Source organism: Rhodobacter sp. P1_C2 (assembly GCF_056406375.1).
In genome coordinates, this window is sequence record NZ_JBFUAG010000021.1 from 1 (window position 1) to 50,429 (window position 50,429).

The window sequence follows — 50,429 nt, forward strand, 5'->3', positions numbered from 1 at the left end:
TCGTCGAGCCAATCCTTCGAAACGTCGACACCGATGAAATCCTGTGGCAAAGTCATGGAGGCCTGTCCTTGATCTGCGGGGTCGTCTGTTGGCGCAGCGCCCCAGGCAACTGTTCAGGTTTGAACGCGTAAAAGCAGACGAGCCCCAAGCTACCGAACGGGCTCACGCACCCAAGGATGGAACGGGGTCTCGTCTGCAACCTCCATTATCGCAGATCGCGAAGAGACAAGGATGGGCAATCTGCCCATCTTCTGGACTTACGGCGGGCATACTACTGGCCCTAAGACCTCTGCCCCCCTGCGGCTACAACCACGCCAAAGCCTTGAAGGAGCACCGCCATGCGCATGACCACCGAAGAAGCCTTCGTCAAAACCCTGCAAATCCACGGCATCGAACATGTCTTCGGCATCATCGGCTCTGCCTTCATGCCGATCTCGGATATCTTCCCGAAAGCCGGCATCACCTTCTGGGACTGCGCCCATGAAGGCTCGGGCGGGATGATGGCCGATGGCTTCACCCGCGCCTCCGGCAAGATGTGCATGATGATCGCGCAGAACGGCCCGGGCATCACCAATTTCGTCACCGCCGTCAAAACCGCCTACTGGAACCACACGCCGCTTCTGCTCGTCACGCCGCAGGCCGCCAACAAGACCATCGGTCAGGGCGGCTTCCAGGAGGTCGAGCAGATGGCCCTCTTCAAGGACATGGTCTGCTATCAGGAAGAGGTCCGCGACCCCTCCCGCATGGCCGAGGTCCTCTCGCGCGTGATCCAGAACGCCAAGCGGATGTCGGCCCCGGCCCAGATCAACGTGCCGCGCGACTATTTCACCCAAGTCATCGACATCGAGCTGCCCCGCGTCGTCGAATTCGAACGCCCGACCGGCGGCGATCATGCCCTGGCCGAGGCGGCGGCACTGCTCTCTTCTGCCCGATTCCCGGTCATCCTGAACGGCGCGGGCGTGGTTCTGGGCGGGGCGATCCCGGCCTCGATGGCCTTGGCGGAACGGCTCGATGCCCCGGTCTGCGTCGGCTACCAGCACAACGACGCCTTCCCCGGCAGCCATCCGCTGTTTGCCGGTCCGCTGGGCTATAACGGCAACAAGGCGGGGATGGAGCTGATCTCGAAGGCCGATGTCGTGCTGGCCTTGGGCACAAGGCTCAACCCCTTCTCGACCCTGCCGGGCTATGGTCTGGATTACTGGCCGAAAGAGGCCAAGATCATCCAGGTCGACATCAATCCCGCCCGGATCGGCCTGACCAAGAAGGTCACGGTCGGCATCGTGGGCGATGCCAAGGCGGTGGCCGAGGGGATCCTGGCGCGCCTTTCGGGCACGGCGGGGGACGAGGGCCGCACGGCGCGGCGCGATCTGATTGCCACAACGAAAAGCCGCTGGGCGCAGGAACTGGCCTCGATGGACCACGAACAGGACGACGTGGGCACCACCTGGAACCAGCGCGCCCGCTCGGCCAAGCCGGACTGGATGAGCCCGCGCATGGCCTGGCGCGCCGTTCAAAGCGCCTTGCCGAAAGAGGCGATCATCTCTTCGGACATCGGCAACAACTGCGCCATCGGCAATGCCTATCCGACCTTTGAAGCGGGGCGCAAATATCTGGCGCCGGGTCTCTTCGGCCCCTGCGGCTATGGCCTGCCCTCTGTCGTCGGCGCCAAGATCGCCTGCCCGGAGACCCCGGTCGTCGGCTTCTCCGGCGACGGCGCCTTTGGCATCGCGGTCACCGAACTGACCGCCATCGGCCGCGGCGAATGGCCGGCCATCACGCAAGTCGTGTTCCGCAACTACCAATGGGGCGCGGAAAAGCGCAATTCGACCCTGTGGTATGACGACAACTTCGTCGGAACCGAGCTGAACGAGGGCGTCTCTTACGCCGGCATCGCCCAGGCCTGTGGTCTGCAAGGCGTGGTGGCCCGCACGATGGAGGAACTGACCGAGGCCCTGCGCCGCGCCATCGACGATCAGATGAACCACGGCAAGACCACGCTGATCGAGGCGATGATCAACCAGGAACTGGGCGAGCCCTTCCGCCGCGATGCGATGAAAAAGCCGGTGGAGGTTGCCGGGATCTCCAAGGCGGACATGCGGCCGCAACAGGTGTAAGATGGGTTACGATCTGGCGATTGTCGGGGCGGGCATCCTGGGGCTGGCGCATGCGCTGGCCGCCTCCCGCCGGGGGCTGAAGGTGATCGTCATCGACCGGGAAGAGCAGGCCATCGGCGCCTCGGTCCGCAACTTCGGCTTTGTCACGGTGACCGGCCAGCAGGCGGGCGATTGCTACCGCCGCGCCCTGCGATCGCGCGATGTCTGGGCCGAGGTGGCCCCCAAGGCCGGCATCCCGATCGAACATCAGGGCCTGCTGGTCGTGGCGCAACGCCCCGAGGCGATGGCCTGTCTGGAAGCCTTCATGGGCACCGAGATGGGGCAGGGCTGTCACCTGCTGAGCGCGGCCGAAACCATGGCCCAGCATGGCGCCGTCCTGTCGGGCAACCCGATCCAGGGCGCGCTCTGGTCCAGCCATGACCGCCGGGTCGAAAGCCGCTTTGCGATTGCCAAGCTGGCCGCCTGGATCGAAGGCCTGGGCGTGACCTTCCTGCGCAAGACCCTGGTGAAAGAGGTGCAGGCCGGGCGGCTTCTGACCACCTCGGGCGTGGTCGAGGCCACTCAGGTCGTGGTCTGCCCCGGCGACGACATGCTGACGCTTTACCCCGAGGTCATCGCCCGCCACCAGATCACCCGCTGCCGCCTGCACATGATGAAGGTGATGCCCGCGAGCCCGATCAAACTCCCCGGCTCGATCATGTCGGACCAAAGCCTTGTCCGCTATCTGGGCTATTCCGAGCTGCCCGAAGCCGAACCGATCAAGGCCCGCCTGCGCGCCGAACAGCCGCGGACGCTGGCCGAGGGCATCCATCTGATCGTGGTGCAAGGTTCGGACGGTGGGCTGATCGTCGGCGACAGCCACCATTACGACTGGTCGCCCTCGCCCTTCCAGCGGGCCGAGGTCGATGACCTGATCCTGGAGGAACTCCATGCCGTCCTGAACGTCCCCGGCGCCCGGATCACCGAGCGCTGGAATGGCACCTATGCCTCCGGGCCCCAGACCATGATGCGCGAGACGATCGACGATCAGACACGTCTGGTCATCGTCACCTCGGGCACAGGGGCCTCCACCTCTTTCGCCATCGGCGAAGAAACCATCGACGAGATTTACGGGAGAGCATGATGCTGAAAGCGGCGGTATTCGATTGGGCAGGCACGGTGATCGACCATGGCAGCCAGGCGCCGATGGGGGTTTTCGTCAAGGCGTTCAAGACCTTCGGCGTCGACATTACCATCGCCGAGGCCCGTGGCCCGATGGGCATGGCCAAGCGCGACCACATCAAGACCCTTATGAGCGCCCCCCGCATCGCCGAGGCCTGGAAGGCCGCGCAAGGCTCGGCCCCGGACGAGGCCGCGATCGACCGGGTCTACGAGGTTTTCGTGCCGATGAACGTCGAGGCGGTGACCGATTACTGCACGATGATCGAGGGCGCCGTGCCCGCGATCAACCGGATGCGGGCGCGGGGGCTGAAGATCGGCTCGACCACCGGCTACACGCGGTCCATCATGGCGAAAGTCCTGCCCCTGGCCGCCGCACAAGGCTATGCGCCCGACAACCTGGTCTGCGCCGGCGATCTGTCCGAGGCGCGGCCCTCGGCCATGATGATGTACCGCACCTTCCTCGATCTGGGCGTCTGGCCGGCCTGGAGCGTGGTCAAGGTCGATGACACCGGCGTCGGCATCGGCGAGGGGCTGAATGCCGGCTGCTGGACGGTGGGGGTGGCGCTTTCGGGCAATGCCTTTGGCCTGAACCCGGCCGAGACGGCGGCGCTGTCGCCGGCCGAGTTTGCCACGATGAAGGCCGCGGCCTATGCCGACCTGCGCCGCACCGGGGCGCATTATGTGATTGATTCGGTGGCCGATATCGACTGGGTTCTGGACGAGATCGAAGGACGTCTCGCGCGCGGCGAGCGGCCGTGACGTTGCCCTTTGATCTGGGGCTGGGGGCGGCGGTCTGGATGGGCTTTGCCATCCTGATCTCGGCCTTCGTGCGGGGCTATTCGGGTTTCGGCTTTTCGGCGCTGGTCATCGCCTCTTCCGGCTTGGTCACCAATCCCTTGCATTTCGTGGCGGTGGTCATGCTCTGCGAGGTCGTCATGTCGGTGCAGGCCTGGAAACATGTCGGCCCCGATGTCGATTGGCGGCGGGTGATCCTTCTGTCGCTGGGGGCGGCCATAGGCCTGCCGCTCGGGCTTTGGGCGCTGACCTCGATCTCGGCCGATGCGGCGCGGGCGGTGATTTCGGGCTATGTGCTTTTGATGTGCGTGGTCCTGCTGATCGGCTGGAAGCTGAAGCATGAGGTGGGCACGGCGGGGAATTTCGCCGCTGGCATCGTTTCGGGCCTCGCCAATGCGCCGGGGATGGGGGGCTTGCCGGTGGCGGCCTTCTTTGCGGCGCAAAGCATCAATGCCTCGGTCTTTCGGGCGACGCTGGTGGCCTATTTCCCGATCCTCGATGTCTTTTCGGCACCGCTTTACTGGCTGAACGGGATGGTGACCTGGGATACGCTCTGGGCCTCGCTGATCACGCTGCCCTTGGTCTTCCTTGGCAACTGGCTGGGGTCACGGCATTTCCTCAACACAGACCCGCAGGATTTTCGCAAGTTTGCCATAGGCTTGCTGGCCTTTCTTGCCACGCTTGGCCTGTTGAAATCGGTGCTTTAGATGCTGCTCGTGGTCAATGCCGGCTCCTCCTCGGTCAAGCTTGCCGTCTATGACGCGGGCCTGACCCAGGTCGCGCAGGCCCGGCTGGAGGAGATCGGCTCCACCGGTCCGGCCACGCACCTTGCGGCGCTGGAGCAGGGGCTGGCCGCGATGGATGTGCCCTTCGCCAGCCTCAAGGCCGCCGCCCACCGCGTGGTGCATGGCGGCGCCGGGCTGACCCAGCCGACCCGCCTGACGCCAGAGATCGTGGCCGCGATCGAGGCTTGCGTGCCGCTCGCCCCGCTGCACAACCCCGCCAACTTGACCGGCATCCGCGCGCTCGAAAGGCTCGCCCCCGACCTGCCGCAATATGCGAGCTTCGACACCGCCTTTCACGCCACCAACCCCGAGGTCGCCACCCGCTACGCCCTGCCGCCCGAGGCCGAGGCCCTGGGCCTGCGCCGCTACGGCTTTCACGGGCTGAGCTATGCGAGCCTGGTGCGCAAGTTGCGCGCGGATGGCCCCTTGCCGCGCCGTCTGCTGGCCTTGCATCTGGGCAACGGCGCCTCGCTTTGCGCGATCCTGGAGGGGCGGTCCATTGCCACGACGATGGGCTATTCGCCCCTCTCCGGCATCACGATGGGCACCCGCACCGGCGATATCGACGGCAATGCCGTGCTGCGCCTGGCCGAGGTCAAGGGGCTGGCAGAGGCGGGGCGCCTCCTCAACCGCGGCTCGGGGCTGCTGGGGCTGGGCGGGATGAGCGACATGCGCGCGCTCCACGCCGCGGGGACGGCGGAGGCGCGCTTTGCGCTCGACCATTTCGTCTACTGGGCGATCCGCCATGCCGGCAGCATGATCGCGGCGCTGGGGGGCCTCGATGCCGTGGCCTTCACCGGCGGGATTGGCGAGAATGACGCCAGGGTGCGCGATGCCATCATGGAAGGGCTGGCCTGGGCGGGAGAGAATCCGATGCTGATCGTGCCCGCCGAGGAAGAACGCCAGATCGCGGTGGAGGCGGCAGGCCTGCTGGCCGGATAGAAAGTTCCGCATGATTGCCGGTTTTCGGGAAATTCATCTGGTAAAGCCCGGGAATCTCAAGATATCGTCCTGAAAGAAGAGTGCAGAGGACCGTCATGAACGCGCCCATCGTCAACACCTCGCCGCCCGTATCTGACGAGATCCGCAAGACCACCTGCTACATGTGCGCCTGCCGCTGCGGCATCAATGTGCATCTGCGGTCGGGCAAGGTTTCCTATATCGAGGGCAACCGCGACCATCCGGTCAACAAGGGCGTGCTTTGCGCCAAGGGCGCCTCGGGCATCATGCAGGTCACGGCGCCAAGCCGCCTGCAACAGCCGTTGAAACGGGTGGGTCCGCGCGGTTCGGGCGCGTTCGAGCCGATCTCCTGGGACGAGGCGCTGGATCTGGCGGTGTCCTGGATGAAACCCCTGCGCGAAACCGCGCCGGAGAAGCTCGCCTTCTTCACCGGCCGCGACCAGAGCCAAAGCTTCACCGGCTGGTGGGCCCAGGCCTTCGGCACGCCGAATTATGCCGCGCATGGCGGGTTCTGTTCGGTCAACATGGCGGCGGGCGGCATCTACACCATCGGCGGCGCCTTCTGGGAATTCGGCCAGCCCGATTGGGAACGCACCAAGCTGTTCGTCATGTTCGGCGTGGCCGAGGACCATGACAGCAATCCCATCAAGATCGGTCTCGGCAAACTGAAGGGCCGGGGGGCCCGGGTGATCGGCATCAACCCGATCCGCACCGGCTATAACGCCATTGCAGATGACTGGTACGGCATCACGCCGGGCACCGACGGCTTGCTGATCCTCAGCCTCATCCATTGCCTGCTGGAGGCGGGGAAGGTGGATCTGGAGTATCTCGCCCGCTGGACCAACGCGCCCCTCTTGGTGAACGAGACCGAGGGGCCGGAGAAGGGGCTTTTCGTCAAGAACGCCGAAAGCCAGCCCTTCGTGATCGACAAGCGGACCGGGCAGCCGGCGCCCTGGGACGGCAAGGGCGTGCAGCCCGATCTGGGGGCGGTCTGGCAGGGCCATCGGACGGTGTTTCAGCATCTGGCCGAACGCTATCTTGCGCCCGAATACGCGCCGGAAGCCGTGGCCGCACGTTGCGGCATCCCCGCCGCCCGCATCCGCGGCCTTGCGGCCGAACTGGCCGATGTCGCCTTCAACCAGGCGATCGAGATTGCCCAGCCCTGGACCGATTTCCGCGGCGATGCGCATGAGACGATGCCGGGCCGCCCGGTCTCCTTCCACGCGATGCGCGGCATCTCTGCCCATTCCAACGGTTTCCAGACCGCCCGGGCGCTGCATTTGTTGCAGATCGTCCTCGGCACGGTGGAAACTCCCGGCGGCTACCGGCTGAAACCGCCCTATCCCAAACCGGTCGAGGCGCATCCGACGCCGCATTTCGTGACCGCACCTGGCAAGCCGCTGTCGGGCCCTCACCTCGGCTATGTGCGCGGGCCGGAACAGCTGGCGCTGAAGGAAGACGGCTCTCCCGCCCGGATCGACAAGGCCTTCACCTGGGAGAACCCTTTCTCGGCCCATGGCATGATGCACATGCTGATCCCCAATGCCCATGCCGGTGATCCCTACCGGATCGACACGCTGTTCCTTTATATGGCGAACATGGCGTGGAACTCGTCGATGAACACCGCCAAAGTGCTGGAGATGCTGACCGACAAGGGCGAGGACGGGGAATATATCATCCCGCGCATCATCTATTCCGACGCCTATGCCTCGGAGATGGTGGCCTATGCCGACCTGATCCTGCCCGACACGACCTATCTGGAACGCCACGACTGTATCAGCCTGCTGGACCGCCCGATCTCGGAACCCGATGCGGCGGGCGACAGCATCCGCTGGCCGGTGCAGGAACCGGACCGCGATGTGCGCGGCTTCCAGTCGGTGCTGCTGGATCTGGGCGCGAGGCTCGGCCTGCCGCCGATGGTCAAGGAGGACGGCAGCCCGAAGTACAAGGATTACGCCGATTACATCCAGACCCATATCCGCCGCCCCGGTGTCGGCCCGCTGATCGGCTATCGCGGGGCCGAGGGCGACAAGGAGGGGCGGGGCGAGGCCAATCCGAACCAGATCGCCGCCTATATCGCCAACGGCGGCTTCTATCAGGCCCATGTGCCCGAGGCGGGGCTGTTCTACAAACCCTGGAACATGGAGTATCAGACTTGGGCGGTGGAGACCTCGTTCTACGAGTCCCCGCAGCCCTATCTCTTCGCGATCTGGTCCGAGCCGCTGCGCAAGTTCCAGCTGGCGGCCGAGGGTCATGGCCCGATCCAGCCGCCCGACCACCTCCGCGCCCGGTTGAAACAGGCGATGGACCCGCTGCCGCTCTGGTATCCGGCCTTTGGCGATCTGGAGGCTGCGGGCTGGGGCTATCCGATCCATGCCCTGACCCAGCGTCCGATGGACATGTACCATTCCTGGGGCAGTCAGAACGCCTGGCTGCGGCAGATCCGGGGCAAGAACTTCCTCTATCTTCCGACCCGGCTCTGGGAGGCGCATGGTTTCGCGGCTGGCGATTATGCCCGCGTGACCTCGCCCAGCGGGGCGATCACCGCGCCGGTCGCCCATATGGCGGCGCTGAACGAGAACACGATCTGGACCTGGAATGCGATCGGCAAGCGCAAGGCGGCCTGGGCTTTGGATGAGGGCGCGCCGGAAGCCAACGAGGGTTTCCTGCTCAACCATCTGATTTCGGAGCTTCTGCCGGAAAAGAGCGATGGATTGCGCTATTCCAATTCGGACCCTGTGACCGGGCAGGCGGCCTGGTTCGACCTGCGGGTGCGGATCGAGAATGTCGGGCCAAAGCCGCATGCCGCGCCCGATTTGCCGCCGATCCCGCGTGTCGTCCCGCAAGGGAGGGACCGGGCATGAGGCGCAAGGTTCCGCCGTCCCGAACCCGATTTTTCGGCGAAAAATCGATCTCCGATCTTTCTGCGAAAGATCACGAATTTTCGCAGAAAATTCGAGACCGCCGGAATTTTCGCAGAAAATTCGCGGGCGCAAGATCCAGATTCAAGGAGGTCGCATGACCCAGCTTCCCGCCACGACCGCGAAAAAACTGGGCCTCGCCATCGACCTCGACACCTGCGTCGGGTGCCAGGCCTGCGTGACCGCCTGCAAGGGCTGGAACGATCAAAGCAAGGGCGCCAGCGGCAACCTTTCCGATCAGAACCCTTACGGATCAGACCCTTCCGGCGTCTTCCTCAACCGGGTTCACAGCTATCAGGTCCAGCCTGACGACGGCGCTGCGCAGATCATCACCTTCCCGCGCTCCTGCCTGCATTGCGAGGATGCGCCCTGCGTGCCGGTCTGCCCGACCGGGGCCAGCTACAAGCGGGTCGAGGATGGCATCGTTCTGGTCAACGAGGATGCCTGCATCGGCTGTGGCCTCTGCGCCTGGGCCTGCCCCTACGGCGCGCGCGAACTGGATCAGGCGGCGGGGGTGATGAAGAAATGCACCCTCTGCGTCGACCGCATCTACAACGAGAACCTGCCCGAGGAAGACCGCGAACCGGCCTGCGTGCGGACCTGTCCCACCGGCGCTCGGCACTTCGGTGATTTCGCCGATCCCGACAGCAAGGTCTCCAAACTGGTGGCCGAACGCGGCGGATATGATCTGATGCCCGACCTCAAGACAAGGCCCACCAACAAATACCTGCCGCCGCGGAAGAAGGACCGCCCGCAGGAGGCTTCGGTGCTGGCGCCGCTTCTCGACATCAGGGCTTCGGGCCTTGCCGGCTGGCTCGACAAAGTCCTGGGGAAGATCTGATGCATCCGGCGCCTTCCGTCATCGCCTTTACCGTGCTCTCCGGCATGGGCTTTGGTCTTCTGGCCTTTCTCGGCCTCGGCTGGCCCGCGCCTTCGGGCTGGCTTGCCTTCTTCCACTGGGGCCTCGGTTACGGGCTTGCCGTGGGAGGCCTGCTCGCCTCGACCTTCCACCTCGGCAACCGCAAGAACGCGCTCAAGGCCTTCAGCCAATGGCAAAGCTCCTGGCTCAGCCGCGAGGCCTGGGCCTCGGTCGCCTGCCTCATCGTGCTGGCGCCGATGGCGCTGTCGGATATCTTCGGGCTTGGCCTCTGGCGCGGGATTGGCCAACTCGGTGCCCTGCTGGCGCTGGCCACGGTCCTGACCACCTCGATGATCTATGGCCAGCTCAGGACCGTGCCGCGCTGGCACAGCCCGACGACCCAGGGCCTGTTCTTCAGCTTCATGTTCTGCGGCGGGGCGATCCTGTCGGGCAATCGCGGGCTGGCCCTGATCGGCTGTGTTCTGGTGGCGCTGGCGCTGCTCGCTGCCTTCCGCTGGGGCGATACGGCCTTTGCCCGGGCGGCGCAGAGCCTCGGCACCGCGACCGGGCTTGACCGGATTGGCACGGTCACGGTCTTTGAACAGCCCCATACCTCGCCCAATTACCTGATGCGCGAGATGATCCATGTGGTCGGCCGCAAGCATGTCGAAAAGCTGCGCCTGATCGCACTGGGCGCCGGGGCGGGTCTGCCCTTCCTTCTGCTGCTTCTGCCGCCAAGCCCGCCGCTCTTCGCGGCAATAGCCCTGATCCATCTCGGCGGGGCGCTGGCGGCCCGCTGGCTGTTCTTTGCCCAAGCCGAGCATGTCGTGGGCCTTTACTACGGCCAGCGCTGAGGCGTCAGTCGGCGGCGGATGGCTCGGCCAGGCTGTCGGTCTCTGCCGGGTCCGCGTCATATTGGCGGGGCGGGGCCTTGGTGAAGGCCTCGAGCAGGGTTTCGAGGTTGGATTGCAGATCCGGCGGCACCTTGGCACGGGCGAGGTCGAGGAAGTCGCCCGCATGGGGCAGGGTGTTGAAATAGGCCGGCCGGTGGTAATGCACCATCTTGGCGGTGGCGACCTCGCTCAGATCCTCGCGTTCGGAGATCGAGTAATTGAAGATCTCCGGCAGCACGAGGCAGTTCAACCCATAGCGCGCCATGACGAGGGGCAGGGTGATCTGATCAAGCCAGGGCCGCTTGTTGGCGACAGCGCAGCCAAAGTCGAAGCGGCTTGCATGGTCGAGCCAGAGCGCGCCGAAATTGCTTCCGTCCTCGTCCAGCGGCAGGTCGCTGAACGAGACGAAGCCCGCGTTGAAATAGGGCAGGAACTCCAGAAACCGGCCGCGGGTCAGGCGGACGCGCGCTTCCGGCATCGGCAGGTCGAAGAAACGGTAGGCGCGCTCCCAGGCGTCGCCATCCTTGCCCCAGGTCGGCTTGCCCTCGGGCACGGCATAGACCTCATGCGGGTCGGCGCCGGGGATGCCGGTGATCGGCGCCTGGCAGACCATGTCGGTGTCCAGAAAGGTGGTGCGGCGGCTGGACCGCGGGCTGGCGCAGGCCAGAAGCTTGTTGCCATGCGGGTAGGGTTTCTTCCACATCCCCTCGCCCGAGGGCAGAGGGTCGATCCGGACCCGGCAGGCGGCAAAGAGGGCGCGGGTCGCGGGCTCCAGCAGCGGGGCATAGGCCGCCGAGACATAGGCGATCAGCTGCACCGCTGCCGGGTCATGCTGGCGCGCCAGCGAGGCCGCGAGGACCACCGACATCGCCTCCAGCTTCTTGCCGTCGACCACGAAGATGATGGATTCGGCCGGCTCGGTCATTGCAATCCCCTTGCAGAATCAGCCTTCGCACCTTGCGGCACCGGGGCAGTCTCCTCAAAGCTTTCATCATCGAATTTCAGCAAAACCGCGCCCGGATTGTGACTTTGCTGCGCGCGCAGCCCTTCCTGCCGCAAGCAAAGGCAAACGGGCCGGAGATCGCTCTCCGGCCCGTCCAGGTCATGTTGCAGGTCTCACTCCGAGAAGATCGACTTCTTGTGCGTGCCGTTCGGCACCAGAAGCGCGCCGATCACGACGGTGATGCCCGCGATGATGATCGGATACCACAGGCCCGAGTAGATGTTGCCGGTCTGGGCCGAGATGGCCAGGACGAGCGCGGGCAGCAGGCCGCCGAACCAGCCGTTGCCGATGTGGTAGGGCAGGGACAGGCCGGAGTAGCGGATCCGGGTCGGGTAAAGCTCGACCAGCTGGGCGGCGATCGGGCCGTAGACCATCGTCACCAGAAGGATCAGATAGGTCAGGGTGATGATCACCGTCAGGTTCTGGGCGCTGAAGATGTCGCCGAAGGTGTTCACCTTGGCCACGGTGGTGTTGTCCTTGGCCACCAGCGGATAGCCCGCGGCCAGAAGCGCGTCGTTCACGGCCTTCTCGAAGGCGGCTTTCACGCCGCCGGCCTTGGCTGCATCCGCCGCTGCCGCATCAAGAGCGGCCAGCTTGTCGGCGGGCACCGCCGCACGGGCGGTGTCGAGCGCGGTCTGCGCGGCGGTCACCCCGGCATTGGCCGCATCCAGCGCGGTCTGCGCCGTGGCCTTGGCCGCATCATCCGCCGCAGCCTTCAGCGCCTTGTCGGCATCGGCGGCAGCGGTCTTGGCCTTCTCCAGCGCCTTCTGGGCGTCGGTCAGGGGCGTCATCATGCCCGGGTCGATGGCGGCCTTGGCGGCATCCATCGCGGTCTTGGCGGTGGCGATCTCGGCGGCGTTCTTGGACCCGTCATAGGCCGGGATCTCGGTGTCGCCGATCTTCACGCTGGCAACCGTGCCGGCGGGGGCGTCGACGGTGACCGAATTGGCCGAGTTCTTCAAAAGCAGCGCCTTCACGTTGTCGCAGCTGTGGGTGAACTTGGCGGTGCCGACCGGGTTGAACTGGAACGAGCAGTCGGCGGGGTCGGCCGTCACGGTGATGACGGTCTGCTGGGCCGCGTAAAGCGCGGGGTTCGCGGTCTTGGTGATGAACTGGAAGACCGGGAAGTAGGTCAGCGCGGCCAGAAGGCAGCCGAGCAGGATCACCGGCTTGCGGCCGATCTTGTCCGACAGGCTGCCGAAGAAGATGAAGCCCCAGGTGCCGAGGATCAGCGAGGCCGCCACGAAGACGTTGGCGGTGAAGCTGTCCACCTTCACGACCGATTGCAGGAAGGTCAGGGCGTAGAACTGGCCCGAATACCAGACGACCGCCTGGCCCATGGTCAGACCGAAGAGCGCGATCAGGGCGATCTTAGCGTTCTTCCACTGGCCGAAGGCCTCACGCAGCGGCGCCTTGGAGGCCGCGCCCTCGGCTTTCATCTTCTGGAAGACCGGGCTTTCCGACATGGTCATGCGGATATAAAGCGAGATCAGCAGAAGGAAGGCCGACAGCAGGAACGGCACGCGCCAGCCCCAGGCTTTCCAGGCGTCCAGCACGACCGGATTGCCCTTGGCGTCCAGCGCCGGCAGCCCGTCGAGGCCCATCTGCGCCACCGAGGGGAAGTTGTTGGTGATGATCGGCGTGACCACCAGGATGACGACGAGCGACAGAAGCAGGCCGCCGGTGGCCGTGGTCTGGATGAAGGAGGTGTAATAGCCGCGCCGGTTCTGCGGCGCATGTTCGGCCACATAGACCGCCGCCCCGCCATATTCACCGCCAAGCGCCAGGCCCTGCAGCATCCGAAGACCGATCAGGATGATCGGCGCCGCGATGCCCCAGCTTTGATAGCCCGGCAGAAGACCGACGAGGAAGGTCGAGCCGCCCATGATCAGGATGGTGACGAGGAAGGTGTACTTCCGCCCGATCAGGTCGCCCAGCGAGCCGAAGACAAGGGCGCCGAAGGGACGCACCAGAAAGCCCGCTGCGAAGGCCAGAAGCGCGAAGATGTTCCGCGCCGCTTCCGGGAAGGGCGTGAAGAACTGCGCGCCGATATAGGCCGACAGCGAGCCGTAGAGGTAGAAGTCGTACCATTCGAAAATCGTCCCCATCGAGGAGGCCAGGATGACCTTCCTCTCTGCGGCTGACATCGGACGCGAGCGGGCGCTCACATCTGCCGTTCCTATTGCCATTGTCTCTCTCCCTAAGTGCAAGTCTTTATTAACGCTTGGTTTTGCAAGCCTGTCTCGCCGGCAGACCCCGCTGCCGGTTCGCCCGTCTGCCCGCCCTTGCGGGCGGGCTCTCCTCCCCTTGCCAGAAGTGGCGCGGGTTTTCGGGACCGGGTGCCGACCCCGGAAAGGGTCAGCCCCGGTTCATGCGGTTTTCGATCAGGTCGTCGACGACCGTCGGATCGGCCAGGGTCGAGGTGTCGCCCAGGGCCGCAAAGTCGTTCTCGGCGATCTTGCGCAGGATGCGGCGCATGATCTTGCCCGAGCGGGTTTTCGGTAGGCCCGGCGCCCATTGGATCAGGTCCGGCGTGGCGATCGGCCCGATCTCGGTGCGGACCCATTTCACCAGGTCCTTGCGCAGCTCCTCGGAGGGTTCGATCCCCTGCATCAGGGTGACATAGGCATAGATGCCCTGGCCCTTGATGTCATGCGGGTAGCCCACGACGGCGCTTTCGGCGACTTTCGGATGGGCGACCAGCGCACTTTCGACCTCGGCGGTGCCCAGACGGTGGCCCGAGACGTTGAGCACGTCATCCACCCGCCCGGTGATCCAGTAATAGCCATCCGCGTCGCGGCGGCAGCCGTCGCCGGTGAAGTAATAGCCCGGGTATTGCGCGAAATAGGCCTCTTCGAAGCGCTTGTGATCACCCCAGAGCGTGCGCATCTGGCCCGGCCAGCTGTCGGCGATGCAGAGAACGCCCTCGGTCGCGGTTTCCGGCAGGACATGGCCATTGGCCGGGTCCAGTACCTCGGGGCGCACGCCGAAGAAGGGCAGGGTGGCCGAGCCGGGCTTTTGCGGTATGGCGCCGGGCAGCGGCGTGATCAGGTGGCCGCCGGTCTCGGTCTGCCAGAAGGTGTCGACGATCGGGCAGTTGCCCTTGCCGATGTTGTGGAAATACCAGTTCCAGGCCTCGGGGTTGATCGGCTCGCCGACCGAACCCAGGAGGCGCAGCGACGACAGGTCGTGCTTTTCGACCAGATCCAGCCCCATGCCCATCAGGCTGCGGATCGCGGTGGGGGCGGTGTAGAACTGGGTGACCTTGTGCTTGGCGATCACCTCCCAGAAGCGGCCGGCATCGGGGAAGGTCGGCACGCCTTCGAACATCAGGGTGGTGGCGCCATTGGCCAGCGGGCCATAGACGATATAGCTGTGCCCGGTGACCCAGCCCACATCGGCGGTGCACCAGAAGATGTCGCCGTCGCGGTAGTCGAAGGTCATCTCATGCGTCATCGCCGCATAGACGAGGTAGCCGCCGGTGGTATGGACCACGCCCTTGGGCTTGCCGGTCGACCCGGAGGTGTAGAGGATGAACAGCGGATCTTCCGCCCCCATCTCGGTATAGGGGCAATAGGGCGAGGCCTCGGCCATCTCGGCCTTGAGGTCGAAATCGCGGCCCTGGGTCCAGCCGGTCTCGTCGCCGGTGTGCTTGACCACCAGGCATTGCACATTGTCCTTGCAGTGCAACAGCGCCTGGTCGGCATTGGCCTTGAGCGAGGTGCGCTTGCCGGCGCGCGGGCCGAAATCGGCGGTGATCACGACGCGGGCTTCGGAATCGTTGATCCGGTTGGCCAGCGCATCGGGGGAGAAGCCGCCGAAGACGATCGAATGGATCGCGCCGATCCTTGTGCAGGCCAGCATCGCAAAGGCCGCCTCGGGGATCATCGGCATGTAAAGCACGACCCGGTCGCCCTTCTGCACGCCATGGGCTTTGAGCACATTGGCCAGACGGCAGGTCTGCTCCAGCAGTTCGGCATAGGTGATGTGGCGCGACGGCGTCTTGGGGTCATCGGGCTCCCAGATGATCGCGGTCTGGTTGGCGCGCTTGAGCATGTGGCGGTCGATGCAATTGGCCGAGACGTTGGTGGTGCCGTCCTCGTACCACTTGATCGAAACCTCCCCCAGTTTGAAGGATGTGTGCTTGACCCGCGTGTAGGGCTTGATCCAGTCGATCCGGCGGCCTTCGACACCCCAGAAGGTTTCGGGGTCGGTCATCGAGGCCTCGTAGCGGGCTTTGTAGCCGGCCGGGGTCACATGGGCCTTGGAAGTAAACTCTGGGGTGGCGGTGTAAACCGCCGGCGCACGATCCGTCATTCAGTCCTCCCTGGACCGCAGACGCCACCCCGTTTTCCCCGGCGGCGCTGCGTGTCATCTCTTCGCTGGTTCAACTCTATCGCAACTTTGTGATTACGAAAGCTACAATTTCTTTCTGGGTATACCAAGGCATACAGTCTGGCAATTTCCAGAATGCCGCAGGGGGGCGCGCAGGGTAAGCTATTTTGGAAAAAGGGGAATTTCGCCGTTTTGCGCGCAAGGCGTTTTGAGGTTGCGCTAACATGGGCAGGCTGCGGCGCGGGCCGCGACACTTTGCCCCACGGGCTGCGCGCGGCCAGCGGGCCGCAGGGGCGGCACAACCTTCAGGCGAACGGATCGACCGGGTAGCGCACCTCGGTCAGGCACAGGCCCTGCGGCGGCGCCACGGTGCCGCAGGCGGCGCGGTCGCGGGCCGCCAGAGCCTCGGCGATCCGCATCGGGGCCCAGGCGCCGCTGCCGACGCGGACCAGCGAGCCGACCAGCGAGCGGACCTGGTTGTGCAGGAAACTGCGGGCGCGCAGCTGGAAGCGGTACTCGGTGCCCTGCGGCTGGGGCAGGGCGGTGATGGTGATCTCGTCCAGCGTCTTCTCGGGGCTCTTGGCCTGGCAGAGGGTCGAGCGGAAGGTGGTGAAATCGTGAAAGCCGATCAGATGTGCCGCACCCTCCTGCATGGCGGCGAGGTCGAGCGGGTTCAGCACATGCCAGACATGGCCGCGGTCCAGCACCGGCGGCGCGCGGCGGGCGAGGATGCGGTAAAGATAGCGCCGCTCGATGGCGGAGAAGCGGGCGTGGAAATCCTCGGTGACTTTGGCGCAGGCGGTCACGGCCACCGGCTGCGGGCGCAGATGGTGGTTCAGCGCCTCGGACAGGCGGAACGGGTCCCAGTCGCGCGCAAGGTCGACATGGGCGACCTGGCCGATCCCATGCACCCCGGTATCGGTGCGGCCTGCGGCGGCGATGGTATGGGGGCCGGGCTCCAGCCGGGCCAGGGCCTCTTCCACCGCGGCCTGGACCGAGGGCTGGCCCTGCGCCTGGCGCTGCCAGCCGTTGAACGGGCTGCCGTCGTATTCGATGCGGAGGGCATAGCGGGGCATGGGGCGGCCGGGGTTGGAGGGGCTGCCTGCGTCTATCGGCTTGGAACGGCTTCTGCAACGGGGGCCTAGATCGGGGCGGGGCCTGCGCCTATGTAAAGGGAAAGGGAAAAGGGGCAGTCATTGGGCGTTTCGGATTGGGTGGAGGATGTCTGGCGCGGGGTCGAGGCCCTGGCGCTGCCGGCGCCGGTTCTGCGCCTGGGGGTGACGGGCCTCAGCCGGGCGGGCAAGACCGTCTTCATCACCAACCTCGTGGCCAACCTGCTGGAGCGGGGAAGGATGCCGCAGCTGACCGCAAGGGGGCGGATCGAGGCGGTCTATCTGCAGCCGCAGCCCGACATGACCCTGCCGCGCTTTGCCTATGAGGATCACCTCGCCGCCATGACCGGCGACAACCCGCGCTGGCCGCAGTCGACGCGGGCGGTGTCCGAACTGCGCCTGTCGTTCCGCACAAGGGGGCGCGGCTTCATCGGCGGGATGACTGGGCCGCGCGTGCTGCATGTCGATATCGTCGATTACCCGGGCGAGTGGCTGCTGGACCTGTCGCTCCTCGACAAAAGCTATGAGGATTGGTCGGACGGCGTCCTCTCGCGCCTGTCGAAACGGGCCGAGGCGCGGGATTTCATGGCGCTGGCCCGGGCCGAGGATGGCGCCCTGCCGCTGGAGGAGCCCAAGGCCGCGGAACTCGCCGCCAGCTTCACCGCCTATCTGACCGCCGCCCGCGCCGCCGGCTGGGCCGATTGCACGCCGGGGCGCTTCCTTTTGCCCGGCGATCTGGCCGGCAGCCCGGTTCTGACCTTTGCCCCCCTGCCCAAACCGGCGCAGCGCCCGCGCGGCTGTCTCTGGACCGAGATGGAGCGCCGCTTCACCGCCTACAAGGCCAAGGTCGTCCGCCCCTTCTTCCGCGACCATTTCGCAAGGATCGACCGGCAGATCGTGCTGGTCGATGTCCTGTCGGCGCTGCATCAGGGCCCCGCCGCGGTCGAGGATCTGCGCCGCACCATGGCCGAGGTGCTGACCGCCTTCCGCCCCGGCCGCAACGGCTGGCTTGACCGCATCCTCGGCGGGCGGCGGGTGGAAAAGCTGCTTTTCGCCGCGACCAAGGCCGATCATCTGCACCACCGCCAGCATCCCGCCCTGACCGCCATCACCGAAGCCATGCTGGCCGAGGCCAAAACCCGCGCCGATTTCGCCGGGGCCGAGACCGCCGCCCTGTCGCTGGCCAGCCTGCGCACCACGGTGGAGGAAGAAATCTCGCGCGGGGGCGAGGTGCTGGATGCGGTGCGGGGCCGGCTCGCCGATGGCCGGGTGGTGGCGATGTATCCCGGCGAATTGCCCAAGGACCCGGCGCGCATCCTCGCCCCGGCGCGGGAGGGGGCGGAAAAATGGCTCGACGCCGATTTCGCCCTGATGGGCTTTGCCCCGGCCCGTTTTGCCCGCAAGCCCGGCGAGGGCCCGCCGCATATAAGGCTCGACCGCGCGGCGGAGTTTCTGATCGGGGACAAGTTGTGACGTCAAAGGAGAACCGGCATGGCGCAAGGTGACGAGCGGCTGAAACGCCCGGCGCTGATCGAGCGGCAGGGCGATATCGACCCCGGTCTGGCCGAGATGCCCGAGGATCTGCCGCTGGGTCAGGCGATGGAGGGGGTGCGCCGTCTGGCCGCAAGGCGCAGTTCGGCCTTCACGCGCTTTGCCTCCTGGGTTTTTGGCAGCCTCTTCTCGTTGGTGATCACGGTTTCGGCGTGGAATTTCGTGGCCGGGCTGATTGCGACCAACATCTGGCTGGGCTGGCTGGCGCTGTTGCTGTCGTTGCTGGCGGCGGGGATCGTGCTGGTGCTGGTGGTGGGCGAATTGCGCGCCTTCTCGCGCCTCGCCCGGCTGGACAGCATCCGGCTGCAGGCGCTGAAGGCGGTGGAAAGTGGCGAGTTGGCGCAGGCGCGGGCGGTTCTGGCCCGGCTGGAGGCGCTTTACGCCGGGCGGCCGCAGATGGCATGGGCGCGGGCAAGGCTGGCCGAACGGCAGGACGAGGTGCTGGACGCCGACGCCTTGCTGCGGCTGGCCGAGGTGGAGCTGATCCTGCCGCTCGACGACCTCGCCCGCGCCGAGGTGGAGGCCGCGGCCCGGCAGGTGGCGACGGTGACGGCGCTGATCCCGCTGGCGCTGGCCGATGTGGCGACGGCGCTGGTCTCGAACCTGCGGATGATCCGCCGGGTGGCCGAGATCTACGGCGGGCGGGCGGGGTCGCTCGGCTCGTGGCGGCTCTTGCGCCGGGTGTTCCTGTCGCTGGTGGCGACCGGGGCGGTGGCGCTGACCGACGACCTCATTGGCTCCTTCGCCGGAGGCGGCATCCTGTCGAAACTGTCGCGGCGCTTTGGCGAGGGCGTGGTGAACGGCGCGCTGACTGCCAGGGTCGGCCTCGCCGCGATGGAGATCTGCCGCCCGATGCCCTATGTCGCGGGCGAGCGCCCAGGGGTCTCGGCCACGATCAGCCGGGCTCTGGCGGGGTTGTTCGGAGCAAAAGAGGCCGGTTGAATTCCGAAGATGGGCAGATTGCCCATCCTACCGGCCAAGGTCAGGAGCGGAACTTCTGCGCCAGTTTCTGCAAGGCCGTCAAAGGGCTTGCGGCGGGTTCTTCGGGTAAGCTCTCAACGGTTTTGGGTTCGACCGCTTTCGCCTCGGGCGCATCGCGCGGCGTCTTGCGTGGCGGGGCAACGCGCAGCGCCACGGTGGTCATGAAGCGCGAGTCCTCGCCCTGGACCAGCGCCTCCGCCCCTTCCGAGACACCTTTCAGGACCGGCTCCAGCCAGTCGCGGTCGGCCTTGGAGAAGTCGTGCAGCACATAGGAGGCCACGGCATCCTTGTGGCCGGGATGGCCGATGCCCATGCGGACGCGGCCATAAGCCTCGCCCAGATGGGCATGGATCGAGCGCAGGCCGTTGTGGCCGGCATGGCCGCCCGCCATCTTTACGCGCAGCTTGCCGGGGGCGAGGTCCAACTCGTCATGGAAGACCACGACATCGGCGAGGGGCAGCTTGTGGAAGGTCACCGCGGCCTGCACGGCCTGGCCGGATTTGTTCATGAAGGTCTCGGGTTTGAGGAGCACGACCTTCTCGCCCGCCAGCCGGCCTTCGGAGACGAGGCCATGGAAGGCCTTCTTCCAGGGGCCGAAGCCGTGGTCGGCGGCGATCCGGTCCAGCGCCATGAAGCCGATGTTGTGGCGGTTGCCGGCATATTCGGCCCCCGGATTGCCCAGACCTACGAAGAGTTTCATGCCTCACCTCTGCCCCAGCATGTGACCTGCCCCCGTGTGGTGCAAGCCCTGCAAAAGAAAACGGGCGGCATGGGGATGCCGCCCGTTCGAAACTCGCGCCTGCGAAGGCTCAGGCCTCGGCTTCGGCCTCAGCCGCCACCAGACCGGCCGGAGCCGCGATGTTGGCGATGACGAAGTTGCGCGCAATGGTCGGCTTGACGCCTTCCGGCAGGATCGCATCGTTGATGTGGATCACGTCGCCGATGGTCTTGCCGGTCAGGTCGACGGTGATGTGATCGGGGATATCGCCCGCGAGCACTTCCAGTTCGACTTCCGGACGCACGACGGTCAGCGTGCCGCCCTTTTTCAGGCCGGGGGCCGCGTCATGGTTTTCGAAGGTGACGTGGATGTGCAGGACGATGCGCGATTCGTCGTGCAGACGCATGAAGTCCACATGGGTCGGCAGGTCGCGGACCACGTCGCGCTGAACGCCGCGGCAGATGACATGAGTGTCAGCCTGGCCCGGAACTTTCAGGTTGAAGAGGGTCTGCAGGAAGCGGCCGGCCTTCAGGTGCTTCAAGAGGTAGTTGTACGGAACCTTGATGGCGATCGGCTCCTGGCCGTCCCCATAAACGATTCCCGGTACGAATCCTTCACGACGAGTTTGACGAGCGGCCCCCTTGCCTGTCCCCGTACGAACCTCGACGTTCAGATCATTGATCTGGCGTGCCATAGGTATTCTCCTGTTAAAGTCCGCCATCCTCCAAGGGTGCATGGCGCGACCTGCGGGGCTATAGAGCGGAATGCGGCGGAGGGAAAGCGCAAAATCCCTGCGAAACGGCGGTTTTTACGGGGAATCGGGATGGAAAGCGACGAGGAATTGCTGGCGGCGGCGCGCCGGGTGGTCAGGCCAAGGCGCCTGTCGCCGACGGTCGAGGTGGCCAGCGTCGGCGCGGCCCTGCGCGCGGGCTCGGGTCGGATCTTCACCGGCGTCTGCATCGATGCCGCCTGCAGCATCGGCTTTTGCGCCGAACATGCCGCCGTGGCTGCGATGATCACCGAGGGCGAAAGCCGGATCACCGCCGTCGTCGCCGTCGATGCCGAGGGTCGCATCCTGCCGCCCTGCGGGCGCTGCCGCGAGCTTCTGGTGCAGATCGACCCGGCCAATGGCGAGACGCGGGTGCTCCTGCCCACCGGCGCCCGCCCGCTGCACGCGCTTTTGCCCGATCACTGGCTGCTCGCGGCGCCTCCCGAAGATTAGGCCCCGCCGAATCGCCTCGACCCGGCGGGGAAGGGGGCTTGCCGCCCCCTCGCCTTCGGCTTCACCCCCGCGGATATTTGTCTCTGGATGAAGGCGAAAGGGGCGCCCCCAACCCTCTTGCTCTTTGCCCAAATACTCCCGCCGGAGGCATAGGCCCGAGCCGGTTGGCCGCAGGCCAGAGGCGAGACAAGGCAATGCGCCGCAGGCGCGCCTCTGGATCACGCTTTGCGCCGGCGCCGCCTCGGCAAGATTTGCCCGGCCTTGCTTGAGTTTCGCCGAAGGCTTCCTTACACAGGGCCCAGAGGATTGAGGGGACCCCCATGCGCATCCATAGCGATCTGGCAGATACCATTGGCAACACGCCGCTTCTGAAGCTCAAGCGCGCTTCCGAGATGACCGGTTGCACCATCCTCGGCAAATGCGAATTCCTGAACCCCGGCCAGTCGGTCAAGGACCGCGCAGCACTCTTCATCATCAAGGATGCCGTCGCGCGCGGGCTTCTGAAACCCGGCGGCACCATCGTCGAGGGGACGGCGGGCAATACCGGGATCGGTCTGGCGCTGGTCGGCGCCTCGATGGGCTTTCGCACCGTCATCGTGATTCCCGAGACGCAGAGCCAGGAAAAGAAGGACATGATCCGCCTGGCGGGTGCCGAGCTCGTCCAGGTTCCGGCCGTGCCCTACAAGAACCCCAACAACTACATCCGCTATTCCGGCCGCCTCGCCGAGGCGCTGGCGCGGACCGAGCCGAACGGGGCCATCTGGGCCAACCAGTTCGACAATGTGGCCAACCGTCAGGCCCATATCGAAACCACCGGCCCCGAGATCTGGGAACAGACTGGCGGCAAGGTCGACGGCTTCATCTGCGCCGTGGGTTCGGGCGGCACGCTGGCCGGCACCGCGATGGCCCTGCAGCCCAAGGGCGTCAAGATCGGTCTGGCCGATCCGGAAGGGGCGGCGCTCTATGCCTATTACACCACCGGCAAGTTCGAGAGCTCCGGCAACTCGATCACCGAGGGCATCGGCCAGGGCCGCATCACCGCCAACCTCGAGGGTTTCACCCCCGACATGAGCTACCGCATCCCCGATGCCGAGGCGCTGCCCCTGGTCTTCGAGATGCTGGAGGATGAGGGGATCTGCCTTGGCGGCTCCAGCGGCATCAACATCGCCGGGGCGATCCGGATGGCGCGCGACCTCGGGCCGGGCAAGACCATCGTCACCATCCTTTGCGACTATGGCAACCGCTACCAGTCCAAGCTGTTCAACCCGACCTTCTTGAAGGAAAAGGGCCTGCCGGTGCCGGAATGGCTGGACCGGGCGCCGTCGAATATCCCGACGGTCTTCGAGGACGCATGACAGGGCCGGGCCGGATGAAGCGCCGCCTGGGGCGCGCTTTTCTGGCCGGCGGACTGGCTTTGCTCGCCGCTCTGGCGCCGGGGCTTTCGGCCCTTGCCGAGGACAAGGCGGCGCCGGTCACCGTCATTCCGGCCGCCCCCGCGCCCGCAACCTCTGCCGATGACAATGCGGTCATCTCGGGCGGGGCCGCCCCCGGCCAGCCGACGGTCAAGGTCCATGCCGATGGTTCGGGCGCGCTGATCCCGGAAAAGCCGCGCACCGCGCAGGACAGCACGGCTTCCGCAGGCTCCACCCCGGATACCGCCGCCGATGACGCCCCCGTCTCGGGCGGCTTTGCCCCGCAGGGCGGCGTGGCGGGCGGCGCGGCCCCCAAACCCGTCGCCAGCGGCGGCGCCAGCAGTGGCGCGCTCGACTATCAGGGCTGGGAGCGGATGGCGACGCGGGCCGAATCCGCCATCTCCAACCCCAACCTGTCCGATGTCTCGCTGGAGAACCTGCGGCTCGAGCTGACCCGCTGGCGCGAGCAGCTGCAGGGCGCGCAAAGCGCCAATTCCACCCGGATCGCCACGCTGAAGGACCAGATCTCGGCCCTCGGCCCCGCCCCGGCGGAAGGCGCCACCGAAGCGCCGGAGATCGCCACCCGCCGGGCCGAGCTTGGCGCCCAGATGGGCCGCCTCCAGGCCCCCGGCATCGCCGCCGACGAGGCCTACCAGCGCGCCGACGGCCTGATCCGCGAGATCGACCGCGTGCTGCGCGAAAGGCAGGCCAACGAGCTGCTGAAGCTCTGGCCCAATCCGCTTTATCCCGGCAACTGGACCGATGCGGTCAGCGGCCTGACCAAGACGGTCAAGACCATCGTCGGCGAGACGGTGACACGCGTCGCCGATGCCAGCGTGCGCAAGCGGGCGATCAACAACCTGCCGCTGATCCTGACCTTCCTGGTCTTTGCCATCGCCATGCTGTGGCGCGGAAGGCATTGGGTCGATTGGCTCGTGGCGCGCCTGCAGGGCAAGACCTCGGCCCGCGGGCGGCGGATCGGCGGGTTCCTCGCCTCGCTGGGGGTGATCGCGGTGCCGGTGCTCGGCTGCATGGCCCTGACCGAGGCGCTGCGCCTGTCCGGGGCGCTGGGCATGGTCGGGCTTCTGGTGGCGGGATCGCTGGGCCAGATGGGCTTTGCGATGTTCGCCGCGATCTGGCTGGGCACCCGCATCTTCCCGGTGGCCGAGACCGAGGGCTCTTTCCTGAACCTGCCGCCCGAGCGGCGGGCCGAGGGGCGCGTGCTGACCACCTCCTTCGGGGTCCTGCTGGCGATCGCGCTTTTGCGCCGCACCGCCATGTCCGAGATCGAGGTCAGCGATGCGGGCACCTCGGTCCTGGTCTTTCCGATCATCCTGATCGGCGCGCTGCTTCTGGTCCGGCTGGGCCATCTGCTGCGCCAGGTCAAGGCCGAGAGCGGCGACGAGGGCAGGGCCAGCTACAACGCGCGGCTGATCTCGATCCTGGCGCGGGCCACCAACCTTGTCGGCATCGTCGGGCCGATCCTGGCGGCAGTGGGCTATATCTCGGCAGCGGGCGCCCTGGTCTTCCCGACCGCGATGACGCTGGGGCTGATCGCCCTTCTGTTCCTGATGCAGCAGCTGGTCAGCGACCTTTACGCGCTGGTCACCAGGTCCGAGGCCGATCAGGACGCCCTGGCCCCGGTGCTGATCAGCTTTGGCCTGGCGCTGGCCATGCTGCCGGTGGTGGCGCTGATCTGGGGGGCGCGGACCTCGGACCTGACCGAGATCTGGACCCGGTTCCAGGAAGGCTATCAACTGGGCGAGACGCGGATATCGCCCACCGATTTCCTGTTCTTCGCCGTGGTCTTCGGCATCGGCTATTCGGCGACACGGCTGTTCCAAGGCGCGCTCAAGACCACGATCCTGCCGCGCACCGGGCTGGACCATGGCGGGCAGAATGCCATCGTCTCGGGTGTCGGCTATGTCGGCATCATGGTGGCGGCGCTGGTCGCGATCAATTCCACCGGGATCGACCTGTCCGGCCTTGCCATCGTCGCCGGTGCGCTGTCGGTCGGCATCGGTTTCGGCCTGCAGACCATCGTGTCGAACTTCGTCTCTGGCATCATCCTCTTGATCGAGCGCCCGGTCTCGGAAGGCGACTGGATCGAGGTCGGCCCGGTGCAGGGCATCGTCTCCTCCATCTCTGTCCGCTCGACCCGGATCCAGACCTTCGACCGGTCGGACGTGATCGTGCCGAACTCGGACCTCATCTCGGGCCGGGTGACCAACTGGACCCGCTTCAGCCTGACCGGCCGCCTGATCGTGCCGGTGACCGTGCCTTTGACCGAGGACAGCCGCAGGGTCGCCACCCTCCTGCGCGAGATTGCCGAGGCGCAGCCCCTCGTCCTCCTCGCGCCGCCGCCGACCATCGCCTTCATCGGCGCGGTCGGCGACGTGTTGCAATTCGAGATCCGCGTCATCCTGCGCGACGTGAATTTCCAGGTCGCCGTGAAGACCGAGATCAACCACCAGATCGCCGAGCGTTTCCGGCAAGAGGGCATTCCCTTCACCGCGAACCACCGCGACTACCTCAAGCGCCGGGCCGACGAGGCCGCCGCCGATGCCGAGGCCAAGGCCGAGGAGGCCGCCAATATCGCCGCGGTCGAGGCCATTCTCGGCGCGCCTCTGCCGCCCGCCGCGCGCCGCCTGCCGCCCCCCGTGCCCGAGGAGAACCCGCAGCCATGAGCCTGACCGAGCTTCTGTTCCGCGATGACAGCTATCTGACCGAGGCCGAGGCCGAGGTCACCGCCCATACGCCCGAGGGCGGCATCGTGATCTCCGCCTCGGTCTTCTACCCGACCGGCGGCGGCCAGCCCGGCGACAGCGGCGTGATCGAATGGGAGGGCCAGCGCCTGCCGATCGCCACCGCGGTCAAGGTCGAGGAGGGCGGCGTGGCCCTCGTCCCCGGCGCGCCGCTGGGGCTGCCGCCGGTAGGGGCGCGCATCCTGCAGCGGATCGACTGGGACCGCCGCTACCGCCACATGCGCGTCCACACCGGCCTGCATCTTCTGTCGGTGGTGATCCCGCTGCCGGTGACCGGCGGCCAGATCGGCACCGAACGCGGCAGGCTCGATTTCGACATGCCCGACCCGTCCGGCGACCTTGCCGCGCTGGAGGCCAGCCTGAACCGGCTGATCAACCGCGACCTCGCCGTGACCGAGACCTGGATCACCGAGGCCGAGCTGGACGCCAACCCGGGCCTCGTCAAGACCATGTCGGTGCGCCCGCCGCGCGGGCAGGGCAGGGTGCGCCTGATCCGGATCGGCGAGGGCGCGGGCCAGATCGACCTGCAACCCTGCGGCGGCACCCATGTCGCCCGCCTGGGCGAGATCGGCCGCCTGACCATCGGCAAGATCGAGAACAAGGGCCGCCAGAACCGCCGCGTCACCATCGCCCTGGCCTGAAGCCACCCGCGCGCCTGAGCCCCAGCCGCTCCCGACAGGCCCCCGCTCGCCCGGCCCCCGCGCGCTGGCCACCCCGCCTTGTCAGCGCCATGCCCCTCAGACAGCCCCCCAGACAGCCGCCAGACAGCCTTCGGACATCCACCTCACGACCCTCCCTGCGCCAGCCAACTCCAAAACCGCAATCCCCCGCTTTTGGCCCCACTTTCCTCACCGAGCCCCTTGCATCCGCCATCTTCCCCCGTGTAAACACCCGGCCAACGGACAGGTGGCCGAGTGGTCGAAGGCGCACGCCTGGAAAGTGTGTAGGCGGGGAACCGTCTCGAGGGTTCGAATCCCTCTCTGTCCGCCACTTGCCCTGAAGCAAACTTTCTTCGATCTGCCCGCTGGCGGATTTTTATTGTTATATTCGGGGGTTATAGGCGGAAAGCTGAACACTGGCCCTTCTGCCGTGTTGCTCAAAACGTCTCTCTCTGGCCGCTTTCTCTCTGAAGCTGATGACTGTGCTGAATTAGTGTTCAGCTTGCAAGTCATTGGCTTCAAATGTTATTGTGAGATTGCCAATTTGATCGTTTGTGATTTGCGTTTGGGGTGAGAACGGTACCGGCATCCAACTTTTGAACTTGATCGGGGCTCGGCCTGTCGGCTGCTGCGCCCCGCGAAGCTTTTATCTTACTCCCGCCGTCTAGACCAAGAATGGCAGCTTACACCAAGCAGCGGGGCGTAGTCCTGGTGCCGATCTCGCAAAATGCTTTCGCATTGTTCGGGGAGGGCATGGCGCCAGCGCGGAACGCAAGGTCGAGAGTTTTGGAAGCGTGCACGTCTATGATACCTGCGCTTTGCGCCAAGCGCGGCGGCCGCTGCGCGCGAGTTCGCATTCCACCCCAATCAAGCGGTCACCGAAGAGCCTGACGGCGCGTTGCGCGTCTTGTTCACCGCGAGCGGGTGGGTGGAGATGGCCTGGCATCTTTACCAGTGGGGCGACAGCGTCGAGGTGATCGCCCCGGCCGAACTGCGGGAGTTGGTGAAAGGGCATCAGCGTGGGGATGTGCGGGTGTTGCCGTGAGGGGATCAAACGAACGTTGACAAGCTGCCACTTGAGCAAAGGATTGCAGCCAGATCAGACCGGTTAGCCAGAGTTGTTCTTTTCCAGTTATCGCCCGCTAGCTATCATGTCCTTGGGCCAAAGCCCGTCTCCCTCCCACTTGGAAAGCGAAATGAGTACGAATACCCATCTCCGGCCGCAGCTCGACGCTTACGCGCGGCTTGCCAACCCCGGTTTTGCCCTTCTGATGGATGCGCCTTGGGGGGCGGGTAAAACCCACGCGCTGAAGCAATGGCTGTCGGACAAAAAAGATGCCCTTTACGTCAGTGTCTACGGAGCGAAAGGCTCGGGAGAGATAGAGGAGGCCCTGTTCCAGGCCCTCCTCGAACGTAGAGATATTAAACCGCCCCAGGGCGTTACTCAGATGCTCGACGGTTTCGCAGAGAAATTCACCGGCGCGAAAGTCGATCTGACTGGTGCGTTTCGACGGTCGGTAATGAAAGACCTCCCTCGGGTTCTCGTCTTTGATGATCTCGAACGGGCAGAAATGCCCTTGCCCGAACTTTTCAGCGCAATCAACAGGTTTGTTGAGCATGAAGGCCGAAGCGTAGTTCTTCTCGCAAACCAAGCCGAACTTCGCGGCAAAGACATTGCCACATATGAAAGGACGAAAGAAAAAGTAATCGGGCGTATCCTTACAGTTGCTCCCGACGTCAGCGCAGCTGTCGAAGGTTTTCTTGCTTCAATGGAAAAGGATGAAGAGCAGCTTTCAGCATGCGCATTACTGAAAGCTGAGAAAGACATCCTGTCCAGCGTCTTTGAAACCTCTCAGGCCTTGAATCTGCGGTTGCTCCGATACGCGATGCTGGAATTCGCGCGGGTTTTTGAGCGAATCCCTGCAGAACTGAGAGAAAACAAGGACGGAATGCGTTATTTGCCTGCTACCTTCGTTGCTCTTTCGATCTCATTCCATGGCGGTGAAGGGCTTGGTATCGAAGTGTTAGGACAAGAGAGAGGCTGGGCACGCGCAGTTTGGCAAGTTAATGGCCAAAAGGGAGACGCACCTCCGAAGTCTCCGCTTGAGACTCTGCAGGAGCGTTTTGGCGAACATCCGTACGTCCGTTTGCACAGCCAAGTGATTTCGGCTGAACTTGCGGTGGCGTGGATTGGGAAGGGGCATGTGGCCGATGATCTTCTTGGTAGTGAACTGAGAAAATCTGCTGTCTTCAGGACCAAAGACCCGGAGGCTTGGCAGACCCTCTGGTGGTGGATGAAACGAACAGACGCCGAGATTGAAGCTGCACTAGAGGCCGTGAAGAAGCAGCTTTCCGACTACGAGTTCCGCGATCCTGAGGTCATCATGCATTTGGCCGGGATAATGCTAACGTTGGCCGATGTTCAGATTGGATGGGACTCGCGGGAGTCCGCGCTGCAAGCTATCTGCGCATATCTAGTGGCGTTGGAAAGCGATAACCTGCTTCCAACGGACTTGCCAAAACGACGGTGGGGTGGTGTTCGTTTTGACACAGGGGCATTCGGCCTGGGCTTTCACCAGAATGAATCCAAGGAATTTCATGCTATCCGAAAGAATCTGCTTGAAGCATTGGATCGTGCCTTCTGGCGAGCAAATCCGGATCGCCTTAAAAAAGTCTTCGCCCTTGCTCAATCCGACGCTGTGGCTTTCGCCGAAATGATTAACAGCCACGGTCGCCGGAATGGCCTTCCAAACTACGCTCATGAACCGATTTTTGTCGATGCTGACCCGGTAGAGGCCGCGAAGATGTTCTTCTCGTTGGAACCGGAAATTATGCACGAAGTTCTCGGCCCGTTCGAACATAGAGTGCCGCGCTTGGAAAGGGAGTTTGATGCCGAGGGCTTTGCCAATCGTTCGGAAAATGAATGGCTCCTTCGGGTCCGGGAAGCAGCGCTCGACCTCGCATCTCAAGCAACGCCAATTCGAGCGGCGCAAATTCGAATGGCGATTAAATGGCATCTAGCGTTCTTGGACAAAAGCGAAGAAAATTTGGACGACAGCGACAATGCCCAGCTGAGACTACGGTCAGACTGAACGCCTTAAATTAACTATTATAGGCGATAAAGTTTCTTGAAACGTCAGGAGTCTATGCTTCCGCAAGAGATATCTCCGACCTAAAAAATGTTCCAATATCTAGCTGAGCGTTAGTTTCCTGTCCAAAGGATTTGTTTACGCCTATCTGGCCCTCCCATTCAACCTTGGAAGATGCGATGGTTCTCTCTATCGTGGTCCGCTCAAGCATTTCCTCTAGAGCAGTCATCTTCACGCCTTGCTGGATGTTCACCCGCACAATTGCCTTTCCAGAAACAAGAATCGGCTTTGGAAGCTCAATGCTCATCTCGCGTCCAATGTAATGCCCATCAAAAAGAACGGTGCGCTGACGCATGGTATTTAGCTCGTCTTTTGCCCTTGCGTCTCTATCCCTTACTTGCTCCTTACGGAGACTTTCGGCAGAAGATGTTTTATAATACGTCACATCTGGTCGCGAACCTGTAGGAGAGGCAATGACTCCAGCTGTTGCTTCGAAGCCCGCGAGCCGAAGAGCCTTTGCTGCGACAGCTCGCGTTGCGCTGTCATCGGCCAATTCCATATCGCTCTCCTTCAGTTTGAATGGTTCTTCAGATGTAGGATCAGATATTATCATACGAGTCGGCTCTCCCATTTCCAAACCGATCTGAAGCGCGCTGACTAAACGTTGCCCAGTATAATTTGGAGGAAAAATTATGGATCGCTTTTGTGCAATACCTCCTGTAGCTGGTGGCCCGTAGCTTCCAATTTGCTTTTCTGCATAGTCGCCATTTGACTGCGTTCCCTTGCACTCAATTATATGCCAAACGCTGTTTGTATCTCGAGCAACGAAGTCGGGAGTCTTGTTCGGTCCGCGCTTCTTTACGCGATTCTGAGTGGCACCGACTGATGCTCCAACCCTCTGCATGAAATATCTGCCATCTAAAATTCTATCCAAAAAAAACTTCTCACCGAGCCAAAGCATCGGCACACCCATGCCGAAGTCATCACTCAGAATTGTTTTTTGATGTGCATCCAAATCCGCAAAACTTTGCGTCAAACGCATATCATTTTGATCCGTGATGGCTGCAAGATACCTTACCCAGGCCCAAAACTCACTAAGAGATACGCCAGTCGACGAGATCGGAGTTGTAAGGTAACCAATTTTCAGCAGCATCGAAGGGAAGTTCATAGTCCAGGTTGCTGTGCCTCGATGAAATGATGGTGGGAATGCCGGCAGACCGCCTGCCGGAGGCCAGGTGTTGTCTCTTACCTCTACATTCAGTGTGCGATCCACAAATCTAGTCCTTATTTCGGTACTCAGACCCACTATGGGACGTGAGGGCGGGCGAGGCACCCTAGCGCAGAGTTATAGTAACAGTATGCCTCGGGTTGAAAGACATTCCCGCTCTCGAGAGTTACTGCGGAGGGGTGCTTTCACCGCTTTGACAGCGGACCCACGTAAATCGAGTTATCCATGCGACCAGGTAATAACGTATCCAGTGGCCGCGCCGCCGACTAGTTCTTCGGTAGACGGCAAACCAAATCGAAAGGGAGACGTCGGCTCGCCTGGTTTCACTGTGCCAGTACTCAGATGCGAAAAAAATTGATCATACATGTCGAATCTTGGAGCGGTTCACATCAACGCCACATCAAACCGCGAATGCATGTTTCGCTCCGAGTCTGCTGCCCAACGTCGCCGAAAATGGCCTGTTGCAAGCATGAAAATTGCGATGGATCAGAGGCTTGGCGCATAAGTAGTTGAAATGCCTAAGCTATTGGAATCGCTATGGTTTTGGCTCATAACCTGAAGGCCGCAGGTTCAAATCCTGCCCCTCGTAACCAAATTATCACAATATATCAGAGGCTTATAGCCTGACCTAAACAGTCAGGCTTTGTCGTTCGCATTTTGTGTCAACGCCATGTCAACGTTTTGAGAGTCGCGCAGAAAAGCGGCGGCGGAAGCGCACTTCCACCAACGTTGAAACCATCGCCTTCCCCTGCTATATGACTCAGTCATACCAAGGAGGCGAAGATGACCGTCAAGACCACCCTCAGCTTTACCGACCGCCATCACCACTTCCTCTCGGAAAAGGTGGGGCAAGGCATCTTCGCAACGCAGAGCGCCGCTGTTGCGGCCGCGCTGGAGCAGATGATTCAGGACGAGGAAGAACGAGAAGTAGCCCTCTCGGCTCTCGGGAAGGAAATCCGCGCTCGGCTGGAGACGCCCCGCACAATGTTCATCGACCAAGACGACGCGTTCGCCACTGCTCGTGGCACCATAGGCGCGGCTAGTGGGGCGTGATCTACCGGATCAGGTTCCACCCTCTCGTCTCCCGTGACCTCGACGCCGTTGCCCAATGGATCATCGACTATGCAGGGCCGGAGGCGGCGGCTCGTAAGTTGGCCGAGATCGAAGCCGCCATCGCCACACTGAAGACCACGCCGCATAAGGGCAGCATGCGAGATGAAACCGCCCCTGGCCTCCGCGCCATCCCGGCAGGCCGGAAGGCCGTGGTCGCCTTCCTGGTTGACGATGACGCGAGCGAAGTGCCGATTTACGCGGTAACCTATGGCGGCGCGGATTGGATCGGACGCACCGGCGGGCGTCGACGATAATTGCTGTTGAGTTAGTTCCATAAGCTTCGATGCAAGCATGCCACTGCCAACGCTCTATGGTATGAGTTGCGGCCAAATCACTAGGAAATTCCATGAGCCTGAGAACGCAACGACAAGGACAGATCGGGGTCAATGCAGTTGAAAAGATCGTTCTCGCGGAATGGAATGCTCGATGGCAACCTCTGGAAGCGCACAACGATGACGCAGTCGACGGCCTTATCTTCTTAGAAAGAGACGGCGAACTATCTGGTCAAATTATTTTTACGCAGGTCAAGTGCGTCAAAGCCAAAAAGCGAAGTGACGGCAAGCTCGCCGTTTCAATCGCAGCAGATCAGCTAGCAAGGAATTTGGCCGCTTGGCGGAAAGTTGTCGGCGCCGCAATCGTTGTGCTGGTCGACCCGGAAGACCTACGTGCGCGGTGGGTGGACATCAGGCCCAGTGACGCGAGAACTTCAGCTCAGATCCTTGTGCCCGAAGACCAAATGTTCGACAGTCGGGCGAGGAATTCGATTAGTCAGTTGTGCGGCACATTAAGTCAAGATTTGCAGGCTCAGAAGATCCACACTTTCGCCGGAGACTTTCCTCATCTCCGATGCTCAGAGCATGTCCAACAAGCATCCCGAAGCATCTACAAGTCCATGGCGCAGACACCCACGACCCTCGGGCGCAACGGAGAGCGTGTTCATTTTGACCGTGAAGGTTGGCGGCACATTACCAGACCCGGCCGTAGTGAGCTCTCCAGATACCAGAGCTTCGTATTGCTTGGAGCAGCCCGCAAAATTATCGAAGAGTGCGTCACTCCGCTAGATAATCTCGGCAGCAGCTTCGGCGACGATCGTAACTGCCGTTTATTTCAGATCGATAGCATGGTGACTTTTCCGTTCCGGCAGACGGGACTAGTTCGCCTGATCTTGAGGAAGTCGATGCTTGAACCCGTTCCGGAGCAGAAGCTCAAATTCTGGACCATTTACGAGCCGCGACGCAAACTTAACGGGATGGGTGTGCAAGAACCACGACGCCCATAAACCCTAAGGCTGCGTGGGGCTCTGAGTAGCTCTTGCACACTTGCGGTTCTTAGCCCAACTGGCTGACTTTTTCCACCAAAAAGGACGGGGGATGGTCGAACAGCCCAGCGAGTTCGTTCATCACCAGGCAGCACCGACCTTGGGCTTCCGCACCTCGAAACGGCGGACTATCAAAATCCATACTTCTCTCTGCGAAGATTGAACGCTGCCGCGCCGCCTTCCATGATGCGTTTTATCGCCTCACGTATATCGGGTATGTCGATGGCCCCTTCTCCGGCAATCTTGCCACCGGATTGGTCCCCAGCCTTGCGATACTCGCACCAAGCAACAAGTTCGGCATCCCCATTGACGACCAGATTGGCATTGTGGCTTACGAAAATCAGCTGACGCCGTTTTTTCGCGGCCCATATCTGCTCAACAATTTCCTGCATAACTGGATTGTCCAGATCCTCTTCCGGTTGATCGATGAGAAGGGGCGGCCCTGCCTGGTTCAACAACGTGCGCAACAGCGCGGTCGCTTGTTGGCCTGACGATGCATTGGAGAAATTGATGTATTCCCCTTCGCGCGAACGGTACTCGAAACGGGGCTCACTGGTAATTTCAGTCAGGGATAGTGACAGCCAGTCATCCGGAGTCAATTTGCTGGCAAGTTTTTCGCAATCCGCCTTGGTCGCGCCTGCGCTTGTAAGGATCGGCGTTTCGGGCAGATGTTCCGTGGAATCCTTTGCGGGATCGAAGTTCGCAAGTGTTTCCAGGTCTTCAAGTGTGCCTATCCAGGTGCGATGAGGATCTTCCGCATTAAGTACAGATTCGGCGATCTGTTCGATCCGGTCTTTGCGGATTCCCGATCCGCTCAGCCGCTCTCTCATCAGGTCGGAGAACAGGTTGGCGTTTGAATATCTGCGAACGATAGCCCGGATTGCACCACCGGAGCGCTCGGTCAGGGCATCACACTGAGCTTGGATCAAGGCATCGCGCTGTCTTCTGAGATCGTGAAGCTGATCTTGTTCAGCTTTGAAGGATTCGCCTGCTTTCTGGAGCGACAACAGTTCGTCCGACAGACGAGTGAGCTCTCGCTGAAGTGCCGCAACCTTTGCCTCAAGCTCTTTCATCTGCTCCATGCGGTCCTTGTGAGCAGACGATTTTTCCAGTGCGGTAGAATAAGATTGGCGGTAAGCCACCAGCCGTGCGTTCCAAGCCGACCACTTACTGCCGTCTCTCTCCTCTGTGGCCCGATCAATTTTTAGCCTTGCACCGCGAAGCGCATCAGCGATTTCAGCGACTAACACACCATATTCGGCAGACAATTCCTCTACGAGCGCTTTTTCGGGAAACTCTTCAGGCAGTTCGGTGAGTTCTCCTCGCACTTCACCGCCAGCCAACTCAAGCAGTTGATCAATGCGTGTACCTGCATCTATGAGACGATGCCTGCGCGCGTCGACGGCCTGTTCGGCGCGATCATATTGCGAGCTTAGATCAAGGAGAGACCGGTCCTCTTCTGCAAGGCCGCCCAGTGACGCCCTTATCTTGGAAGCCTGTTCTTGGTATGAGCGCACCTCTAGCGCCACGCGGGCAGCGTCCTTTTCGATGGCCTTCTGGCGCTGTCTCGTGGAATAGCTCTTGCGGAGCTTCTCGCTTTGTTCTCCCATCTGCCTCTCAAGTTGACCGAGTTCGGTTCGGATGGGGGCGGAGATAAATCGTGCGAGTTCGTCCAGCCTTACGCTGACGTTGCTGAGTTGCTTCTGGCTGTAGGCTTGAACAGGAAGAAGCGTGCGTACTTCGTTCTCTGAACATGGCCGCAATTCATCGTCTCCGACCTTGATCTGGACGATCCCATCTTTGCTGGACCTTCGCACAGAATGCGGCACGCCGTTCAAGGTGAACGTGACATCAACGGTCGCCCCTAGAGGCTTGAGAGTGCCCTCAATTAGCCGCGAGCGGCGAGCCTGATAGTCCGGGGTATCGTCATCGCTCCCAGCAGGAGGCTGGTCACACAACGCCCAGCGAAGATACTCAAGGATCGTCGACTTTCCCGTGCCACGACCGCCGATCAGTGCATTGTACTGGGGATTGAAGGCAAGCTCCAAAGGACCGAGAAAAGAACTGTTCTGAACGCTGATCGACGTTATGACGATTGATGGGACGCTCGGCTCTGAGTCTGAAATCCGTGACTCTTGGGCAAGGCATGCTTGGCGCAGCGCCTCCGCCGTAGGGCTGGCCCATTTGATCCAGGAAGAGTGTTTACCGAGGTCAGCGTGATCTTCGCGCCGGTTGTCTGAAGTCTGGATGCAGGCTATCCGCTTGTTTCCCCAAGCCTTTTCTTTTCCGGCAATGATATTAAGGGTGCCCGGTTTCAAGCCGTCTCTTGACCCATCCAAATAGCCACCCACGCAAGGCATATCCTTGTATTTGGGAGCCATGCCGCTGCGGAGCAGCGAGAATTTCCCTTCGCCGCTGACATTGGGAAGAATTATGTAGCGATCCTTTAGCCAGCTATGTTCGTCCAGCTTAATCTTTAGGGCTTTTAAAGAGTCGATGTGGTCAAGCCGTTCTGTCTGAATTGTCTTTGCTTCGTTTGGTGGGGCAGAAGTAATCGTCAATGCTGTAAGGACGGCGTCAAAGCGGTTGTCCTCGAAATCCGCGTCAAGCAATAGGATGGCTTGGCAAGGCACTGCGAGCGTCAATTCAATTCCCGGAAAGACGACGATACGGTCGCGACCCTGCAAAGGGCTCCCCATTGCATCGGTTTCCTGTAAAGCGGCCTGCCGGACAAATGGAATAAATGCCATGTCGTGGTGGTCGGTGACTGCAATTGCGTCGAGACCCTTTTCCCGGCACGCTGCGATGAGCGATGTGGCGTACTCTGCGCGCTCTTCATCGGTGACGCGCGCCTGGCCCGTCCATTGGCGATCCCTGGGGCTGTGAACTTGGAAGTCGCAGCGGAAGAAATGTGCACCTTTGTCCGCGCTGCTTGTCAGTTCGCCGCTCATCCTTCGGTCTCCAATTCCTGGCGCAATCGATTATCTTCATGGTCGTCACGCTGACCTCAGCGATGCAATGGGAAATTTTGATCTTACCCAAGGTTGTCTGCCTTCTTGCCCTCTCCAGCGTCGTCCTTCAAGCTTTGCAAAGGGTCAAATCCTCACTGGCCGCACAAATAGGTGACTGCCGCAGTCGGCCACCGTCCATTTTCCGGTGTTCGGCAGTCAGCCAAACTGGTTATTCGCCCGCTATTGGGTTAAGGTTTGCTTGTCTCCTGGCACTGCTAATGGGGAACGCAGGACAAGTCGACTCGCTGGCGCATGCTGGCCGTCATCCCCCCAAGTTTACCTCCTCCGTTTGTCGGCGACAGACCAGACCGCCGAGCCGATGGTCAGAAGAGCGCCGATCACCGGCTCAAGGTCGGAGGCCTGGACAAAGCCCTTGGCCACCAGCGCGGTGCCCGAGACAGTCATGATTTGGCGGATGAGAGCGAGGATTGCAGGTTTCAGCATGGCGTTCTCCAGTTCACATTTCATTGGTGGTGATGAGGAATTCGCCCGGCCTCATGGTCGGCAGGCGCTGGGGGTGGGGTGGGAAGGTGGCGGGCCAGCGCGCGCCGAGCAGGCGGGATTTGGCGATCCGGGCGATGGTGACGGCATCGGACTGGTTGCCGCCAAGGACGTAGAAATGCGTGTCGTCCTGACCAAGGGCGAAGCCGATATGGCCGCCTGGGCCTCGTTCGAAGATCAGGACTGCGCCGGAGACCGGCTTGGTGTCCTGGCAGAACTCGAACCAGTTGCGGGCCTATCGGGGCGGTGCTTAGACCACGGAGAGATTGCTCATGTGAACAGGGTTGTTGGCCGCCGTTGCGCCAATCATGTTAAGGCTCGATGAGCAATTTAGGTTTCTTAGTCAAAATCTGCGCGGCCCAATCCACCGGAAATGGCTCCAGAAGTTCCGCCAGCCCCAAGTCGCACTGCCCAACAACGATCCCTTCAACGATCTCCGGCGCGAGCAAGGTCATCCGCATGACCCGCGTCATGTATGAAGGTGCAATCTTCTCATGAGCCGCGAGATCGCCGATGGTGGCGAAGGCACCCGACTCCAGCATGCGCTTCCAGCGGAAGGCTCGGGCCAGCGCCTTCAAGACGGTGTTTTCAACCCGCGGTCGCTTGGGCTGGGTGCCCGCGGGGATGATCACTTCACGGCGGCCACCTCGCTTGCGGACGGAGAAGGGCACCAGGACCGTCAGGGTCTCTGGTACAGGGCGGATCATGCAGTTCTCTCCACTACGGGGACCATTTCACGTGCCAGTCCGGTCAATCCATCCATGCGCAGTCTGAGGTTCAGCCCATCTGACCTGAGGTCGACGCGCTCGACGAGAAGCTGGACGATGCGCGCCTGCTCGGCCGGGAACAGTTCGTCCCAGAGGGGATCCATTTGCAGCAAGGCAGCGCGGGCATCGGACTCGGTGATGTCGCTTTCCATTTCTTTTGCCGCCTTCCAAGTGCCGGCAAGGATTTCAGGCTGGCGGAATACGGCGCGCAGTTGCTCGATGACGGCGGCCTCGATCTCGGCGGCTGGCACCCGACCGATCGGACAGGCCCCAGCACCGTGGCGCAGGATGGTCTGACTGACGTAGTATCGGTAGAGCCTGATGCCCTTCTTGGTATGGCTGGGTGAGAAGGCCGCACCATCCGGACCGAAGAGCAGGCCCTTGAGCAGGGAAGGGGTCTCAGCGCGCGTATTGGCGGCACGCTTGCGCGGGCTCTCGGTCAAGATCGCATGAACCCTGTCCCAAACTTCACGGTCGACGATTGCCGCATGCTCGCCGGGATAGCTCGTTCCCTTGTGTACGGCCTCGCCGACGTAGACGCGGTTGTTCAGGAGCCGGTAAAGGAAGCCCTTGGTGATCAGCTGGCCCTGCTTGGTTCGGACGCCTGCTGCCTTCAGATCTCGGACCAAGATGGTGCCCGAGCCGATTTCAACAAAGCGGGAAAAGATTGCCCGGACCTGCTGAGCCTCGGTTTCGTTGACCAACAGCTTGCGGTCTTTGACATCATAGCCAAGGGGTACTGGGCCACCCATCCACATGCCCTTCATCCGGCTGGCGCGGACCTTGTCGCGGATGCGCTCTGCCGTCACCTCTCGTTCGAACTGGGCAAACGACAGCAGGATGTTCAGCGTCAGCCGCCCCATGGACGTTGTGGTGTTAAACGACTGCGTGACGCTGACAAAAGTCACGCCGTTCCGGTCGAACACCTCGACCAGCTTGGAAAAATCCATCAGCGAGCGGGATAGGCGGTCGATCTTGTAGACGACCACCACGTCGACCAGCCCATCCTCGATATCTGCCAGCAACCGTTTCAGGCCGGGGCGTTCCAGCGTGCCTCCCGAGACGCCGCCATCGTCGTACTGATCGCGCACCAGTGCCCAGCCCTCGGACCGCTGACTGGCGATATAGGCCTCGCATGCCTCGCGTTGTGCATGCAGGCTGTTGAACTCTTGCTCCAGCCCTTCTTCTGAGGATTTTCGGGTGTAGACGGCGCAGCGTAGTTTGCGCACCAGCTTGTCGGGTTTGACTGAGGCGTTCATGCTGCCCTCCGGTGGTTCTTCAGCCCGAAGAAGACCCAGCCGTTCCAGCGGGTGCCGGTGATGGCGCGGGCGATGGCGGAGAGTGACTGGTAGGGCCGGCCTTGCCATTCGAAGCCGGCCTGAAGCACGGTGACGACCTGCTCGACGCCTTGCCAGTCGCGGATGAGCCGCGTTCCCGCGATCGGTTTCAGATCTGTGCGGATCCGGCTTTTCTTGCGATCGCCACCATCCAGTTCCTCGCCGAGGGCTTCCAGCCGCCGGATGGTCTCAGGCTTCAACCCGCCATAGGCCAATTCCTGAAGGCGATAGGCGAGACGGCTTTCCAGATAGCGGCGGTTGAACGGCGGCGGTTCGGTCGCGAAGAGGTCGCGCCATTGTTGTTTCAGGTCCGGCGTCGGGGTGGTCTTCAGCGCCGCCAAACGCGCAGGGATATGATCGGTCGTCATGCGGTTCTCCAGTGAGTTGCATGGTGACTACCGCTCTGGTCGGGCGGGAAGTGAAGCGAGCTTTCTCCAGTGCAGCCAAAGAGTTGGCTTGCATTGCGCTGCTTCAGACGGATCAGGCCGAGGGCCAGGATCTTGCACAGCGCCTCGCGGCGTTCGCGCGGTGACATGAGGTTGGGAGAGAGGGGATTTGAGCCGGACATAGCAGACCTTTCGAGATCATCTGCCAGTCAAAGGCCAAACTGATCGGCGGAATGGGACACAGTTCACAAAGAAATGCTCAGGCGGAATCCGTTTGTAAAACCGCAGCGATTGCCCCAGCATTCACCCAAAGGCTGAAATTCATTCAGAGCAGGATTGGGTATGGCGCGCAAACGAATTAACGATTTTCCCCGGCTTAAGAAGGTCGTGGATCATGTGCCGGCCGATTGGGTTATGATCCTCGTCAAACAAGCGAATCCCGCCCGACTTGAAGGACAGCCAAGCGACGCAGCCGACGTTCCGCCTCCTGCCGATCCGCAAGATCTTGCAACTGTTATTGAGTCGCTCCCAGCCCAGTGCTTGAAGAACGCCGAACTGGTTGCCGCGTTTATTCTCGATCAGGCTGAAGCTGTGCCTGATAGGCTGGCAGAATTGATGGCGCCGGAAGCTCTGTCTCAGGAACAATTGGCTGACTGCCAGAATGGTCATGCTGAAATCGCGCGCAGCGCTTGGCGCTATCTCTTCGCTCGGTCGTTCTTTGACCGAGTGGACCGCACGCACCGTTTACGCAATTTCCGTGATGTGACACGGCTCTTCGACACATTCGGTCTCTCGACGCCGCGTCCTTTTGCGGGAGACACCTTTGACTGCTCGGCCCTGGCACAGAAACTCTCAGAGCAACTTGAACTGTCGGAAGGCTGCGAAGTGACGGCCTGACTAGACCCATTGTCGGAGGGTGAGCTTGAAAGGTGGGTTGTCGCGATTACTACCGCAGGTCAATTCACCAGCGTCAGGACCTATAAGAAAGGCCATGGGATCGATCAACTCACCTACCTGCCGGCCCGGGAAATCGTCCTCAGCTACGCGCCCGCGGCGGGACTGATTGAAATCTGTTCTGAGGACAGGATGCTGCGGAAGAAGATCGCGGAGACATTTGCGTTCAGAGTGCTCGGCGTCGATCTGAAGAGCGATCCCCTCAACTGGAAGGTGTTCAGCCTCTGGCCTCTGCGCAATTCCTTGCACCTCGACGCACCGGCCCATCTCTGCGATCAGGTCAAGGAGGTGTCCGTTGTGGAGTTTGGTGTTTCGATGGGCACCAATGGCCAATCCCTGACCCTTAGAACCCGGGCAGGCAAAGAGGCTGAACAACTTGCACCGCGCATCTTGGGGGCTGCCAAAGGGTTGCCCGGTTCTGGCCGGATCACGCACGCAAAGATCCATATTGAATACTTGAAAAGGGGCAACGGCAAGTTGTCGAGCTTCGGCATGACAGTTTCGGGCAAGAACAGCTGTTCCATCGCCAACCAGCGGGAACCGGAAAGGCGAAATATTGGCGAGGCGCTTCTCGCGCATTGGAGGATCATGGAGCGCTTCCGTGACCTGCGTCAGGAAGAATTTTCGATGCAGATCAGGCCACTGCTCAAACTTCTCGACCACGGGGCACTCGTCGATCGCGACACTTTGGGATATTTCGGTGCCAATATCGCAATGCTGTCTCAGGCGGCGCTGATCCGCCGCAGGGGTCTGGAGGACATCCGCCTAACCGAGGAGGATGGTCCCATACAGTCCGGCGAAATTGGTGTTCTTAGAGCTGACGGCACGCATGAGGTCAATGCTGCCGATGGAGCGCCCGCCGCAACAGTCCACGCGGATTTCGTCGAGCAATACGATATCGACGTCGAGCGCATCGTGCAGAAGTTGGCGGAGTTTCTCTCGCCCCTTCAGCGAACCGGGAAAATCGTAAGGGAGGCAGAGCGGATCTGGCGTCTCGGTCAAATTCTCGTCGATGGTCGCTCGGTCCCGGTCTGGCTTGCGTCTGGACTTGGCGACGTTGGGATCTGTGGGGCGGTCAACCGGCACCTGCGGGGGATGCCGAATCTGGTGAATGGAGTCGTGTTCGCCGCCGGAGATGCTCCGTTCACCAGCCTTGCCACACATCCGCTCATCGCGCTCCAATCCTGCTTGATAGATGATGACACCAGCCCTGAAATCGATCCTGCTGCAGTAGCGCAGAGCTATGCGCGTGAACTCGTTCAGGCAAAAGCGGGGGAAGCCGTCGTCTTCAAGAAATGGAAGGCGGGACTTGCTCAACTGATCGTACCTGGGCAACAGGCATGGTTGGTGGACAGCGCCGCCAGGGTCACCATTGTCGAAAACCTGGTAACTGCATTACGCGAAGGTGCGCCTGGTCTTTCGTTAGCTGATACCATGATGGGAACAAAAATGGCCCATCCACAAAATGCCTTTGGCAAAGAGTGGAAAGAAATCAACGGGAAGTACATACATTCCGCTGGCCGCGGCCTTTGGGCCATTGCGACATAGAAGCAGCGGCAACTGAGAACCAACTGAATTTGGGTCACTGACGCACTCAGATTCGCCATGACAATTCAATGGCTCCTCCAACGATAGGAGCCTTTCATGGCCAATTTGAACTTTCCCGTCCTGCCTTCCCGCTCCACCACCCCGAACCGTCCGGCACCGGCGGGAGCCGACTGGCGCTGCCTTGAATGCAACAAGCTGCTCGGCGTCCGCCGCGGCGGCAAGCTGCATGTCCGCATGCACGGTCACGAATATCTGGTGACCCTTCCGGTCGAGGCAACCTGCCGCGGCTGCGGCACCTTCAACCGCACCTGACTATCACGGGCGCCCAAGTGGCGCCCGTTTCGCATTTCCCGATCCCCTGAAACCCAGAGCCCCCGTGAGGCGCCAGACGCCCGGCCGAAAGGCTGGACATCATGCGCACCTCATGGTCCGCGTTCCATCTGCAATTCCTCACTTTTTGTCACCGGCGTTCCGCAGAACAGTTGTTCCAGGCGATGCAGTTGCGTCATGCAGTCTTGGCCGATGCGCCCTGCATCGATGCGCTTCTGGAGCGGCAGCATGGTGCAGTCGTCCCGTCGGCGCTTCGGCATCCTGTCGTGCGTGCACTCGCTGTCGAAGTGCAAACCAATGGCCCTGCCTCGGAACTGGCCGCCATCATCCTGATCCTGACGCTCTGGCCGGGGCTCGATGCTGTGCGGAACCGTCTCTGGCGGGACTGGCCGCAAGAGCGTGAAGAGCTGGCCGACGAAATCCTCGGGCATATCGCGATTGGAATTCGCCGCCTGGACCTTGCTTCGGTACAGAAAGTTGCCGCAACGCTGATCATGAACACCGAGCGTGATCTCCGACGTGCCTTTCTGGATCGGAAGGCCCAGCGGCGCATCGAATTGCCGATGTACGACCGCCTTCATGTGGTAACGGCGCCCGCCTTTGAGGATGGCGCATTTGATGTCGATACTTTGCGCGACCGCCTGTACCCAATCCTCGGACGCGAAACCGGCCTCTTCCTGCGCATGATGATCCTTGGCGAGACCCAGGCTGAGGCGGGACTTGCCCTCGGCCTCTCTCATGGGGCGGCGCGCAAGCGGCATCAGCGTGCGATGACAAAACTCACCGCCATTCAAAATAATTCGTCCGACCTGTCCCATTCCAGTTCGCCGATTGGCCTTTGACCTGCAGATGCCCGCGAGTTCGGGCCATTGGAGGGTGAAAGCATGGATGATGAACCGGACTACGAGAAGCTGCCCGGCTACTACCGGGCCTGGGATTTGGCGCAAGTTGTTCTGGCCGGGCGCAAATACCGGATTGAGGACGTGGGCGTCATGGCGGACGGCGGGGCGCTCTTCGCCGTTTACGTGGCTCTGGCGCAGGCGCTGCACTAAATGGAAGCCCCTGATCCCCAGGCAGCCATCCTGCCGCCCCGGCTGACGCGGGAGGAACTGGCCCGGTTCTGGCGGGTCAGCATCCGGACAATTGAACGCCGCGAAGCCGTGGGTGTCGGTCCGTTGCCGATCCGCCTCGGCGGTCGGGTGCTTTACCGCCTCGAGGATGTGCTGGCCTGGGAACAGGCTCAGATCAATGGCTCCGGGGCCTAGATGGATCAGGCGGGATCCCAGCGGGACCTGCCGGAACATGACGATACGACCGACAGGGGGGCCGAGCGCCGCCCCGACGGCATTTGTGCGCCCACCTTCGCCGAGGTGGCGCTGAAGCTGCTGGATCAGGGCTATGAGCCCTTGCCGATCCTTCCGGGTCAGAAGCGCCCGGCTGTGAATGGCTGGACAACAGTCCGCATCGATGAGGCTCAGGTCGAGAATTGGTGCTGCGAGTTCGGCCATTGCGGCGTGGGCATCAGGACTGGCCGTTTGGTGGGGATCGATATCGACCTGCTCGACGTTGATCTCGCGCATCAGGCCACCGAGATCGTGAAGGCTCGGCTCGGCCCGTCGCTTTTGCGGGTCGGACGCTGGCCGAAGCGCCTGTTGCTTTACCGGACAGGAGACCCGTTCGCCAAATACAAGGTCGGCAAGATCGAGATCCTGGGCCAGGGCCAACAGTTTGTGGCCTTCGGCATCCACCCCGACACCGGGCACCCCTATGACTGGCCGTTGGGCGAAAGTCCGCTCGGCGTGAGCCTCGACACTTTGCCGCTGGTCGACGAGTTGATGATCGAGGCCTTGATTGCGGAACTGCAGCCGATTGCCGGTGCCGGCCCTACTGGGTCGCGACGGGGCGGCGGCGATGCGGGCGAGGGCCAGACCCGGGATGCCAACGGGCTGGTCACAGATGGCCGCGACGGCTGGCTCTCCATCGTGGCATTCCATGCCGTGCACGACGCGCTCGACCGGGGCGATGAACTCGACGAGGCGGCCTTGGGAAAAATCGCCTGGGCGCGGTTCGAGGCGACAACCGACCTGTCACGGCCGCGACAGGATGGGCATCAGGCCTATGGACTGCGCGATGCGGTCCGGAAGGCCCGCGACAAGATCAGGCTGCACCGCCAGGTTCAGTTGCCGGACCGGCGCAAGGCAGGGGTCGAGCCAGAAGACGTGCCACCGTCACTTGAGGTTGACGAGGCCAGGCAGGAACTGGATGCCCATCTGGGCCGGGCCATGGCGACGACGGAAGCCTGGGTTCGAGTGGCGGGCATGGAAGAGGCTCCCCGCCTTGGAATTCGCGCCACCGTTGGCCTGGGCAAGAGCACGGCCGCGCGGCGCCACATCGCCGGTCTGGTGCAGAAACTTGCAGCCGATGGCTTGCCGCATCGGATCCTCAATCTGGTTCCCTCGCTGGAGCTTGCCGATGAGACCGCCGCAGCCTGGGTCGATCTCGGCGTCAATGCCGTTGTCCTGCGCGGCTATGAGCGGCAGGACCCGGTCACGCGAGAACCGATGTGCCGTGACATTCTTGCCGTCAGGGCGGCACTCGCGGCAAGGTTCGACATTCATTCCTCCGTCTGCGCTCGTGGCGGAAAACACCAATGCCGGATGTTTGCGACCTGCGCCAAACAGGCCAATCGCAGGGCCGTGGCCGAGGCGCCGGTGGTCGTCGCGGCTTACGACACGATGTTCACCGGCTTTGCCGGGGACACACAGGACTTCGCCTTGGTCTTGGTAGACGAGGCCTGCTGGCGGAGAAGCTATGAGGCGGATGAGGGGTTGACCGTCGAGGCCTTGCCCTATCTCGGGATCACGGGGGTGTCGGGATCGCGCAAGCAGGATCGTCAGGGTGGCAAAAGCGCCGATTTGGTTGTGGCACGCCAGCGACTTTCGGCGGCCTTGGCAACGTTGCCTGAGGGCGAGGTTCTGGCCGCAGACCTGAAGCGCCAGGGCATCGATACGGCTTTCTGCCGGGAGGCCGTTGCTGCGGAACACGAGGCCCTGCCTGCGGCACATCTGCGCCCCGGACAGGGCTCTCTCGAGCGCAAGGAGGCGATGGATTGCAGCCAGCGACGCGGGTTGGGCCTCCAGATCATCGGCCTCTGGAATGCGCTCTGCGGCCTCCTGGCGGGGCAGGACGGGGCCCAAAGCAAGGTCTGGCTTGGCGGTATGGGCAAGGATGGTCAGCGACCGATCCGCATCTATCGCAGCAAGCCTATTGCGGGTGAACTGACGCGCCTGCCGCTGCTGCATCTGGATGCCACACTCAGGCCAGACCTCGCGCAAGTCGTTCTGCCCGGGCTTGAGGTCAGCACGGCGGAGGCCCATGCCCCGCATCAGCATGTCAGGCTGATCAGCGGGAGCTTTGGCAAAGGCAACCTCTGTCAGGACCCGCGTGCCGGCGCCGCCGAAAACAATCGTCGCGCCAACCGCCTTCAGGAATGCGTCGATTACGTCCGTTGGCACGCCCTGCGCCATGTCGGTGGCCGGATCCTCGTCATCACCTACCAGGCGATCGAGGCGGCCTTCGAAGGCATCCCCGGCGTCGAGACGGCACATTACAACGCCGTGGCGGGCCTGGATGGCTGGGGTGATATCTCTGCGCTGTTCCTCATTGGCCGCCTGCTGCCGCCGTCGGATAGTCTGAACGAGATGACCGGCGCTCTGTTCGACCAGTCAGTGCAGGGCAAATATACGGCGCGGGATGTCGGAGTTGTCCTTGAGAACGGTCGCTCCTCTGGCATCCGTGCCATCCGTCACACCGATGCGCCTGCCGAAACCATACGCGCCGCCATCTGCGATGACGAGGTCATGCAGGCACTTGGCCGCGGTCGCGGGATCAACCGCAGGGCCGACAATCCGGTGGAGGTACATCTGATGGCCGATGTCGCGCTGCCCATCGCCTATGAGCGGGTGCAGGCGTGGGATCTCGTCTGCCCGGATATCATCCAGCGTATGCTGTTGTCGGGGTTGGCTGTGGACAGCCCGGCAGATGCGGCAAGGCTGCATCCGGACCTGTTTGGCACAGCCAAAGCCGCAGAGCACCTGTTCGCACGAGCCGGATTTAACCCCCATTTCCCTATAGGAGATACTTATAGGGAAATGGGGGTTAAATCGGCTGCCTACCGCATTGGTGGGCGCGGTCGAGGCTGGCAGCGCGCCTTCTGGATTGCTGCCAGTGCGCAGGAGGCGCGGGTCTGGCTCGAGGCCTCGCTCGGGCCCCTGGCCGAGTGGTTACCTGATAGGGTCACCTAATTTGTGCGAGCGGATGCGACAGGAAGGATATTCGGCCGACTGCAACCCGTCGCTACCAAAGTTGAATCTCCGCTCTACCTCCCCCATGCAACCCGGTCACGGAGCATTCAATGATCCTCTACGCCATCACCGCCATCATCTTCCTCGCCCTCGACGCGGTCATGCTGACCATGGTGATGAAGCCGCTCTTTACACGACATCTCGGCGCCGCGATGCGCGACAGCCCAATGTTGGTGCCAACGGGTGTGTTCTACCTGGCCTATGTGGCCGGCCTTGTATTCGTCGTTTCTGCTCCTGCTTTGCGTGACTCTGCGCCGATGCGGGCAGCGCTGCACGCGGCAGTGATCGGCGCGATCGCCTATGGCACCTATGAATTCACATCCATGGCGATCATGAAGGATTGGTCCTGGGCGATGGTCGCCACGGACACAATCTGGGGTGCGATGCTTACCGGCTTCGCCGCTTGGGCGGGCGTCACACTCGTGTTGAGATTCGATCTTTGACAGACAGCGGTGAACGGGAGCTGCGCACCGATTTCGGCGCGAGTTGTGGTCGGGTCATAAGGCCTGGCGGTAAATTCAAAATCTCTTTCCAACGGGCTCGAGAAGAATCCCGTTCCAAGACCCTCATAAATATCGTGCAGTGAGACCTTGGCTGCGAGCTAGTCATGCGGTGTCGTGTCTTGTCGTTAAATGTCATAGATACAATGCGTTAGCTTGATGATATACTGCTCCTGCGGCCAGATTTTCTGCAGAGTGGAGGCGGGCATGGACGGGGCGAACCAACTGGCAATCACCTACCGCCCGATCGGCGATCTGATCCCCTATGCCCGCAATGCGCGCACGCATGACGAGGGTCAGGTGGCGCTGATCGCAGGCTCGATCCGCGAGTTTGGCTTCACCAATCCGGTCTTGGTCGATGGGGCGAACGGGATCATCGCGGGGCATGGGCGGGTGATGGCGGCGCGCAAGCTGGGGCTTGGATCTGTGCCGGTGATCGAACTGTCGCATCTGAGTGAGGCGCAGAAGCGGGCCTATGTGCTGGCTGACAACAAGCTTGGCGAGCGGGCCGGTTGGGACCTGGAAATGCTGGCGCTCGAGGTGGGGGATCTGCAGAGCCTTGGGATCGACATGCTGGATCTCGGGTTTACCGGCAGGGAGTTGGACGATCTGCTGCGGGAAGCCGGAACCGATCCGCGTGAGGACGAGGTCCCGCCTGTGCCCGAGGTTCCGGTGGCAAGGGCGGGGGATCTTTGGCTGTTGGCGTCGCACCGGCTGATCTGCGGGGATGCCACCGAGGCAGCGACGGTCTCCGCTCTGAACGGGGCGATCCACCCGCATCTGATGGTGACCGATCCGCCTTATGGGGTTGAATACGATCCCGCCTGGCGCAACAAGGCGGGAGCCTCGGAGACGAAACGGGTTGGCAAGGTGCTGAACGACGACCGGGCGGATTGGCGCGAGGCTTGGGCGCTGTTCCCTGGTGAGGTGGCCTATGTCTGGCACGGGGCGCTCCATGCCGCCAAGGTGGCTGAAAGCCTTGAGGCTGCGGGCTTCAGCATCCGGAGCCAGATCATCTGGGCCAAGGAGCGGCTCGTTCTCAGCCGGGGTCATTACCACTGGCAGCACGAACCCTGCTGGTATGCGGTGCGCGACAAGGGCACGGGGCATTGGTCGGGTGATCGCAAGCAAACCACGCTCTGGTCGATCCCGAGCGGCTCCCAGGACAGCGAGACGGTTCACGGCACGCAAAAGCCGGTGGAGTGCATGCGCCGTCCGATCCTGAACAACTCGAGCCCGGGTCAAGTGGTCTACGAACCTTTCCTCGGCTCGGGCACCACGCTGATTGCGGCCGAGACCACCGGACGGATCTGCCATGCCATCGAATTGAACCCGGCCTATGTCGATGTGGCGATCCGGCGCTGGCAGGCCTTCACCGGGCGGGAGGCGCGGCTGTCCGGCAGCGATGCGCCCTTTGCAGAGGTCAGCGAAGAGCGCGCGGCAGAGGAGGTGGCGTGATGGCCCGTCCGCCCATGGAACTCACGCCTGCGCAGAAGGCCGAGGTCGAGACCCTCGCGGCAGTTCTGACCACCGAGCAGATCTCGGACTACTTCGGGATCGGTCGCCGCACCTTCTATGCGATGATGGAGCGGGATGAAGAGATCGCAGCACGGTATAAAAAAGGCAAGGCGCGGGCGATCGGGGCCATCGCGCAAGGGCTGATTGCCAAGGCACGCGGTGGCGATACCACCTCGATGATCTTCTACCTCAAGACCCAAGCCGGCTGGCGCGAGACGCAGCATCTCGAGATGACCGGGCAGGATGGCGGGCCCATCCAGACCAGCCACACCGGCACTGCGCGCCAGCAACTCCTCCTGCGTCTGAATGACCTGAGCCACAGACTGCAGCCCGCATCCACCCCAATAGCCATCTGCGCCCAGCCCGCGCTCCCCGATGCCATCCCGCTTACCGCCGAGAGGAGTCTCCCATGAGACGCCACGCCGCGCCGACGGTGTCAGGGCCCTTGTCGCTGTCCCAGTCTGAAGCGAAAGCCATTGACGCAAGGACTACGCAAGTCTTGCGCCAGGTGACCGACGTTCGCAATCGGATCAACGCGTTGATCGCGTCCAATGCGCGGCAGCCGGACAGCGACGAGACCTGAGGGGGGGGGGGCGGTCAGTCTCTGGGGGGATTGGCCATGGGACCGGCTGGGTCCTGCGCCTGACACACCCGCGAAATTGGCAGCCCGGTATTCCCATCGGCGGGCGGGTCAGGAACGGATCGGAACCAAGACATGACACGCGGCCGCAAGCCCAAACCCACCGCCCTGAAGATCGCCGAGGGCAACCCCGGAAAGCGCCGCATCAACGGGTCCGAACCCAAGCCTGCGGGCAGCCTGCCGGACTGTCCGGACCACCTCTCGGCGGAGGCCAAGGCCGAGTGGAACCGGATCGCGGTCAACCTCAACAAGATCGGGCTTCTGACGCAGGTCGATCGCACCACGATGGCGGGCTATTGCCAGTGCTACGGACGTTGGGTCGAGGCGGAACGCAAGCTCGCCGAGACGCCGGCGATCCTGCGCATGCCCTCGGGCTACATCCAGCAATCGCCCTGGCTGACGATCTCCAACAAGCAGCTGGAGTTGATGGCCAAATACATGGCCGAGCTTGGCCTGACCCCGGCCTCGCGCTCGCGCCTGGCCATCCAGATGAGCGACCGGCCGAAGCCCTGGGAGTTCGGCTCAGAGCAGGTCACTCGGATCGTCATCCAGCCGCAGTTCGTCAGCCCCAGAGCGCGCGAGGAAGAGGAGGCCGAGCGCATCATCGACGTGAGCGCTATTCCAGCACAGGATTCCGGATTTTAATTCAACGCCTTGGGCTACACTGCTCCCCACCTTCGATGTACACAACTGCGCAACGAACGTTAGGCAGTTATGAACACCGGGGAGTGTCAGGCCAATGGCGCAGAAGTTCATTGCTTATGAGCGGGTCTCGACGGCCCGGCAGGGCGCCAGCGGGCTCGGGCTAGAGGCGCAACGCCAGTCGATCGACAAGTTCGCCAATTCCCGGGGCGCAGAAGTCCTGGCACGGTTTACCGAAGTCGAGAGTGGCAAGAACCCCAACCGCCCCGAGTTGACCAAAGCCACCCTTGTCATCGCCAAGCTTGACCGGCTCAGCCGCAATGCCGCGTTCCTGCTCACACTGCGCGACAGCGGTGTCCACTTCCTGGCCGTTGATATGCCGGAGGCCAACGACCTGACCGTGGGCATCATGGCCCTCGTGGCTCAGGCCGAACGCGAGGCGATCTCCCGCCGCACCAAGGAGGCCCTCGCAGTGGCCAAGGCACGCGGAGTGAAGTTGGGCAACCCGAATGGAGCAGAGGCGCTCAGACGCGCTGGAAAGGGCGCTGTGGCCCTCAGGGAGGTGGTCTCGACTAATGCGGATAACTTCGCGGCAGAACTGACGTCGGTGCTGGCGAACATCCAGGCGCAGGGGCATATCACGCTCCGGGCCATGGCAGTGGAACTGAACCGACGGGGAATCCGGACAAGGCGTAAGCGGTGCGACGGCCCCGTGGTTCCGGGGCGAAGGTCTTTCGGGCATGCCGCCCTGCAACTGAGTTTGCAGGAGTTTGGCAGTGGAACACCAAAATGAGCACCGGATGGAGGTTCCCAGTCGCAAGGGAGTTTCGCGCATCGAGGTTCTGGATGGGCCAACCGGGCGGCGGCGTTGGCCGGATGATCTGAAGGCACGGGTTGTGGCCGAGAGCCTGGCTCCCGGGGCGCGTGTTTGTGATGT

General features: G+C 62.8%; 45 protein-coding genes and 1 tRNA gene. 34 read left to right on the plus strand and 12 right to left on the minus strand.

Annotated features, from left to right (window positions below; translation table 11 throughout):
• Nucleotides 1-338: 338 nt before the first annotated feature.
• From xsc to AC1DZT_RS23990, 8 genes are all read left to right on the plus strand, one after another.
• Nucleotides 339-2,114 carry a sulfoacetaldehyde acetyltransferase gene (xsc, locus tag AC1DZT_RS23955; protein WP_478009169.1) on the plus strand — a complete coding sequence of 592 codons (1,776 nt, stop codon included), beginning with the start codon at nucleotides 339-341 and terminating at the stop codon, nucleotides 2,112-2,114.
• Nucleotide 2,115: 1 nt separating this feature from the next.
• Nucleotides 2,116-3,237 carry a TIGR03364 family FAD-dependent oxidoreductase gene (locus AC1DZT_RS23960; protein WP_478009170.1) on the plus strand — a complete coding sequence of 374 codons (1,122 nt, stop codon included), beginning with the start codon at nucleotides 2,116-2,118 and terminating at the stop codon, nucleotides 3,235-3,237.
• A complete protein-coding gene (gene phnX / locus AC1DZT_RS23965; RefSeq protein ID WP_478009171.1) occupies nucleotides 3,234-4,034 on the plus strand; it encodes a phosphonoacetaldehyde hydrolase in 801 nt (266 codons plus the stop codon). The genes AC1DZT_RS23960 and phnX overlap by 4 nt, the downstream gene beginning before the upstream one ends.
• Nucleotides 4,031-4,777: a TSUP family transporter gene (locus AC1DZT_RS23970; RefSeq protein WP_478009172.1), complete on the plus strand. Its 747-nt coding sequence runs from the start codon at nucleotides 4,031-4,033 to the stop codon at nucleotides 4,775-4,777. Before phnX ends, AC1DZT_RS23970 begins: the two co-directional genes overlap by 4 nt.
• On the plus strand, nucleotides 4,778-5,797 hold the full coding sequence (locus AC1DZT_RS23975; protein WP_478009173.1) for an acetate/propionate family kinase: 1,020 nt from the start codon (nucleotides 4,778-4,780) through the stop codon (nucleotides 5,795-5,797).
• A 95-nt stretch (nucleotides 5,798-5,892) separates the two neighbouring features.
• Complete coding sequence (locus AC1DZT_RS23980) at nucleotides 5,893-8,679, plus strand: molybdopterin-dependent oxidoreductase (protein WP_478009174.1); 2,787 nt, start codon at nucleotides 5,893-5,895, stop codon at nucleotides 8,677-8,679.
• Nucleotides 8,680-8,833: 154 nt separating this feature from the next.
• Nucleotides 8,834-9,577 (plus strand): 4Fe-4S dicluster domain-containing protein, encoded by a 744-nt coding sequence (locus AC1DZT_RS23985; RefSeq protein WP_478009175.1) that lies wholly within the window; start codon nucleotides 8,834-8,836, stop codon nucleotides 9,575-9,577.
• Entirely contained in the window at nucleotides 9,577-10,449 is an 873-nt protein-coding gene (locus AC1DZT_RS23990; RefSeq protein ID WP_478009176.1) for a dimethyl sulfoxide reductase anchor subunit family protein, read from the plus strand. The genes AC1DZT_RS23985 and AC1DZT_RS23990 overlap by 1 nt, the downstream gene beginning before the upstream one ends.
• Before the next feature lie 4 nt (nucleotides 10,450-10,453).
• Here the strand turns inward: AC1DZT_RS23990 and AC1DZT_RS23995 are convergent, their stop codons facing one another.
• The 4 genes from AC1DZT_RS23995 to truA all read right to left on the minus strand — a co-directional run bounded on the left by AC1DZT_RS23995 (nucleotide 10,454) and on the right by truA (nucleotide 16,902).
• Complete coding sequence (locus AC1DZT_RS23995) at nucleotides 10,454-11,413, minus strand: hypothetical protein (protein ID WP_478009177.1); 960 nt, start codon at nucleotides 11,411-11,413, stop codon at nucleotides 10,454-10,456.
• Nucleotides 11,414-11,604: 191 nt separating this feature from the next.
• Complete coding sequence (locus AC1DZT_RS24000) at nucleotides 11,605-13,680, minus strand: MFS transporter (RefSeq protein WP_478009178.1); 2,076 nt, start codon at nucleotides 13,678-13,680, stop codon at nucleotides 11,605-11,607.
• 169 nt (nucleotides 13,681-13,849) lie between these two features.
• Nucleotides 13,850-15,808 (minus strand): acetate--CoA ligase, encoded by a 1,959-nt coding sequence (acs, locus tag AC1DZT_RS24005; RefSeq protein ID WP_478009179.1) that lies wholly within the window; start codon nucleotides 15,806-15,808, stop codon nucleotides 13,850-13,852.
• Nucleotides 15,809-16,131: 323 nt separating this feature from the next.
• Nucleotides 16,132-16,902, minus strand: coding sequence for a tRNA pseudouridine(38-40) synthase TruA (gene truA, locus AC1DZT_RS24010; protein ID WP_478009180.1), 771 nt, complete (start codon nucleotides 16,900-16,902; stop codon nucleotides 16,132-16,134).
• 120 nt (nucleotides 16,903-17,022) lie between these two features.
• On the opposite strand from truA, the gene AC1DZT_RS24015 reads away from it, so the two are divergent.
• Together AC1DZT_RS24015 and AC1DZT_RS24020 are read left to right on the plus strand one after the other, a co-directional pair.
• The gene (locus AC1DZT_RS24015) at nucleotides 17,023-18,411 is read left to right on the plus strand and encodes a YcjX family GTP-binding protein (RefSeq protein ID WP_478009181.1); all 1,389 of its coding nucleotides are present in this window, start codon (nucleotides 17,023-17,025) and stop codon (nucleotides 18,409-18,411) included.
• An 18-nt stretch (nucleotides 18,412-18,429) separates the two neighbouring features.
• Nucleotides 18,430-19,431 carry a YcjF family protein gene (locus AC1DZT_RS24020; protein ID WP_478009182.1) on the plus strand — a complete coding sequence of 334 codons (1,002 nt, stop codon included), beginning with the start codon at nucleotides 18,430-18,432 and terminating at the stop codon, nucleotides 19,429-19,431.
• A 40-nt stretch (nucleotides 19,432-19,471) separates the two neighbouring features.
• Here the strand turns inward: AC1DZT_RS24020 and pth are convergent, their stop codons facing one another.
• Entirely contained in the window at nucleotides 19,472-20,170 is a 699-nt protein-coding gene (gene pth / locus AC1DZT_RS24025) for an aminoacyl-tRNA hydrolase (RefSeq protein ID WP_478009183.1), read from the minus strand.
• A gap of 109 nt (nucleotides 20,171-20,279) precedes the next feature.
• On the minus strand, nucleotides 20,280-20,882 hold the full coding sequence (locus AC1DZT_RS24030) for a 50S ribosomal protein L25/general stress protein Ctc (RefSeq protein ID WP_478009184.1): 603 nt from the start codon (nucleotides 20,880-20,882) through the stop codon (nucleotides 20,280-20,282).
• 129 nt (nucleotides 20,883-21,011) lie between these two features.
• On the opposite strand from AC1DZT_RS24030, the gene AC1DZT_RS24035 reads away from it, so the two are divergent.
• The 7 genes from AC1DZT_RS24035 to AC1DZT_RS24065 all read left to right on the plus strand — a co-directional run bounded on the left by AC1DZT_RS24035 (nucleotide 21,012) and on the right by AC1DZT_RS24065 (nucleotide 29,338).
• Nucleotides 21,012-21,410 (plus strand): cytidine deaminase family protein, encoded by a 399-nt coding sequence (locus AC1DZT_RS24035; protein WP_478009185.1) that lies wholly within the window; start codon nucleotides 21,012-21,014, stop codon nucleotides 21,408-21,410.
• Nucleotides 21,411-21,730: 320 nt separating this feature from the next.
• Nucleotides 21,731-22,765 carry a cysteine synthase A gene (locus AC1DZT_RS24040; RefSeq protein WP_478009186.1) on the plus strand — a complete coding sequence of 345 codons (1,035 nt, stop codon included), beginning with the start codon at nucleotides 21,731-21,733 and terminating at the stop codon, nucleotides 22,763-22,765.
• Nucleotides 22,766-22,779: 14 nt separating this feature from the next.
• Nucleotides 22,780-25,509 (plus strand): DUF3772 domain-containing protein, encoded by a 2,730-nt coding sequence (locus AC1DZT_RS24045; RefSeq protein WP_478009187.1) that lies wholly within the window; start codon nucleotides 22,780-22,782, stop codon nucleotides 25,507-25,509.
• Nucleotides 25,510-25,511: 2 nt separating this feature from the next.
• Complete coding sequence (locus tag AC1DZT_RS24050; protein ID WP_478009212.1) at nucleotides 25,512-26,228, plus strand: alanyl-tRNA editing protein; 717 nt, start codon at nucleotides 25,512-25,514, stop codon at nucleotides 26,226-26,228.
• Between the two features lie 259 nt (nucleotides 26,229-26,487).
• Nucleotides 26,488-26,577: transfer RNA gene (locus tag AC1DZT_RS24055), tRNA-Ser, on the plus strand.
• Between the two features lie 480 nt (nucleotides 26,578-27,057).
• Entirely contained in the window at nucleotides 27,058-27,291 is a 234-nt protein-coding gene (locus tag AC1DZT_RS24060) for a WYL domain-containing protein (protein WP_478009213.1), read from the plus strand.
• A 151-nt stretch (nucleotides 27,292-27,442) separates the two neighbouring features.
• Nucleotides 27,443-29,338, plus strand: coding sequence for a hypothetical protein (locus tag AC1DZT_RS24065; RefSeq protein ID WP_478009188.1), 1,896 nt, complete (start codon nucleotides 27,443-27,445; stop codon nucleotides 29,336-29,338).
• A gap of 52 nt (nucleotides 29,339-29,390) precedes the next feature.
• Here the strand turns inward: AC1DZT_RS24065 and AC1DZT_RS24070 are convergent, their stop codons facing one another.
• Nucleotides 29,391-30,608 carry a hypothetical protein gene (locus AC1DZT_RS24070; protein ID WP_478009189.1) on the minus strand — a complete coding sequence of 406 codons (1,218 nt, stop codon included), beginning with the start codon at nucleotides 30,606-30,608 and terminating at the stop codon, nucleotides 29,391-29,393.
• A gap of 738 nt (nucleotides 30,609-31,346) precedes the next feature.
• Here AC1DZT_RS24070 and AC1DZT_RS24075 point away from each other — a divergent pair.
• The 3 genes from AC1DZT_RS24075 to AC1DZT_RS24085 all read left to right on the plus strand — a co-directional run bounded on the left by AC1DZT_RS24075 (nucleotide 31,347) and on the right by AC1DZT_RS24085 (nucleotide 32,955).
• Complete coding sequence (locus AC1DZT_RS24075; RefSeq protein WP_478009190.1) at nucleotides 31,347-31,616, plus strand: hypothetical protein; 270 nt, start codon at nucleotides 31,347-31,349, stop codon at nucleotides 31,614-31,616.
• Entirely contained in the window at nucleotides 31,613-31,930 is a 318-nt protein-coding gene (locus AC1DZT_RS24080; RefSeq protein ID WP_478009191.1) for a type II toxin-antitoxin system RelE/ParE family toxin, read from the plus strand. Before AC1DZT_RS24075 ends, AC1DZT_RS24080 begins: the two co-directional genes overlap by 4 nt.
• 92 nt (nucleotides 31,931-32,022) lie before the next feature.
• Nucleotides 32,023-32,955, plus strand: a complete 933-nt coding sequence (locus AC1DZT_RS24085) for a DUF4365 domain-containing protein (RefSeq protein WP_478009192.1) — start codon at nucleotides 32,023-32,025, stop codon at nucleotides 32,953-32,955.
• A gap of 170 nt (nucleotides 32,956-33,125) precedes the next feature.
• Here AC1DZT_RS24085 and AC1DZT_RS24090 read toward each other — a convergent pair whose 3' ends face one another.
• Nucleotides 33,126-35,945, minus strand: coding sequence for a TrlF family AAA-like ATPase (locus AC1DZT_RS24090; RefSeq protein ID WP_478009193.1), 2,820 nt, complete (start codon nucleotides 35,943-35,945; stop codon nucleotides 33,126-33,128).
• Between the two features lie 336 nt (nucleotides 35,946-36,281).
• Nucleotides 36,282-36,449: a Pam3-gp28 family putative phage holin gene (locus AC1DZT_RS24095; protein WP_478009194.1), complete on the minus strand. Its 168-nt coding sequence runs from the start codon at nucleotides 36,447-36,449 to the stop codon at nucleotides 36,282-36,284.
• Between AC1DZT_RS24095 and AC1DZT_RS24100 the strand changes: the two genes are divergently transcribed.
• Nucleotides 36,448-36,831 carry a hypothetical protein gene (locus tag AC1DZT_RS24100; RefSeq protein ID WP_478009195.1) on the plus strand — a complete coding sequence of 128 codons (384 nt, stop codon included), beginning with the start codon at nucleotides 36,448-36,450 and terminating at the stop codon, nucleotides 36,829-36,831. The two genes, AC1DZT_RS24095 and AC1DZT_RS24100, sit on opposite strands and share 2 nt — an antisense overlap.
• On the opposite strand, the gene AC1DZT_RS24105 is transcribed toward AC1DZT_RS24100, so the two are convergent.
• The 3 genes from AC1DZT_RS24105 to AC1DZT_RS24115 are packed head-to-tail and all read right to left on the minus strand — an operon-like array spanning nucleotide 36,818 to nucleotide 38,978.
• On the minus strand, nucleotides 36,818-37,213 hold the full coding sequence (locus AC1DZT_RS24105) for a hypothetical protein (RefSeq protein WP_478009196.1): 396 nt from the start codon (nucleotides 37,211-37,213) through the stop codon (nucleotides 36,818-36,820). The genes AC1DZT_RS24100 and AC1DZT_RS24105 overlap by 14 nt on opposite strands.
• The gene (locus AC1DZT_RS24110) at nucleotides 37,210-38,532 is read right to left on the minus strand and encodes a recombinase family protein (protein ID WP_478009197.1); all 1,323 of its coding nucleotides are present in this window, start codon (nucleotides 38,530-38,532) and stop codon (nucleotides 37,210-37,212) included. Before AC1DZT_RS24110 ends, AC1DZT_RS24105 begins: the two co-directional genes overlap by 4 nt.
• Nucleotides 38,529-38,978 (minus strand): DUF2924 domain-containing protein, encoded by a 450-nt coding sequence (locus AC1DZT_RS24115; RefSeq protein WP_478009198.1) that lies wholly within the window; start codon nucleotides 38,976-38,978, stop codon nucleotides 38,529-38,531. The genes AC1DZT_RS24110 and AC1DZT_RS24115 overlap by 4 nt, the downstream gene beginning before the upstream one ends.
• Before the next feature lie 360 nt (nucleotides 38,979-39,338).
• On the opposite strand from AC1DZT_RS24115, the gene AC1DZT_RS24120 reads away from it, so the two are divergent.
• From AC1DZT_RS24120 to AC1DZT_RS24180, 13 genes are all read left to right on the plus strand, one after another.
• Nucleotides 39,339-39,893, plus strand: coding sequence for a hypothetical protein (locus AC1DZT_RS24120; RefSeq protein ID WP_478009199.1), 555 nt, complete (start codon nucleotides 39,339-39,341; stop codon nucleotides 39,891-39,893).
• A 9-nt stretch (nucleotides 39,894-39,902) separates the two neighbouring features.
• Entirely contained in the window at nucleotides 39,903-41,498 is a 1,596-nt protein-coding gene (locus tag AC1DZT_RS24125; protein ID WP_478009200.1) for a hypothetical protein, read from the plus strand.
• 96 nt (nucleotides 41,499-41,594) lie between these two features.
• Nucleotides 41,595-41,810, plus strand: coding sequence for a hypothetical protein (locus tag AC1DZT_RS24130; RefSeq protein ID WP_478009201.1), 216 nt, complete (start codon nucleotides 41,595-41,597; stop codon nucleotides 41,808-41,810).
• Between the two features lie 101 nt (nucleotides 41,811-41,911).
• On the plus strand, nucleotides 41,912-42,670 hold the full coding sequence (locus AC1DZT_RS24135) for a hypothetical protein (RefSeq protein WP_478009202.1): 759 nt from the start codon (nucleotides 41,912-41,914) through the stop codon (nucleotides 42,668-42,670).
• 42 nt (nucleotides 42,671-42,712) lie between these two features.
• On the plus strand, nucleotides 42,713-42,880 hold the full coding sequence (locus AC1DZT_RS24140) for a hypothetical protein (protein ID WP_478009203.1): 168 nt from the start codon (nucleotides 42,713-42,715) through the stop codon (nucleotides 42,878-42,880).
• A complete protein-coding gene (locus AC1DZT_RS24145; RefSeq protein ID WP_478009204.1) occupies nucleotides 42,881-43,093 on the plus strand; it encodes a helix-turn-helix transcriptional regulator in 213 nt (70 codons plus the stop codon).
• Entirely contained in the window at nucleotides 43,094-46,132 is a 3,039-nt protein-coding gene (locus tag AC1DZT_RS24150; protein WP_478009205.1) for a bifunctional DNA primase/polymerase, read from the plus strand.
• A gap of 110 nt (nucleotides 46,133-46,242) precedes the next feature.
• Nucleotides 46,243-46,635, plus strand: a complete 393-nt coding sequence (locus AC1DZT_RS24155; RefSeq protein ID WP_478009206.1) for a DUF2177 family protein — start codon at nucleotides 46,243-46,245, stop codon at nucleotides 46,633-46,635.
• Nucleotides 46,636-46,899: 264 nt separating this feature from the next.
• Nucleotides 46,900-48,150 (plus strand): site-specific DNA-methyltransferase, encoded by a 1,251-nt coding sequence (locus tag AC1DZT_RS24160; RefSeq protein WP_478009207.1) that lies wholly within the window; start codon nucleotides 46,900-46,902, stop codon nucleotides 48,148-48,150.
• A complete protein-coding gene (locus AC1DZT_RS24165; RefSeq protein ID WP_478009208.1) occupies nucleotides 48,150-48,623 on the plus strand; it encodes a hypothetical protein in 474 nt (157 codons plus the stop codon). Before AC1DZT_RS24160 ends, AC1DZT_RS24165 begins: the two co-directional genes overlap by 1 nt.
• Nucleotides 48,620-48,793: a hypothetical protein gene (locus AC1DZT_RS24170; RefSeq protein ID WP_478009209.1), complete on the plus strand. Its 174-nt coding sequence runs from the start codon at nucleotides 48,620-48,622 to the stop codon at nucleotides 48,791-48,793. The genes AC1DZT_RS24165 and AC1DZT_RS24170 overlap by 4 nt, the downstream gene beginning before the upstream one ends.
• Nucleotides 48,794-48,925: 132 nt before the next feature.
• On the plus strand, nucleotides 48,926-49,495 hold the full coding sequence (locus tag AC1DZT_RS24175) for a phage terminase small subunit P27 family (RefSeq protein WP_478009210.1): 570 nt from the start codon (nucleotides 48,926-48,928) through the stop codon (nucleotides 49,493-49,495).
• A 94-nt stretch (nucleotides 49,496-49,589) separates the two neighbouring features.
• Nucleotides 49,590-50,285, plus strand: a complete 696-nt coding sequence (locus AC1DZT_RS24180; protein ID WP_478009211.1) for a recombinase family protein — start codon at nucleotides 49,590-49,592, stop codon at nucleotides 50,283-50,285.
• Nucleotides 50,286-50,429: the final 144 nt, after the last annotated feature.

Excerpts from the sequence above, each read along its gene's own strand:
- xsc (WP_478009169.1), top strand. The coding sequence starts at position 339 with ATGCGCATGACCACCGAAGAAGCCTTCGTCAAAACCCTGCAAATCCAC.
- AC1DZT_RS23960 (WP_478009170.1), top strand. The coding sequence starts at position 2,116 with ATGGGTTACGATCTGGCGATTGTCGGGGCGGGCATCCTGGGGCTGGCG.
- phnX (WP_478009171.1), top strand. The coding sequence starts at position 3,234 with ATGATGCTGAAAGCGGCGGTATTCGATTGGGCAGGCACGGTGATCGAC.
- AC1DZT_RS23975 (WP_478009173.1), top strand. The coding sequence starts at position 4,778 with ATGCTGCTCGTGGTCAATGCCGGCTCCTCCTCGGTCAAGCTTGCCGTC.
- AC1DZT_RS23980 (WP_478009174.1), top strand. The coding sequence starts at position 5,893 with ATGAACGCGCCCATCGTCAACACCTCGCCGCCCGTATCTGACGAGATC.
- AC1DZT_RS23985 (WP_478009175.1), top strand. The coding sequence starts at position 8,834 with ATGACCCAGCTTCCCGCCACGACCGCGAAAAAACTGGGCCTCGCCATC.
- AC1DZT_RS23990 (WP_478009176.1), top strand. The coding sequence starts at position 9,577 with ATGCATCCGGCGCCTTCCGTCATCGCCTTTACCGTGCTCTCCGGCATG.
- AC1DZT_RS23995 (WP_478009177.1), bottom strand. The coding sequence starts at position 11,413 with ATGACCGAGCCGGCCGAATCCATCATCTTCGTGGTCGACGGCAAGAAG.
- AC1DZT_RS24000 (WP_478009178.1), bottom strand. The coding sequence starts at position 13,680 with ATGGCAATAGGAACGGCAGATGTGAGCGCCCGCTCGCGTCCGATGTCA.
- acs (WP_478009179.1), bottom strand. The coding sequence starts at position 15,808 with ATGACGGATCGTGCGCCGGCGGTTTACACCGCCACCCCAGAGTTTACT.
- truA (WP_478009180.1), bottom strand. The coding sequence starts at position 16,902 with ATGCCCCGCTATGCCCTCCGCATCGAATACGACGGCAGCCCGTTCAAC.
- AC1DZT_RS24020 (WP_478009182.1), top strand. The coding sequence starts at position 18,430 with ATGGCGCAAGGTGACGAGCGGCTGAAACGCCCGGCGCTGATCGAGCGG.
- pth (WP_478009183.1), bottom strand. The coding sequence starts at position 20,170 with ATGAAACTCTTCGTAGGTCTGGGCAATCCGGGGGCCGAATATGCCGGC.
- AC1DZT_RS24030 (WP_478009184.1), bottom strand. The coding sequence starts at position 20,882 with ATGGCACGCCAGATCAATGATCTGAACGTCGAGGTTCGTACGGGGACA.
- AC1DZT_RS24035 (WP_478009185.1), top strand. The coding sequence starts at position 21,012 with ATGGAAAGCGACGAGGAATTGCTGGCGGCGGCGCGCCGGGTGGTCAGG.
- AC1DZT_RS24040 (WP_478009186.1), top strand. The coding sequence starts at position 21,731 with ATGCGCATCCATAGCGATCTGGCAGATACCATTGGCAACACGCCGCTT.
- AC1DZT_RS24045 (WP_478009187.1), top strand. The coding sequence starts at position 22,780 with ATGAAGCGCCGCCTGGGGCGCGCTTTTCTGGCCGGCGGACTGGCTTTG.
- AC1DZT_RS24065 (WP_478009188.1), top strand. The coding sequence starts at position 27,443 with ATGAGTACGAATACCCATCTCCGGCCGCAGCTCGACGCTTACGCGCGG.
- AC1DZT_RS24075 (WP_478009190.1), top strand. The coding sequence starts at position 31,347 with ATGACCGTCAAGACCACCCTCAGCTTTACCGACCGCCATCACCACTTC.
- AC1DZT_RS24085 (WP_478009192.1), top strand. The coding sequence starts at position 32,023 with ATGAGCCTGAGAACGCAACGACAAGGACAGATCGGGGTCAATGCAGTT.
- AC1DZT_RS24090 (WP_478009193.1), bottom strand. The coding sequence starts at position 35,945 with ATGAGCGGCGAACTGACAAGCAGCGCGGACAAAGGTGCACATTTCTTC.
- AC1DZT_RS24100 (WP_478009195.1), top strand. The coding sequence starts at position 36,448 with ATGGCGTTCTCCAGTTCACATTTCATTGGTGGTGATGAGGAATTCGCC.
- AC1DZT_RS24095 (WP_478009194.1), bottom strand. The coding sequence starts at position 36,449 with ATGCTGAAACCTGCAATCCTCGCTCTCATCCGCCAAATCATGACTGTC.
- AC1DZT_RS24105 (WP_478009196.1), bottom strand. The coding sequence starts at position 37,213 with ATGATCCGCCCTGTACCAGAGACCCTGACGGTCCTGGTGCCCTTCTCC.
- AC1DZT_RS24110 (WP_478009197.1), bottom strand. The coding sequence starts at position 38,532 with ATGAACGCCTCAGTCAAACCCGACAAGCTGGTGCGCAAACTACGCTGC.
- AC1DZT_RS24115 (WP_478009198.1), bottom strand. The coding sequence starts at position 38,978 with ATGACGACCGATCATATCCCTGCGCGTTTGGCGGCGCTGAAGACCACC.
- AC1DZT_RS24120 (WP_478009199.1), top strand. The coding sequence starts at position 39,339 with ATGGCGCGCAAACGAATTAACGATTTTCCCCGGCTTAAGAAGGTCGTG.
- AC1DZT_RS24130 (WP_478009201.1), top strand. The coding sequence starts at position 41,595 with ATGGCCAATTTGAACTTTCCCGTCCTGCCTTCCCGCTCCACCACCCCG.
- AC1DZT_RS24135 (WP_478009202.1), top strand. The coding sequence starts at position 41,912 with ATGCGCACCTCATGGTCCGCGTTCCATCTGCAATTCCTCACTTTTTGT.
- AC1DZT_RS24140 (WP_478009203.1), top strand. The coding sequence starts at position 42,713 with ATGGATGATGAACCGGACTACGAGAAGCTGCCCGGCTACTACCGGGCC.
- AC1DZT_RS24145 (WP_478009204.1), top strand. The coding sequence starts at position 42,881 with ATGGAAGCCCCTGATCCCCAGGCAGCCATCCTGCCGCCCCGGCTGACG.
- AC1DZT_RS24150 (WP_478009205.1), top strand. The coding sequence starts at position 43,094 with ATGGATCAGGCGGGATCCCAGCGGGACCTGCCGGAACATGACGATACG.
- AC1DZT_RS24155 (WP_478009206.1), top strand. The coding sequence starts at position 46,243 with ATGATCCTCTACGCCATCACCGCCATCATCTTCCTCGCCCTCGACGCG.
- AC1DZT_RS24160 (WP_478009207.1), top strand. The coding sequence starts at position 46,900 with ATGGACGGGGCGAACCAACTGGCAATCACCTACCGCCCGATCGGCGAT.
- AC1DZT_RS24165 (WP_478009208.1), top strand. The coding sequence starts at position 48,150 with ATGGCCCGTCCGCCCATGGAACTCACGCCTGCGCAGAAGGCCGAGGTC.
- AC1DZT_RS24170 (WP_478009209.1), top strand. The coding sequence starts at position 48,620 with ATGAGACGCCACGCCGCGCCGACGGTGTCAGGGCCCTTGTCGCTGTCC.
- AC1DZT_RS24175 (WP_478009210.1), top strand. The coding sequence starts at position 48,926 with ATGACACGCGGCCGCAAGCCCAAACCCACCGCCCTGAAGATCGCCGAG.
- AC1DZT_RS24180 (WP_478009211.1), top strand. The coding sequence starts at position 49,590 with ATGGCGCAGAAGTTCATTGCTTATGAGCGGGTCTCGACGGCCCGGCAG.